Raw genomic sequence first — 57,671 nt, 5'->3', positions numbered from 1 at the left:
AAATTTCGGATATCGAATTTCAAGGAGATGCCAGTAAAGCTACTTTTTATTACACCGCAGAAGAACGCGTAGATTTTAGAGAGCTTATTAAACTTTTTGCAAGAGAGTTTAGAACCAGAATTGAAATGAAACAAGTTGGTTTTAGACAAGAAGCAGCAAGACTTGGTGGTATTGGTTCTTGTGGACGTGAGTTATGTTGTTCTACTTGGTTAACCGATTTTAGATCGGTAAGTACCTCTGCAGCACGTTATCAGCAGTTATCTTTAAATCCGCAAAAATTAGCAGGACAATGTGGGAAATTAAAATGCTGTTTAAACTATGAGTTAGATAGTTATTTAGATGCTTTAAAAACGCTTCCAAAACCGGAAATAAAATTATACACCAAAAAAGGAACTGCTGTTTGTCAGAAAACAGATATTTTTCAAGGTCATTTATGGTATGCTTATGAAGGCGAATGGATGAATTGGCACAAGATTACGAAAGATCAAGCCAATGAAATTATAGCAATCAATAAGAAAAAAGAAAAGATTGAAAGTCTAGAAGAATACGCATTAGAACTGGTAGAAGATACTAAAACCGAGTTTGAAAACGTTGTTGGTCAAGATAGTTTAACACGTTTCGATAATCCAAAAGGCAATAAAAAACGTAAAAACAATAAGAGAAGAGCAAAACCTCAAAATAGTACCAATAATACGAATACCAACAAGCCAAACAAACCGAATACCAATAAACCCCGTAATACGAATAAAACAAGTACTACGAACAAAAGCAATACTGCTAACAAAGCTGGTAATGCGAATAAAAGTAACAACCCAAATAAAAGTAATAACACCAACAAGGCAGGCAATGCCAATAAAGCGAACAAAACAAGTAATACAAGTAGAACTAGCAATACCAACAAAACTAGAAACACAAATAAAAACAGTAATACCAACAAAACAAACAATGCGAAATAGTATTTTTCTATTGCTTTTATTTCTTTCTCTAATTTTTGTGTCTTGTGATGCTAATGGTGTTTTTGATACCTATCAAAGTGTAGATAAAAAATGGAATAAAGAGGATGTTATATCTTTTAAAGTACAGGCACCTGATAGTATTAATAAATACAATTTGTTTGTAAACCTGCGAAATAATCAAGAATACAAATACAATAATTTGTATCTCATAGTAGCAATGAATTATCCGCACGGAAAAACAGTAAAAGACACTTTAGAATATAAAATGGCGAAACCTAATGGAGAATTTTTAGGTTCTGGTTTTTCTGGTATTAAAGAAAATAAATTGTGGTATAAAGAAGGTTTTGTTTTTAGTGAAACTGGAGAATACCAAATAAAGATTCAACATGCCATGCGTGAAAACGGTAAAGTAAATGGTGTTGTGGATTTGGAAGGCATCACAGATGTTGGATTTAGAGTAGAAAATATAAATAATAATTAAAAATGTCATACGGAGCACAGTCGAAGTATCTAACAAAAGAAAATAGTTAATGGCAAAAAAGCAAGCAAAAAAGCAGGCAAATAAAAAAGCAGTAACTCAAGATTTTTCAAAATACATAAGTTGGTTTTGGAAGCTTTTTTTAGGAGGTGTTTTGGCAATAATACTCGTGTTTTTATTAGCTTCATGGGGTGTTTTTGGAGCGCTTCCAGATCATACCATATTAGAAAATCCTAAAACGAATTTAGCTACTGAAATTATTTCTTCAGATGGTAAAACCCTAGGTAAATTCTATTTTAACGATAACAGAACTCCTGTAAGTTATGATGAATTACCAAAGCACTTAGTAGATGCTTTAATTGCAACAGAAGATGCGCGTTTTCATGAGCATTCAGGAATTGATGCAAGAGGAACACTAAGAGCATTTGTGTATTTAGGAAGCAAAGGTGGCGCAAGTACCATTTCGCAACAATTATCTAGACAGTTATTTGTTGGTGTGGCTTCTACAAACACACTAAGTAGAATTACGCAAAAAATTAAAGAGTGGATTATCGCTACAAAACTAGAACGACAATACACTAAAGAAGAGATTATTGCGCAATATTTTAATATCTATGATTTTGGAAATAATGGAGATGGAATCCGTTCTGCATCCAGAATTTATTTTGGTAAAGAGCCAATGGAGTTAGATATTAAAGAATCAGCAATGTTGGTTGGTATGTTTAAAAACTCTTCTTTATATAATCCAAGACCAGAACGTAATCCAATTGGTGTAAAAAACAGACGTAATGTGGTTTTAGCACAAATGGAAAAGTATGGTTATATTGATGAAACTGTTAAAGATTCGCTTCAAAAACTTGATTTAGGTTTGCGCTATTCTCCAGAATCGCATCGTGAAGGTACTGCCACTTATTTTAGAGAATATCTTCGTGCTTTTATGAAAGATTGGACAAAAGATAAAGCCAATAGAAAACCAGATGGTACCGCGTATAACATCAATAGTGATGGATTAAAAGTATATACAACCATAGATTCTAGAATGCAATTATATGCTGAAGATGCTGTAAATAGACACATGCCAAGATTGCAAGCAGAATTTTTTCATCAAAACACACCGGATCGTAACCCAACAGCTCCATTTTTAGATTTAACAAAAGGAGGAATAGATTCTTTAATGCAAAAAGCAATGAGCAGAGGAGAGCGTTGGAGAATAATGAAAAAAGCTGGTAAATCGGAAAAAGAAATACGAGCATCATTTTATAAGCCTACAAAAATGTCTGTTTTTGCATGGAAAGAAGGTAAAGCTTCAGAAATAGATACTATTATGAAGCCTATAGATTCTATGCGTTATTATAAGCATTTTTTACACACAGGAATGATGTCTATGAATCCGCAAACAGGTCATGTAAAAGCATGGGTTGGTGGTGTTAGTTACAAGCATTTTCAATATGATCATGTAAACCAATCTAAACGTCAAGTAGGTTCTACTTTTAAACCTTTTGTGTACGCAACAGCAATCGACCAGTTGCACCTTTCTCCTTGTGATGTATTGCCAAATTCTCAAATTACTATTGAAGCAAATAAGTATGGAAATCCAGAACCTTGGACACCAAGAAATGATAATAACGAATATGGAGGAACAAGAACCTTAAAAAATGCTTTAGCAAATTCTGTAAATACCATTACAGCGCGTTTAATGGATAAGGTTGGTCCGCAGCCTGTTGTAGATTTAGTAAAGAAATTAGGAATAGAATCTGAAGTTCTTGCCGTACCTTCTATAGCCTTAGGAACGCCAGACGTAAGTGTTTATGAAATGGTTGGCGCATATTCTGCTTTTGCAAACCAAGGCGTTTATACAAAACCAGTAATGGTAACACATATTGAAGATAAAAACGGAACGATTTTATACCAATTTACACCAGAATCTCGCGATGTATTAGGGGAAGAAGCTGCTTATGTAACGGTAAACCTAATGGAAGGCGTAACACAATCTGGTTCAGGGGGTAGATTAAGAGGTAAAGGGCGTGATAAATGGCGTGCAGATTACAGAGAAGTAATTACTGGGTATCCGTATGAGTTTACAAATCCAATAGCCGGAAAAACAGGAACAACACAAAACCAGAGTGATGGTTGGTTTATGGGAATGGTACCAAACCTAGTTACAGGAGTTTGGGTTGGAGCTGAAGATAGAGCAGCACATTTTGCGTCTATAACTTATGGGCAAGGAGCAGCAATGGCATTACCAATTTGGGGAATGTATATGAAAAGTTGTTATGAAAACGAAGAACTTGAAATATCTCAAGGCGAATTTGAAAGACCAAAAAACCTTTCTATTGAAGTAGATTGTGATGATTATAAACAAAAGCAAGATTCAGATTCAGATGGACCAGATGAAGATGTTCCTGAAGAATTAGACTTCTAATATATTCCTGCGAAGGCAGGAATCTCATGATGTATTTGTGAAATTTTAAAACAACAACTCCTTCCTTTTTTAGGGAAGGAGTTGTTTGTTTTAAGGAGAAATTAAATATGGAAGGGTTTTAAAATTAATTGCTCGAGACCATTCAATAGGAAGATATAAGATTGTTTAAGGAAAAATAAGCAAAGCGAATTTTAATTTTTTTAACAAATAAATCAGTTCTCTAATAGTCACACATAATTTCAAAGCCATTCTATTCCGAATGGTTTTTTTATTTCGTATTTTTCAGTTCCAAAAAATTACAAAAATGATTAATAAAAAAGTAGATTCTGTACAAGAAGCATTGCAAGGTGTTCAAGACAACATGACTTTCATGTTTGGCGGATTTGGACTTTCTGGTATTGCTGAAAATTCCATAGCAGAATTAGTAAAAAAGAATATAAAAGGACTCACCTGTATTTCTAATAACGCAGGAGTAGATGATTTTGGTCTAGGCTTGTTATTACATCAAAAACAAGTTAAAAAAATGATTTCTTCCTATGTTGGTGAAAACGCAGAATTTGAACGTCAGATGCTATCTGGTGAGTTAGATGTAGAGCTTATTCCTCAAGGTACATTAGCAGAACGTTGTAGAGCAGCACAAGCTGGATTTCCTGCAATTTACACACCAGCAGGATATGGTACAGAAGTAGCAGAAGGAAAAGAAACTAGAGAATTTGATGGTAAAATGTATGTGTTAGAACATGCTTTTAAGGCAGATTTTGCTTTTGTAAAAGCATGGAAAGGAGATGCTGCAGGAAATTTAATCTTTAAAGGAACTGCTAGAAATTTTAATCCGAATATGTGTGGTGCTGCAAAAATCACCGTTGCTGAGGTAGAAGAATTAGTTCCTGTAGGAGCGCTAGATCCCAATCAAATTCATATTCCGGGAATATTTGTACAACGCATTTTTCAAGGTGCTAAATATGAAAAGAGAATTGAGCAGAGAACTGTAAGACAACGAAGTTAAAGAATTGTCATTCCTGCTACATCGAAGGTTCATGATTTCAATAATTAAAAAGAAATTAAAGAGTAAAGCAGGAATCCATTTACAGAATTACAGTTTCAATTAAAAAGATTCCTGCCTTAGTTTATCTTGAGCGAAGACGAAAGGCGGGAATGACAAAAAACAAAAGAACATGTTAGATAAAACAGGAATAGCAAAACGAATTGCAAAAGAAGTACAAGATGGTTACTACGTAAACCTTGGTATTGGTATACCAACATTAGTAGCAAACTATGTTAGAGACGATATAGAAGTAGAATTTCAAAGTGAAAATGGCGTTTTAGGAATGGGACCGTTTCCTTTTGAAGGAGAAGAAGATGCAGATATAATTAACGCAGGAAAACAAACCATTACCACGCTTCCTGGAGCTAGTTTTTTCGACTCTGCAATGAGCTTCTCTATGATTAGAGGGAAACATGTAGACCTTACTATTCTTGGTGCTATGGAAGTTTCAGAAAATGGAGATATTGCCAATTGGAAAATTCCAGGTAAAATGGTAAAAGGAATGGGAGGCGCAATGGATTTGGTTGCTAGTGCAGAAAACATAATTGTTGCCATGATGCATACCAATAGAGCTGGGGAATCTAAACTTCTTAAAAATTGTAGCTTGCCTTTAACTGGAGTTGGTTGTGTAAAAAAGATTGTAACTAACTTGGCTGTTTTAGAAGTAACAGCAAAGGGATTTAAATTACTAGAACGCGCTCCAGGAGTTTCTGTAGAAGAGATTCAAAAGGCTACAGAAGGTACTTTAATTGTAGATGGCGAAGTACCAGAAATGAGCCTGTAAAAAACATACTATTATTCTAAATCATTAATGGCGAATTCCATTTTCCCGATTTAAAGTAATAGAAAATGTAAAATTCAAATGAGCCTATAAAAAACATGCTATTATTCTAAATTGCTAATGGCGAATTCCATTTTTCCGATTTAGGGTAATAGAATATGTAAAATTAAAATGAGTCTGTAATATTCGGAATGAAAATAAAATCCCTTAACGGAGAGTTTTTTAACTATCAATATAAAGAAGATCGGGATTATGAAACGATTACCGATCGTTTTGTTCGGAATACCACCATAGCTCTTGATTTTTTAATAAAGAACAATACCCTTACCATCTCTTTTGAAGACGAAGAAGAGATGAAAAGGGTAGATATTATAGATGTTTTAGTAGAAGACACGGTAAATAATATTACAATAGTACCAGGAAAAAAGAATGCATACTACTTTAAGCATAACGCCATTATGTTTTATGATACGCATGGTGTTGTGTTCCGAAAGAACCATAAAAGAAAATGGTTTAAACGCAACAAAGGCTATAACTCTCCCTTAGCTTTACTTAGCCATGAACTGATACATTGTTATAATGAATTGTATGAAACCGAAGCGTATCATGCAAGAAAGCACGATCATACCTCCAGAGGACAAAAAGTAGATCAAGATGGTCGTGATTTGTCTTTTCCCAATGCGGAAGAAGTCTTTGTAATTAAAATAACCAATCAAGTAGCAAAAAGATTAGAGGAAGATAAACGCTCTAATTATGGTCGGAATTATTATCCGGTAGCACATGTTTTAGGTGTTAAAAAGATAAGGAAAGGACTACGAAAGCTCTTCAAACGTTAAAATTTAGTGTATTTCATCGATTTATTATGCTTTTTAACTGATTATTCTAAAATAAGTTACATCTTTGGAGTCCCCAAATGTACCAAATATAATAACCCGAGTCTACCATAGACTTAACCTTAAATTATGAATTATGAATACGGATTTATTTTTTTTAAAACTTTTTAAAAAAGTAAAGAACACATTCAAATTTATAGGAAGTTTATTGTATTTAACAAAAAAAGTATTCATGCTATAACCCTTTAGGTATAGCATGAATTAACTTTTTTGTGTATTCTTTTTTCGGATTATTATAAATAACATCCGCATCTGCTAACTCTTCAATTTTACCAGCATTCATTACCAATAATTGATCTGCCATATATTTTACAACAGCCAAATCGTGCGAGATAAATATATAGGTAAAGCCAAAATCTGCTTTTAGTTCATTCAATAAATTTAGTACTTGCGCTTGTACAGAAATATCTAAAGCCGAAACAGATTCGTCACAAATAATTAGTTTTGGTTGTAATGCAATGGTTCTAGCAATTCCAACACGTTGTCTTTGTCCGCCAGAAAATGCATGTGGATATCTGTTAAATGCATCCGCATCTAAACCAACTCTATGTAAAATTTCTAATGCTTTTTCCTTTCTTTCGGTATATGTATTATAAAGGTTATGCACTTTCATTGGTTCTAAAATAGCATTTCCAATAGTAAGTCTTGGGTTTAAAGAAGCATAAGGATCCTGAAAAATAATTTGAATATCTTTTCTTAGTACTCGCATTTCCCGAGTAGATATTTTAGTAATATCCTCTCCTTTATATAGAATACTTCCAGCGGTAGCTTTGTCTAATTGTAAAATAGCTTTTCCAAGAGTAGATTTCCCGCAACCAGATTCGCCAACCAATCCTAAAGTTTCTCCTTCATATAATTTAAAACTCACATCGTTTACAGCTTTAAAACCTTCCGTTTTATTAAACCAACCCGAAGTCGTAAAATATTCTTTTTCTAGATTTATTACTTCTAATAAAGGAGGTTTGCTGTAAATAGCTTCGTGATGTTTTTGTCTTTCTTCTGCAGTGATTACTTCTTTTGAAGTAGTTTCTTGTAGATAGTCTTGAATGGTTGGTAGTATTTTTAACCTTGTATTTAAAGAGGGTCTAGAGCTTATTAGTGCTTTAGTGTAATTGTTTTCTGGGTTTTTAAATATTTGCTCTATGCTGCCTTGTTCTACAATATTTCCTTGATACATGACTAAAACACGATGTGCAATTTCAGATATTAAAGAAAGATCATGCGTGATAAAAAGAATGCTCATTTTGTTTTTTGCTTGCAATTCTTTCAAAAGCAGAATGATATCTTTTTGTACTGTTACATCTAAAGCCGTTGTGGGTTCGTCGGCAATTAAAATTTCTGGTTCGCAAGCAATAGCCATTGCAATCATAACCCGTTGCATTTGTCCGCCAGATATTTCATGCGGATATTTCTTGTAGGTAGTTTCAGGAATAGGAAGTTTTACCTGTTCAAATAAAGTGATTACCTGTGCTTTTGCTTCGGTTTTAGTTAGATTGGTATGCTGTAAAACAATTTCTAAAACCTGTTTTCCACAAGTCATCGAAGGATTTAAAGAACTCATTGGTTCTTGAAAAATTATAGATATTTTTTTTCCTCTTATTTTCTGAAACTCTTTTGCGTCTAATTTTGTTAGGTCTTCGTCTTTATATAAAATGCTTCCGCTGGTGATTTTGGAGATGTTTTTTGGTAATAACCCTAATATAGCCAAGGTAGAAACCGATTTTCCTGAACCAGATTCCCCGACAATACCTAGTATTTCATTTTCATTTAAGTGATATGAAATGTTGTGGATAATTTCTTTTTCTTCCTTTTTATTGAAGAAGGAAATTGAAAGGTTTTCAATAGCAAGTATTTTGTTTTTTAACATGGTTAAAAATAGCATTTTTAGTCATAAAAATTACGGGAAAACCGTAAAATATAGGGGTTTTTTTACAAAAAAAATGTATTTCGTCGAAAAGCTATTGATTGTTTATTTTTTTAAATCAAAAACATTACTTTCATCAAAATATTAACCAAAAAATTATAACATTCGCATGAAAAAGAACTTTACATTATCAATTATGTGTTTTTTAATGGTGGCTTCCGTTTTCGCTCAAGATCGAAGATGTGCTACTATGGAAAACCTAGAATACAGAAAGCAATTAGATCCACAGTTGGAGCAGCGAATGACTGAAATAGAAAATTTCACACAAGCAAAAATCCAAGCATTAGAAAACAATAGTAGTGCATATCGAGTAGATGGTAGTATCATTACCATTCCAGTAGTGGTACATGTGTTATATACCAATAGCACAGAAAATATTAGCGTTGCACAAATACAATCGCAATTAGATGTTTTAAATGAAGATTTTAGACGTACCAACCCAGATGCCGATAATACGTGGTCTCAAGCCGCAGATACGCAGATTGAATTCTGTTTATCTACTGTAGATCCAAACGGAAATACAACAACAGGTATCACTAGAAAATCAACTACAAGATCCGATTGGGGGGCTAATGATGATGCTAAGCGTTCTTCTTCAGGAGGGATTGATCCTTGGAACACTGCCGAATACCTTAATATGTGGATTGTACCAAAAATGACTACGACTTCTGGCGGACAAACAATTAATCTTTTAGGTTATGCGCAATTCCCTGGAGGTTCTGCTGCAACAGATGGTTTAGTAATGATTTACAATGCTTTTGGTCGCACAGGAGCAGTAAGTTCTCCGTATGATGGAGGAAGAACAACTACACATGAAATAGGACACTACTTTAATTTACGTCACATTTGGGGAGACTCTAATTGTGGTAACGATTTTGTAAGTGATACACCAACACATCAAACGTCTAACTATGGTTGTCCAACTGGGCAAACTTCTTGTTCTTCTACAGATATGGTTGAAAACTATATGGATTATACCAATGATTCATGTATGAACTTATTTACACAAGGACAAAAAACAAGAATGCGTGCAGTGTTAGAAGCTGGAGGTGCAAGACGTACTTTAGCATTATCAGATAAATGTGGAGGAGGAACAACGACACCAACTTGTACAGATGGTATTCAAAATGGAACCGAAACAGGAGTAGATTGTGGAGGATCATGTGCACCATGTCAAACAGGAACGCAATATTGCGATTCGCAAGGTAACAATGCAAATGATGAGTATATTTCTAGAGTGCAAGTAGGTACTATTAATAATACTTCTGGAGCACAATTATATACCGATTTCACTAGTGTTTCTACTAATTTAGATTCTGGTTCTAGTTATACATTAACAGTAACACCAGCATGGACAGGTTCTACATACAGTGAAGGATATGCTGCTTGGATTGATTATAATGATGATGGTGATTTTACAGATGCTGGAGAGCAAATATTTTCTTTAGCGGCATCATCAGTAACATCAGCAAGCGGTTCATTTACAGTGCCAACAGGAACGGCAAGTGGAGATAAAAGATTACGTGTTTCTATGAAATATAATGGTGTACCAACATCTTGTGAAGCTTTTTCTTATGGAGAAGTAGAAGATTATACCGTAAATATTTCTGCAGGAGTAGCAGATACCGTGAAACCAGTGATTACCTTAACAGGAAGTGCAACGATTAACTTAACGGTTGGTGATACGTACAGTGAGTTAGGTGCTACAGCTACAGATAATATAGATGGAAACTTAACTTCTAGTATCGTAACTACAGGAACTGTAAATACAAATACTGCAGGTACCTATACCAAAAACTATAATGTTAGTGATGCAGCAGGTAATGCAGCAGATCCAGTATCTAGATCTGTAGTGGTAAGTCCAGCAAGTACTACTGGATGTTCTGGAGCTATTTCTTCATTCCCTTATAACGAAGGTTTTGAATCTAGTTTTGGAGCTTGGACCCAAGGAACTGGAGATGATTTTAACTGGACAAGACAATCTGGTGCTACACCTTCAAGTAACACTGGGCCATCTAGTGCATCAGAAGGTTCTCAATATATTTTTATGGAGTCTTCTTCTCCTAACTACTCTACAAAGAGAGCTATTCTAAATTCTCCTTGTTTTGATTTAAATGGAGAATCTCAAGCTACTTTTACCTTTGCATACCATATGTATGGTACTACAGCAATGGGAAGCTTAGCTGTAGAAGCAAGTAGTAATAACGGAAGTTCTTGGACAAGTGTTTGGAGTGCATCTGGAAATCAAGGAAATGCTTGGGAAACAGCATCTGTAGATTTATCTGCGTATGCAGGAGGAACTGTGCAACTACGTTTTAATGGTGTTACAGGAACCACATGGCAAGGAGATATGGCAGTAGATGCTGTAAGCTTATCTACGTCAGGTGGCTCAACAGGTACTAGTACAGATGTTTCATTATCTATTACTTTCGATAATTATCCAGAAGAAACATCTTGGACAATCACAGATGGTTCTAATAGTGTAGTAGCATCCGGAGGAACGTACGGAAATCAAGCAGATGGTTCTACATTAAATATTAGTGAAACACTACCTGCAGGATGTTATTCCTTTACAATTAGTGATGTTTATGGTGACGGTATTTGCTGTTCTTACGGAAACGGATCTTATTCTCTAACCGATGGAGGAAACGTATTAGTAAGCGGAAGTTCTTTTACTAGCTCAGAAACAACAACCTTTTGTGTTGGTGGAGCATCAAGCGCTACGTACAGTTATGTTGCAAGTACCGTAGAGACTTTAGATAATCAGTTTAAACTGTATCCTAATCCAGTGAAGCAAACGCTTAATGTAAGTCTAATCGGATTAGAAGCGCAAAGTTTCGAGATTAAAAACTTGTTAGGACAAACCGTACTTCAAGGTAGATACACCAATAGCATTAATGTTGCTAAATTACAAGACGGTATGTATGTTTTACAATTGCATATTGGAGAGAAAACAAAAGTTAAAAAGTTTATAAAACATTAAATAATTAATCCTCAGAATTAGTTTTTTTAAAGTCCAGAGTGAAAGCTCTGGGCTTTTTTTTATGTTAATATTTTTAATAAATAGAAGCTGTTATTTTATGTTTTGGGCAAATTTTTTTGAAGAAAAAAACCAGGCTCTCGGCAGTCGCTCTCTGTGAGGAGCTCCAACAAAGCCTCCATCCTTTTTGCGATACTAAACTAAATATGAATAATCTCGTTATCATGAAGTAAATCATCTCCACGAAGTCTTAAGAAGATTTGTGCCACTGCAATCGTATCCTTTTCACAGTAAACAACAATTCTATCTATTTCTTTTTCCTGGTAATATACTCGGTACACCTCACTACCATCAATATCATCTTTGGGAGAAGGGATTCCTAAAACATTGGTTAATAATTTTAAAGAAGTATAGGTTTTATAGTCGCCAAATTTCCACAGTTCTAGCGTATCTAGATGTGGTACTTCCCAAGGTTTTTTACCAAATAGATTTAGTTTGTATGGTAATTCAATATGATGAATAATCATACGTCTAGCAATGTACGGAAAGTCAAATTCCTTCCCGTTATGCGCACAAAGCAAATGTTTGGCTTGGCTAAAATGCGAAAGTATTAAGTTTTTAAAGTCTTTTAAAAGTTTAGGTTCTTCGCCATAAAAGGAAGTAACTCTAAAAGTTCTTACGTCATTTGTTATAGAAAAATAGCCAACAGAAATACATACAATTTTACCAAACTCCGCCCAAATTCCTGCGCGATCATAAAATTCTTCGGCAGTAAATTCTTCCTTTCTTTGGTAACGTGATTTGGCATCCCAAAGTTCTTGTTTCGTTTTGTCTAGCTCTGAAAATTTTTCCGTTTCCGGAACCGTTTCAATATCTAAAAACAATATGTCTTCCAAGTTCAGTTTACTAATCATGTTTTCTTTCCGCGAAAGCGGTATTTTTTTAATTATTCAACATCTTATAGGCTTCTTCAATATACAGCGAAATATCATTTGTGTACGCTCCAATTCCAGCATCCGGAGATTTCTGGTGTCCTAAACGCACAATAATAACATTGTCTTCTGGTTGCACAATTACATATTGTCCTAGATGTCCACGCATCATGAAAAAGTCTTTTCCGTTTTGGTTTTTAAGCCACCAACCATAACCGTATTCTGGACTAGCAGGAAAACGAGGTTTTAAAGATTTTGCTACAAAAGTAGAATCTAATATCTGTTTTCCATTCCATTTTCCGTGGTCTTTGTATAGTTTTCCAAAACGCGCAAAGTCTTTCGCATTACTTGCAATACAACAATATGCTTTTACCAAATCATGATCTTCACTGTCTACTTGCCAAAGCGTTGCATTTTCGCTTCCTAAAGGTTTCCAGAAACTTTCGGTTAAGTACGTATATAATTTTTTTCCAGTAGCCTTTTCTATTACCATGGCAAGCATTTGCGTGTCGCCACTTGCGTATTTAAAAGCCTTTCCAGGAGCTGTAACTACTTTTAAACCATTCATAACTTTCGCTAAGTCATCATCAAAATACGCACGTGTTGTAATTGATAATGGCGAATAGTACGCTTCATCCCAATTGGTTCCAGATGCCATACTACTTAAATCACCAACCGTCATTTTTGCTGCTTCACCATCACAAAATTCAGGTAGAAAGTCGCAAACAGGTTGGTCTAAACTTTTAATATAACCGTCTTTAATTGCTTTTCCCATTAAGCCAGAAACATAGCTTTTTGCCATAGAAAAGGAATTGGATTTAGAGTCTTTATTGTAACCATCATAATAGTTTTCAAACCAAACGCTATCGTTTTTAATAATTACGTATGCGATAGTTCCCCAGTCTTTATTGGCTTTTTGTAAAGATTCTGTTTCTGTTACCGTATTATAGTTTTCATGGTTTGGCCAAGGTTGAGGTGTGTCGTTTTCTATAACTTGGTTATCAAATCTTTTATAATCATCTAAAAAAGCTGTGGTATAACCGCGCATATAAATAGTACGAACCGCTTTTATTAGATAATCGGTATCTGTGATGTATAAGATAGCAACAGCTAAACCTATTACGATAACTAAGAATTTTAATATTTTTTTTAAAAATTTCATAATGCTTTACAGTTTATAAATATAGAATATTTTCTCTAAAAAAAGAAATGTGAGTTATTATTAAAAAAGGCTGTGTTGTTTATACGGACTTTCGTGTTCTAATAGCCATTGTTTTCGTTGTAATCCTCCAGCGTATCCAGTTAGACTTCCATCACTGCCAATAACACGATGGCATGGCACGATAATCCAAAGTGGATTTTTACCATTGGCATTTGCTACCGCACGAATGGCCTTTACATCGCCAAGTTGTTGGGATAGCTTTAGGTATGAGGTGGTTTTACCATAAGGAATGCTACGCAATTCTTGCCAAACACGTTTTTGAAAATCGGTGCCTTCTGCGTTTATTTTAAAATCGAATTGTTTGCGTTCTCCTTTAAAATATTCTTGTAGCTGTATGACGCATTCCTCTAGTTCTTGGGGAATAATGTCGGTTACTTTTTCTTCAGATTCCAGATTTCGCTGTAATGATAGCTTATCTGTTTCTTCTTCGAAGCGTTCTATATGATTTAAAACGGTTACGGATGCAATACCATCAATATCACCCATTATTTTGGTGAAACCTAAAGGGGTTTTGATAATGCATTCTTCCATGGTTATTCTGGACTGTTATCTTCTATGATACCTAGTTTTTTTGCACGTGCTTCCCAGCTTTTTCTTGCAAGACTTTGTAGATCGCTTACGTTATCGCTTTCATCCATAATTTCCATACCTAAAAGGGTTTCTATTACGTCTTCCATGGTTACAATACCACTTACGCTACCATATTCATCTACCACTAAAGCCATGTGATTTCTAGTTTCTACTAATTTTTCAAATAGCGTCGGTATTGGTAAGTTTCTTTCTACAATGATAATGTCTCTTTTTAATTCGACTAACTTTTTAGAACCATTACCTAAAGCCATTTCTTTAAATATTTCGTCTTTTAAAACAAGTCCTTTTATGTTGTCTTCTGTTTCCGAATATACTGGGATTCTAGAAAAACGAAGGTTCATATTTCTATTAAAAAAATCTTCTACAGTGGTTTCTTCGTTTTCCGATTGCATCACCGTACGTGGTGTCATCACGTTTTTAGCAAATACTTCTTTAAAGGTTAAAAGATTTTTAATGATTTTACTTTCGTTGCCTTCAAAAACACCTTCTTCATGTGCCATGTCTGCCATGACTAGAAAACCTTCTCTACTTAAAACGCTTCCGTGTCCTTTACCGCCAATTAGCTTTGTGGTTAGTTGTAAAACCCATAAGATCCCTGTCCATTTTAAAGGAAAGATTAATACAAGTAATGCTTTAGATGTAAAATTAGATAAGCTTTTCCAGTAGGTAGCACCAATGGTTTTAGGTATGATTTCGGAAGCTACTAATATTAATAAAGTCATTATTGCCGAAACAACACCAACGGTATTAATACCAAAAAACTCTAATTTATATGGTAGTTTTTCTGCTTGAATACCAACCATCATGGCACCTAAAGTATGTGCAATGGTGTTTAATGTTAGTATTGCTATAAGCGGTTTATCTACGTCTTTTTTTAGTGTTTCGAGTGTAGTTGCATATTCTTTACCTTCTTGTTTTTTTACATTTATAAATGTTGGAGTCACACTTAAAAGTACTGCTTCGAGTATAGAACATAAAAACGAAAAGAAAATAGAGATTGTTGCCCAAAGAATTAGTGCAGTCATAAAGGATTTTATTTTTGGCTAATTTACAAAATCCTATCTATAATAATAGAACTCTTGATAATTGGTTAGTTAACTTTTTAAAAGTAGTAAAATAATTAAATCTAATGGTTGTATATAGCTTTTATTTATTATTCGAATCATTCGATTTAAAAAAAATAAAACAGTAAAAAAGGCATTCAAGTGGAGTGTTTTATTCCTTTTGTGTGTCTTTTTGGTTTTAAGAAAAATAAATCAGTATATTTTGCTTAATAAACTGTTAATCAATATTTTAAAACTTATTTTTAGCTTTCAAATTTCGGTAAATACCAAAGGTATAAGCTTTTATTACAGTATTCCTATTTATATATTAGACTGGAGTTAACTAACCGAATTAATTAATTTAATCTTATTTGTAATGAAGAAAATTACCTTTTTATTAATGATGCTATTAAGCATCACAGCTTTCTCTCAAGTAGAGATTGTTGAAAACTTTGATAGCACAGCAGATTATACGCTTCCTTCTGGATGGACATCAAGTTTGAACCCATTTAGTAGTGATGCATATACTGTTGTTCCTTACGAACAATGTGGAGGGACAGGGAAAAGTATAGCTACAGGGGCTAATAGTGACTTTGGTCCTTCACCGTGGACAATTGAAAATGTTTTAACAACTCCAAATTATACTGGTATTACAAACAATACAGACTTAACTGTAAGTTTTTCTGTAAATGTATTTGAAAAAACAGGGCCTTGGCCACCTGTAAGTTCATATGCACCTATAGGGGATTGGGGTTCTGTAGCTCTAGAATATTCTATAGATGGAGGTGCTACTTGGATTCCTGGTGTTACAGTAGATAATTCTACTTTGACTTATGTGGACACCGAAACATGTACAACAATACCTGCTGCAAATCTTGGACAACTAACAGCTGGTACCGATTTTCAAGCTCGTTTTATTACAAATCTAACAAATATAGATCCAGGACATTTCTCTCTAAACGTTGTTTTAGATAATGTTTCAATTACTCAAGTTGCTACTACAGCACCAAATTGTGATGCGTCTCTTATATCTCCTGTAGCTGGTTCTAATACTACAGATTTAAATGATACTATGACCTGGCAAGCAGCAACAGGATTACCTACAGGATATACTGTTTCTATAGGTACAAGTTCTGGAGCTACTGATGTATTAAATGCAGTAACCACTACAGAAACTGCTTATTCATTTGCTGGTCTTGGACTAGCTTATGGAACGGAGTATTTTGTTAATATTGTACCTTTTAATGGAATAGGAGATGCAACAGGATGTACAGAAGAAAGTTTTACGACACGTTTAGCACCAATTGAAGGAGCAACATGTTCTAATCCTATTATAATTTCAGGGCTTTCGCCATCATCGCCATATCTTGGATTTGCAGATGACACAGCTAACTATGAAAACAATATTAATGAAGGTCCTTGTGGAGGATATTCAGGTGCATATTTAGGTGGTTATGATGTGTTTTATCAAATTACACCTGCTACAGATATATCTATAAACATTGAACTTGCAAATATTGTAGGTAATGGAGCTAGTATTCATATAACAGAAGGTTGTATAGATTCTGCAACAGAATGTACTGCTTATGTTGGTGTTTATAGTGGGGCAACTAGAAATTTAGATAATGTAGTATTACTTGCAGGACGTACTTATTTTATTGTATTGAGTAGTTCTGGAAATGACACTTCTTTTAGTTATGACCTTTTACTTATAACTCAAAACAGCTGTATTAATCCTGAGTTCACATTAGCACCAGTTTCAGATTGTACAACGGGTGAATTTACAATTGATGTGGACGTAACTTATATGGGAGACGCTTCAACATTAACATTAACAGATAATTTTGGTAATTCAAACACAAACATTAATGCTATAGGGATTACAAACTTTGGTCCATATACTAGCGGAACTACTGTAGAATTTACGTTAACAAGTAATGATGATAATACCTGTTCTTTTGAAGGGTCTACGTACTTCTACTGCCCACCTGTAAATGATGATTGTAACGATAATATTTCATTAACTGTAAATACAGATGGGTCATGTACTATTTTTACTAGTGTAACCAATGCAGGAGCAACAGAATCTGCTAGCAACCCAGTTAGCTGTCTTTATACGAATAATAATGATATTTGGTTTAGCTTTGTAGCTACAAGTGAAACGATCATTTTAGAATATTTAAATATTACTGCGGCTATTGGATCTGGAGGAACAAATCAAGCTACTGAATTATTAGAAGGTAGTTGTGGAGCGCTTACTAGCCTTGGTTGTTTCAATAACAATAGTACGTATACTACATTCTTTGATTTAACAGTAAATAATACGTACTACATTAGAAACAGTTCTATAAGTGCTGGAGATTATGCGCAAAACTTTGACATTTGCTTAAAAGCGGCTCCAACTGTTCCTATAAATGATGACTGTTCTGGCGCTATTGAGATATCAGCATCTTCAGATGACCAATGTAATAACCAAATAACTGGTACTACAGTTGGTGCCACTGTATCTGTTGATAATTCATGTAATAATGAATATAGCACATTAAGAGATGTTTGGTATGTATTTACGCCAACTAATAGTGCGTATTATGAATTTTCTTATGAAAAATTAGATCCAACTATCGCATCAAACTATACTATTTACGAAGGAACTTGTGGTGCTTTAACATCATTAAGTACTAATTGTAATAATAATTCAAGCCAAACTTTATATTTAACTAGCGGTGAGAGCTACTCCATCATGGTGAGATCTTCGACTACTAATCCTGGAACAGGTTTTAACTTATGTGTATGGGAAGTGTTAGATGCGCAGGTTAATAGTAATTGTTCGGATTCCATCGTTTTATTAGAGTCTTCTGACTTTAACGGTAATAACACGATGTCAGGAAATCTTGAAGAAGCATATTATTCACCAGAAGGATGTGCAAGTGGTTCTAATGAATCTGTTTGGTACAATTTTACACCACAGTATACCGGATTGCATTATTTTGAATTTGCAAGAACATCTGGATATGCTAATTACACTGTTTATAATACGGATGATTGTTCTCAAGCAGAAACTGCTGGATTTGTTACTGGTATTACAAATTGTTACAATTCTGATACTACATCAGTAGAATTAGTTGCTGATACTACGTATTTAGTAATGGTATTTGCATCTGGTGCAGCAGAATTTGATTTCTTTGCTTACCCAGACCCTTCTTTAAGTGTAACATCAAATACTTTTGAAACATTTAATTATTACCCTAACCCAGTTGTAGATTCTTTTACAGTAGAAGCTAAGAATACAATTTCAAGTGTAAGTGTTTTTAATATTGTTGGTCAACAAGTGCTTATGGCTAGTCCAAACAGCATAAAATCTACAATCAACATGGAAGAATTAAAGGATGGTGTGTACTTTGTTACAGTAACTATTGATGGTTCTCAAAAAACAATTAAAGTTGTTAAAAAATAACCCTTTATAATTATTTGATTAATAGCAAATCAATAAACACGGACAATAGATTTTATTCTCTTGGCCGTGTTAAAAAATATATAGATAGTTTATTTAACTTGATATATTTTAAGTACTCTAAAAAGAGTAGTTTTTTTCAGAAAGGAGCAGCTGTAATGGCTGCTTTTTTTATGTTTTATAATAAAAACAAAGTAAGTCTTAATACTTTTTATCAGTAATCATAAAATAAAAAAAAACAGATTATAAATAAGTTCAGTATATTTAATCTTTTATAGTTTTCATGAAAAAGACTTAAATTATGGGTTCGAAAACTATATTTGTATTTAATTTATAATACAGTATGCTTTTTGACAAATAAAAAAATACATCATTATTTTAAAGAATTTCTGTTAAATAAGACTTTAGTTATTACTATTATTAGCTTTTTGCTATCCATAAGTTTTTATTCACAGGAGAATGATCTTGCCTTAAAATCAGAAGAACTTATTTATTCAAACCCAGATGAAGCTATTAAAATAGCGAGTCACATTTTAAATACTAGTCCAAAACTTCAAGAAAGAGTTGTTGCTAATTTACTATTATCTAAAAGCTATTTAGTAAAAGGAGATTGTAATAATGCTACTATTCATGCCTTTGATAATAGTAATCAATTAGAAGAGATTGATATCCATAAACGAATAGAAAACAATATATTTAGAGCTACACTATTAAGAAAGCTATATCTAGATAGACAATCTAAACAATACCTAAATAAAGCGATTCTACTTACTTCCAAATTAGAATCTGAAAAAGATCTGTATGAAAGTCATATTTACTTAGAACAAATAAATATGCTTCTGGATAGATTTAATTCCAACGAAGCAATTACAGCTATTACAGAGGTCGAAGCTAAATTTAAAAACTTTTTAAAGAATAATTCTATTGAAAACAGAGCCTTTATTCTAGCAAAAGAACGTGCTTTTAGCAGCCTTTCTAAATACGATTCTGCTTTTGTTTACATTGATAAAACACTAGACTTAGTAGACTCTTCGCAAAACAATAATCTTCATGAAAAAGCCATAATTTATAAAGAATTAGGACACTTATACTTACAAAAAAAAGATTACCAAAAAAGTGAAGAAACCCTTTTTATAGCATTACGCTTTGCCGAAATATTAAATAATCCGTTTCTGTTAGAACAAATAAATCGAGATTTAGCCATCAGCTATTTAGCGTCTAACCAAAGAAATAAACACAAGACGTATAACGATGAGTTCTTGGTTTTAAATAATACCATCGAACAAATAGAACAAGAAGCGGTAAATACATTTTATAATATTACAAGCGGACAACAGGAAAAGCAATTACGAATCGAAAAGTTAAAATATACTAACTACCTATATGTAACTTTGGCTGCAGCTCTATTTTTTATAGTTATTGGTGTTTTTATATTATTAAAAAAGGAAAACAAAAAAAAGCGTTTAAGAGAGATTATTAATTATTTAGAAGTAAGTAGAAATAACTTTATAAAAATTAAGCCGGTTAAAAAACAAACTTTTAAAAAAATAGCGATCCCCAAAGAAACCGAACAAAATATTTTACAGAAACTAAAACGCTTTGAAAAATCTCAAAAATATTTAAATAATGATATGTCACTTGCTGTATTGGCGGGGCAATTTGAAACTAATACAAAATACCTGTCTGAGATAATTAACAAGCATTATAATGACAATTTCAATACCTTTATAAACAAACTTCGTATTAATTATATTATTGAAAAATTAAAAACCGATTCAAATTATATGAATTATAAAATTAGTTTTTTAGCCGAAGAGAGTGGTTTTAGTACACATAGTAGTTTTGCAACGGTATTTAAAACAATCATTGGTATGCCACCAGCAACATTTATAAACCTGTTAAAAACGGAAAGAGAAGAATTAAAAAAAAATAAGGAAACTAAATGATAATAAAATTTAAATATCACCTTCTTTTTTATGTGTTTATTCTAAGTGCAGTTTCTATTCATGCAGATAATTTTCAGAAAAAGCAAATAGATAGTCTGTTAGCAGCAGGTACTAAAATTGTTTATGAAAACCCTGATAAATCTATTGAAATTGCGCAATCCATTTTTAATAGTACCACATACTCCATAGAGTCAAGAACTCGTGCTTTAATTTTAGCATGTACGGCATATACTTCTAAAAGAGATTATAAAAAAGCTTTAGAACATATTATCAAAGCCAAGGAATTCTCAAGTAAAATAGATAATAAAAACCTTAAAATTCAAATTCTATTTATGACAGGGCTTCAATATCAGCAACTCAAGATATTTGATAAGTCCATAGAATATATGGAGGAAATAGAAAAGGAATCACTAACGTATCCTGTTAGAGATTCTGTTGGTAAAATTTTAGCAGATAGTTATTTGGTGAAAGGGTTTATTTATAAGGATAATCTAAATTGTGATATCGCATTAGAATATTTTAAAAAAGGGATCCTTGAATATGAAAGGCTGGGATCTAGCGTGCATAACCAAAGTATTGGGCATTACAATAAAGGGAATTGTTATATCATTCTCTCAGACTATGACAATGCAAAAGAAAGCTTTAATAAATCTATAGAACTTGCTAAACTTGAAAATGCTAGCAGTTTGGTGTCTTTTGCAGAAAAAGGTTTGGCAGAAGTATATACCTTAGAAGGTAAATACGAAGCTGCTATTTTGTTGTTACAATCCGCACTAGAGAGAGCTAAAAATGTGGGAGATTTGGTGTTGAATTTAGGAGTCTACAAAGGGCTTTTCGAAAATTATTTAGTCCTTGACGAATCCGATAAATTTCAGAAGTATTATGAGCTATTTTCAAAAACACAATTAGATATAAAAAAATCAGAACGAAGCTCTGTTAGCGATTCCATAAAAGAAAATTCTAAAAACTTAAATGAAGAGATAAACCAAATTCAATCGCAATTTAAAAACCGATTTAAATGGTTGGTTTTATTAATTTTTATCTTCATCATTATTCTCTTTTTTATAGAAAGAAAGAATAGAAATAGTATCAAAACACTTCAGAAAAAGGTAGAAAGCCTCCAAAACACTAAATCTTTAACAGATCTTCAATAAAAGGATTAAATCGGGTATTAATCACTGTCTATCAGTGAATTACAGTCTTTTTTTATCTTTTAAATTTCGGTAAAAAGCAAAGGGTTATACTATATATATAGTAATTATATACATATATTTAAACTTGAATTACTAACCGAAATTGTTTGACATGAGAAACAAGTTACAAAAACCTGTAGCAACTAAATCCTTCTTTTCTACTAGAGAGATTAGTAAAAATAGAAGTTTTATTTTTGCATTTACGCTATCATTATTTTTATTAATTTCTGGAAAAAGTTTTGCGCAATTGAGCGAATCTTTCGACACGGGCATTCCAAGTACATGGACGCTATTTGGAAATGGAGTAGGTGCCTCTGATTGGGGTGCAACTGCAGATGGTTATTTAGGAACAAATGGAATATCCATAAATCCGAGTGCAGATAATATTGGTGATCAAAATACGGCACAATATCTTTTAGTAACTCCGCAAATTGCAGTTCCAGAAAATGGTGAAATTCAGTTTTATACAAAACAAGCAAATGAAATAGATAATGGTGCTGAGTACCAAATTCGTATTTCAACTGCAGCTCAGCCAGATATTAATGGCTTCAATATTGTAATTCAATCTTATACAGAATCTACTTTAAATGTAGGTTTGCAAACAGAGTATGAGAAGAAAATTGTAGAAATACCTACTTCCATTCCTGCAGGATTAAATGTATACATTGCATTTGTTGCAGTAAATACGCAAAATGGTGCAAGTCCAACTGGAGATGAATGGTTTGTAGATGAGGTTTCTATTTTAGAAGGTTGTATAGAAATTGAAGACGACTCAGTAGTTGTTGAAGGGATTACAGTAGATTCTGCAGAAGTGACATGGTCACATCCTACAGCAACTAACTTTGAAATTCAAATATTACCTACTGGTGGTATTCCAGCAGATAGCGGAATTCCTGTAACAGGAACAAGCTATACCCTAATGAATCTTGATGCTTATACCGAGTTTGATATTTATCTTTCGGCAATTTGTGATAATGATACACAAAGTGCTTTTACAGGACCTTATACTTTTGAAACATTAAAATATGGTCTTTCTTGTGAGGAGCCTATTGTAGTTCCAGATGTTTCTACAACGCCTTTCATAATAGCAGATAATTTAGCCAATTGGGCAAATCCAAATGTAGAATATGACAATCAAGGTGCCAATTGCATACCTGGGAATAGTATATATAACTATTTAAGTGGGGATAAGGTATTCTTAACCTATACACCAACGCAAGATGGATTAGTAACGCTAACCCAAACTACTTTTGATGGTGGTAATGAATCGAACAACTGTTATAACCCGCAAAGTTCTCTTCTTGTTTATGAAAGTTGTGCCGATGTAGGTGTTAACTGTATTGCAGGAGCAAACACCGTAAATGGTTTCGAACCAAAATCTATAGACAACTTATTTGTAGAAGCTGGACAAACTTACGTTATTGTTGTATCCTCGTTTTTTGGATCCGGAGCAGGAATCTGTTTTGAATTAGAAATTTCAGGACCAACATGTGCTCCTCCAGCAGATTTTGTCTATAATAATTTAACCGAAAATAGTGTTAGCTTTTCTTGGGATAATGTAGGAGGATTTTCAGACTCTTGGGAATATGTTGTTGTTCCTACAGGTTCTGGAGAACCAACAGGTTCTGGAATTGCTACCAATACCAATATTGGAAATGTTATTAATACTGGTCTTGTAACTGCAACCACGTACGATTTATACGCAAGATCTGTATGTAATGGTGTAGCTGGAGACTGGAGTAATCCATCTACGTTTACTACACAATGTACCTCTTTTGATACACCATATTTTACAGATTTTACGGATGCTACAAACGAAAATCCAGAAGCCTGTTGGACAACCATTAATGCCAATGGAGATAACCGAACTTGGGGTTTTATTGGTGGATGGGCAACTCTACAAACACAAGACGCACAATATGAAAATAATGATTTTTATGTGTCACCTCGTATAAATTTTGATGGAACACCAAAACGTGTTCGTTATCAAGAAAGAGCTACACAAGGTGCTTCAACATATACCTTAAAATTATCTACAACAGGAGTTGGTGTAGATGATTTTACTACTATCCTTTTACCAGCAACAACTATAAGTAATACTGTTTTTCAAGAAAAAATTGTAGATATCCCTGAAGATATTGTTGGAGAAGTAAACATTGCATGGATTGTAGAACCTAATACTACAGAGACCGCACTAAGATATACTATTGATGATGTTTATATTGAAGACAAGCCTTCTTGTCCAGATCCTTTAAACCCTTTTGTTTTACAAATTACCGACAGTTCTGCTTGGTTATTTTGGACAGCTGGAGACGAGGAAACAGAATGGGAAGTTTCTGTTCAAGACCTAGACTCAGGTGTACCAACAGCACCCGGTGTAAATACTACTAGCCGTTTTCCTTATATTGTAAATGGTTTAGATTCTGGACATAGATATGAATATTATGTAAGAGCAGCTTGTGATACAGATGATTTTAGTGAATGGGTTGGGCCTGTTCCTTTTACCACGCTGTGTACATCTTATGACACACCATTTTATGAAAGTTTTAATGATGATGATTATGACACCAAAAAGTTTTGTTGGAAAGTAACAGATGCTAATAATGATGGTACAACATGGAATATTATTGAAACTTATGCCACTTTACAAACATCTATATTTACTCCTGCAAGTGGTTTTGATGATTACTTAATCTCTCCAGCTATTAATTTAGATGGTACTCCAAAAGCATTAACTTTTGATGCTAGAGCAGATTTTTCTTTGTTCGCAACAGCTACACGTTTTGGGTTAGAAGTTTTAATGTCTACCACAAACACAAGTCCGGGTAGTTTCTCAGTAATTTCTCCATTAGAAATACTTACTAATGGTGCATTCGAAGAAAAAACAATTATAGTAGAAGGTACGGGAACTGTTTATTTTGCTTTTAGAACACCTCCTGAATTTACCGGAACTTGGTCATCTTTAAGTATTGATAACGTTCGCGTTACCGATGCTCCTACTTGTCCAAATCCAACAGATTTAACAGTAAATACAACAACGGCAACTACAGCAGATTTATCTTGGTCTCCAGGATTTGAAGAAATAGCATGGAATATAGTTGTGCAAGCAGAAGGATCTGGAATACCTACTACTACAGGCACACCTGTTACTAGTACAGTTTATAACGCAACAGGATTAACTTCAGATACAGACTATGAGTTTTATGTAATGTCAGACTGTGAAACTGGAGAGAGCGAATGGATTGGACCTATGGTTTTTAGAACTTTATGTACCTCTTTTACAAGTCCGTTTGTTGAAACCTTTAATTCAGATTCTACTTCAGAAAGCTGTTGGCAAACCGTTAATAATAATGGAGATTATTATTTTTGGGAATTTAACAGCGCAACATTCCCTTATGAAGGAGATGAAGCAGCTGCTATTTTAACTACAACTAATGGTAACAGTGATGACTGGTTGATTTCTCCAATGATTACAATTACCGAAAATCAACGTATACGATTCTATTATAGAGCAAATTCACAATACTATATTGAAGATTTAGAAGTCCTACTTTCAACTAATGGTACTGGTTTAGATCAGTTTACAACGGTATTATATGATTCTGGTGATGACCCTGTAATAATTAATAACGAGGAATATAGAGAAAAAATAATCAACTTCCCTGCTGGAATTAGCGGAGATATTAATATCGCTTTTCACGTACCTTATTTCACACCTTGTGGTTGTGGGTACCGTGGTTATGGTCTTTTTGTTGATAATGTAAATATTGAAGATGTTCCAACTTGTGCAGAACCAACTAACATCACTTTCAATAACATTACAGATACGCAAGCCCAAGTTACTTGGGATGCAAATGGATCGGAAACTGCTTGGGAAATTTCAGCACAACCTGCAGGATCACCTGCTCCAGTTGGAGATACAGATCCAAGTTACTTATACAGTGCAACATCAAATCCTTTTACATTAACAGGACTTACAGCTTCTACGGAATATGATATCTACGTAAGAGCAATCTGTGATAGTTCTGAAAGTACATGGTCAGGTCCTAAAGAATTATTAACTCGTTGTAGTTTTGAAAATCTATGTCAATATACATTTGTACTTACAAGTGGTTATGATATTTCAGCATCTCTGGAAATTACTCAAAACAATCAAGTAACACAATCCTTACCATTTAATGGGGAAACAGCAGAAGAGTTTCCAGTGTTTTTATGTTCTGGAGTAGAGTTCTCGATTTACTTTGCTACTTTAGGGAGTGCACAATCTCAATATGATGATTACCAGTTTGATATTATAAATAATGAAGGCGTTACTGTTTATTCAAGTCCAACAGGTATCCCATTAAGAAGAGTTGTATATGAAGGTACCGCAATTTGCGGAGCCATTTCATGTCCACAACCAACAGATTTAACCATCAGTGAAACATCTGTTTTCTCATGGACTCCAGGAGGATCTGAGACACAATGGGAAGTGGCTGTTCAACCTTATGAAAATGGAACTCTACCGCAGTCTGGAACTATAGTTTCAACAAACGCTTATACGCCAACAGCTTCCGATTTTAATGATGCTAATGTGATTACTTATGAATACTTTGTAAGAGCTGTTTGTGCTACAGGTGACGAAAGCTATTGGTCAGGACCATTTAATTTTGTTAGAAATGATGATGTTTCCAATGCCATTCCTCTTTCCATTAGTGCTAATGATTCCTGTGATATGGCTGCAAAAAGTGTGTCCTTTATTGGTGCAACGGTTTCTTCAGAAAACATGACATGTGAGGGTCCAAATACTGGAGATATCTGGTTCGACTTTACTGCAGAATCCTTAGTGCATATTATAGAAGTAAACGGTTTTACTGGTGAATTTTGGTTGAGTAGTGGTGACGTGCCTTACCCAGACATTACCATGACACTTTATAAAGATAATGCTGGTAGCTTAGAAGAAATTTCTTGTACTTATGACAAAATAATGGTTACTATGTATTCTTCTGAATTAGTAGTAGGAGAAAATTATAAATTAAGACTATCCCTAAAGAACAATGAAGCTAAAACACGTCTATTTAATGTTTGTTTAAGAACACCAATAGATTCTTGTGAGGTAGAAACCGTTAATGGTGATTTTGAAGATTCTAACCTAGGTTATCTAAGTGGAATTACTTCCATTGCAACCATACAAGTGGTTCCAGGATGGCGTACAAATTTAACGTCATGGGATGGTGGAGCTATTTTTCTATGGGAAGGATTAGTAGCACCTGGATTTGAACCATATGATGGTAGCCAATGTGTGCAACTACTTTCAGATATGCCTAACGATCCAGATCTTAAAGGATACTACAGAGATTTTGATACTTCTGAAATTACTCTTTATGATTTTAGTTATGCACATCTTGGAAGAGCAAATAATAATACCATTCAGGTTTATGCAGGACCTCCTGGTGGACCATTTACAATGATTAATGAAAATACTGCTGTAGTTCAAGCTTGGACTGTGGTAGCTGGGGAGTATCAGGTGCCGGAAGGTCAGAGTACTACCAGATTCTTTTTCAAAGTGGCAGGAAATAATGTCAATGGAAATATTATTGACGCGGTGAAATTCATTCCTAATAATGAAATAATAACACCAGCATCTGAAGTAGATTGTACAAATCCAATCATAGCAGTTGAAGCTAATGGTGCAGGAAGTTGGATTCCAGACGCTAATAATCCTGGAGAAGTAGTAATTGAAGATGCTAATAGTAACAACACAAATATTTCAGGATTCTTACAACCTGGTGTTTATACTTTTACTTGGAAAACAAGATATTGTGAAAATACTATTGCTTTTACCTATAATGGTATCTCAGAAGTGCCAACGGTAGAAACTCCTTTAGAATATTGTTTAAACGCAACAGCACAACCATTAACGGCTACAGCAACAGGTAGCTATGCCTTAGTTTGGTATACGCAAGCGGTAGGCGGAACAGGTAGTAATACTGCACCAACTCCAGACACGTCTGTTTTTGGTGACACATCTTACTTTGTAGCCAATGTAGATACCAATGGTTGCGAAAGTCCACGTTCTGAAATAATAGTAACAGTAAATGATGCTATTACTCCAGAAATTACATTTAGTTATGATACAACATGTATTGTAGCTGCAGATAATCCTACGCCAACATTAATTACAGATTTTGCAACTGGCGGAGTATTTTCATCAGCTACTTTAACTGTAGACGCAGTTTCAGGAGAAGTAGATATGACTTCAGCTACAGCTGGCGCACATGATATAGTGTATACCTATAGTGGAGATACTGAAAACTGTACATTGTCGGATACCTTTACTGCTAGTATAGAATTTACAACAGCAATTGTTCCAGTTACTAATTTCGATTATGGTACCAATTCATTCTGTTTATTATCAGGAACAACGGTATTACCTAATCTAGATGCTGGATTTACAACTGGTGGTGTATTTAGTTCTGCTACATTAACTGTAGATGCCGCAACAGGAGAAATAGACTTAACTTCTGGAGCCGTGAACACACATGATGTAGTTTATACTATAGTTGCAGATCCTACAAATTGTATAGAAGGAAGTGTATTCACAACAAGTATTGAAATTGTGGAAACCATAGTTCCGGTAACCGCGTTTACTTATGCAGAAGATTTTTATTGTATAAATACTGGAGTTATATTACCAGTTCTTGAAACCGGTTTCACAACAGGTGGCACATTTAGTGCAGGAACGGGATTAAGCATAAATGCAACCACTGGAGAAATAACCACTGCAACAAGTACTGCAGGAGCGTATACAATAACATATACAATCTTGGAAGATTTAACTACTTGTTTAGAAGCTAGTGTAAGTACTTTTACTATGACTATTGGAGAAACAGTAACTCCAATTACTATGTTTGATTACGGTACAGCTGCATTCTGTTTATTGTCTGGCAATGCAACTTTACCTAATCTAGCAACAGGATTTACAACTGGTGGTGTTTTTAGTTCTAGTATGCTTACGGTAAACGCAGCTACTGGAGAAGTAGATTTAACTGTAGCAACTGCTGGAACTCATGATGTGGTTTATACCTATGATGCAGATCCAACCAATTGTACCGAAGCTGGAATGTATACCACTTCTATTGAAATTATTCAAGAGACAAGTACTATTTCAGAATTTACTTATACCGAAGATCTTTACTGTGAAGACAGCACAAACATCTTCCCAGAATTAGCTACTGGTTTCACAACTGGAGGTACATTTAGTGCAGAAGCTGGATTATCTATTAATGCTTCTACAGGAGAAATTAATATTGCAACAAGTACTATTGGTAATTACACCATTGTATATGAAATTATCGAAAATCTTACTAGCTGTATCGAAGGTAGTACAAGCACATTCGATATTACTATTTTAGATGCTATTGAAGTTTCTATTGCTGGAGAATGTAACAATAATGAGTATGTATTAACAGCATCACCTGTTGGAAATTCTTTTGATGCTAATGAGGTAACTTTTACTTGGATGGATGCCAATGGAAATGAAGTAGGTACAGATTCAGAAACATTTAATGTTACAGCATATGCAAACCAAAATCAAAATGTTACCGTACCTGCGCAATTTACGGTAAGTATAGCATATGGTAGCTGTTCTACAATGACATCATTTACCACAGATAAATTATCGTGTGGAACTATTCCTAAAGGAATTTCTCCTGACGGAAATGGTAAAAATGACACTTTCGACTTAACTGGTTTTGGAGTGACAAATATGATCATATTTAATAGATACGGAAAAGAGGTATACAGTTTCAGCGGTAACTATTCTAACCAATGGAACGGGAAATCAAATAAAGGAAAAGAATTACCAGATGGTACTTATTTCTATAATATTCAGAAAGAAGATGGAAGCTCTGCAACTGGATGGGTTTATATTAATAGAGCACACTAATTGTAAATAATTTAAAATACAAATGAAAAAAATATATTTAGCAATAGTCTTTGTACTTGGGGTTTTTATCAGTGCAAATGCGCAGCAAGACCCGCAGTACACACAGTACATGTATAATATGAACGTGGTAAATCCAGCATATGCAGGATCTAAAGAAAACTTAGCCTTCGGTTTGTTATACCGTTCGCAATGGGTTGGTGTAGAAGATGCTCCAAAAACGGCAACCTTTTCGGTGCATAGCCCTGTTGGAAAAAACGTAGGTTTAGGTTTGTCGGTTATTTCAGATCAAATTGGACCTGTCGAAGAAAATAACGTGTATGCAGATGTTTCGTATACTCTTAATTTAAACAAATCTCATAAATTAGCCTTTGGTATAAAAGGAGGTGCAACTTTTCAGAAAATAGGATTGTTTAGCGAAGTTGGTAACGGGTATGTTCCAGATGCTAGTGATGAAGCTTTTGGTCAAGATGCCAGCAACACACATTTAAATTTAGGAGCAGGACTATTTTACTATACAGATCGTTATTATGTGTCTTTGGCAGTGCCAAATATGTTAAAAAACACCTATCTGGATGTTACAAATAATGGACAAGAATATCAATATGGTTCAGATGTGATGCATTATTTTCTTTCTGCTGGTTATGTTTTTAATCTTTCAGAAAACACTAAATTTAAACCATCTTTCTTGTTAAAATCAGCATTTGATGCACCAACCTCTTTAGATGTTTCTGCTAATGTGTTGTTTTTTGAAAAACTAGAACTAGGTGCAACGTATCGTTTAGAAGATGCAATAGGAGCAATGGTGAATTTTGCAATTACTCCAGAATTAAGAATAGGTTATGCTTATGATTATACCACATCAGAGTTAGATGTTGTCACCTCGGGTTCGCATGAGATTATGCTGTTATTCGATTTAAATTTTCCTAAAAAAATATCTATTTCACCTAGATTTTTCTAATAATAAAACAGTTAAAAATGAAAAATATACTTAGTCTTTTTTGCTTCTGTTTACTAGTAACAGTAAGCTACGGACAAAACAAACATTCAGAAAAAGCAGATAAACTTTTTAATACGTATCAATATGTAGATGCTATTGATGCATACCTTGAGGTGGTAAATGATAAAAAAGCAGATAGTTATGTTTACAAACAATTAGCAGATAGCTATTATAACGTTTTTAATATTAACGAAGCTTCAAAATGGTATGCAAAAGCATTAGATTCTAAACAAGATGCAGAAACGTATTACCGTTATTCACAAGTGTTAAAATCACAAGGACATTACGAAGCAGCAAATACTCAAATGGATATTTTTGCAAAAATGTTACCAGAAGATTTACGTGCTAAAGAACATTTAATGAACCCTAATTACATTCCAAGACTTGCAGACGAATCTAAGTTTTTTGATGTAGAAAGTACCATCATTAATGATAATGAGCAAAGTGATTTTGGAGCTGTTTTATCTAATGACAATATCCTGTATTTTGTGAGTACTAGAGATAATGGGAAAAAGGAAGACAATTGGACAAATAAACCATATTTAGATATCTATAAAACCACAAGAAATGTAGATGGAACCTTTACAGATCCTGAAGCAGTTAAAAGTTTAAATACGCCTTATCATGATGGACCAATCACTTTAAGTGAAGATGGAAAAACAATGATTTTTTCTAGAGATGGACATAGCGAAGGGATTTATAAAAAAATGGATAAAAAGCAAATTAAACTATCACAACAAGGGTTGTATAAAGCAACTCTAATTGATGGGAAATGGAAAAATATAGTTGCGCTACCATTTAATAGTAAAGAGTATTCTGTTAGTCATCCTAGTTTAAGTAGCGACGGAAAAACACTCTATTTTGCATCGAATATGCCAGGAGGAATTGGAGATACTGATATTTGGAAAGTATCCGTAAATAAAGATACCTATGGTACTCCAGAAAATTTAGGAAAGTTAGTAAACACTGCAGATAAAGAAGGTTTTCCTTTTATTAGTGATAATAATATTCTTTATTTTTCTTCCAGAGGGAAGCAAGGATTTGGAGGGTTTGATATTTTTAAAGTAGATCTTAATAAAAAAGAAGAGGCTACAAACTTGGGAAAGGGGATAAATACTAAAAGTGATGATTTTTCTTTTAGTATTAATACCGTTAAAAAATCAGGGTTCTTTTCATCTAATAGATCGGGAGTAGATAATATTTATTTAGCAATTCCTATTTGCCAATACCAAGTAATAACGTTGGTTGAAGATGCAGAAACAAAACAATTTATTGCAAATGCGAATGTTTCTATTTTAGATGCAAAAAATAATATTATTGCAACGCAAGTAACTAAAGAAGGTAAAACAAGCTTTAATGTAAACTGTGCATCTAATTACACCATTAATGTAGAAAAAGAAGGTTATGAAAGCCTAACTATTCCTGTTAATCGTGAAGATCAAGATCAAATTGTCGTAAATGCTTCCTTAAACCCAATTGTGAAGGATGCTATGCAAGAAATGATTACAGATAAAGAAGTAATTCTGAATAACGTTTACTTTGAGTTTAATAAAAGTAATATCACCTATCAAGGTGCTACAGAATTAGACAAACTAGTAACAATTTTAAATGCGTATCCAGAAATGGAAATCTTAGTGCGTTCGCATACAGATACCAAAGGTGCAGCAGCATATAACTTGAAATTATCCGAAAGAAGAGCGCAAGCAACCATACAATATGTGATTTCTAAAGGAATTAGTAAAACTAGGTTGTCTGCATTAGGTTTAGGAAGTAAAGAACCTAAAATAGATTGTAAGTCTAACTGTACAGATGCAGAAGACGCTCAAAATAGACGCTCAGAGTTTTTGATAGTAAAAAAGTAACTTTTAATTAACTTTATATAGTTAATTGTTAGTATTAAAATATTAAGCATTATTTAAAAATTAAACGGTAATTTTTACTGTTTAATTTTTAGATAATAATGAAGAAAAGATAGCAATGAAAAAGGTTTTAATTTTTGGGTTATTAGTTCTCTTGGTTTCGCTAGTTCAAGCACAAGAACCGAATGATTGTGTGAATGCCATTACCGTTTGTGGTAATGGGAATTTCTCATCGAATGCAACAGGTATTGGAAACACACAAGAAGTTTCTGGTTGTGGTGGTTCTGAGCATAATTCTTTATGGCTAGAAGTAAATATAGTGCAAGCGGGAACATTAGGGTTTAATTTAATTCCGGATGATCCAGATATTTTGGTCGATTATGATTTTTGGGTATACGGTCCAGATCGTCTTTGCTCCAATTTAGGAAGCCCAATTCGTTGTGCAACAACAAATCCAAACGCAGCAGGTCTACCAAATAATCACACAGGAATAGATGGTAGCACAACCCTAACCCAAACAGGTCCGGATGCTAGTGGAAATGGCTTTGTGTATTGGTTATCTGTACTTCCTGGTCAAACGTACTATTTAGTAATTGATAGACCTCATGGAGAAGGTGGTTTTGAAATAGAATGGACAGGAACAGCCATGAATGGTACTGGAGCTTTTCCAACGCCTCCAGATGCAAACCCCATTGATGATATTATTTCTTGTAGTGTAACTCCAGATATTTCTATCTTTAGTTTATTTGGATTAGATAGCAGTATCAGTAATGATTTAGCAAATGAAACGGTGCAGTATTACGCTAGCTTAGCAGATGCTACGGATGGTATAAATGCACTTCCAGGTATTTACGCAAACACATCTAATCCGCAAACTATTTATGCTAAAGTTTTATCTGGTGTAACCGATTGCTACAGTTTAATAGATTTTGATTTAATAGTTTCTCCTATTCCTGATGCTGTGGTTTCTGCTTCAGATACAGCAATCTGTGATGGTGAAAATGTGACCTTTACTTTTTCTGGAACACCAAATACCGTTGTGTATTACAATATTAATAGTGCTGCAACGCAATCCATTGTTTTAGATAATGCAGGAGTCGCAACTTTAGCCCAAACACCTAGTGTAAATACAACCATAACTCTAGAAAATGTTCAAGTTGTAAATGGATCTGGTACTGTGATATGTTCACAAATATTAGTAGATAGTGAAACGGTAACCGTAAGTCCTAACCTTACACCAACATTTACGCAAGTAGCACCAATTTGTAGTGGGGAAACATTAGCTGCTTTACCAACCACATCTAACAATAGTGTTGCAGGTACTTGGAGTCCAGCAATAGATAACACAACAACTACAACCTATACGTTTACTCCAGATGCAGGACAGTGTGCTGTTTCTGTAACCATGACTATTACTGTAAACTCAGTTGTTACACCAACATTTACACAAGTAGCACCAATATGTAGTGGTGAGGCCTTGGCTGCTTTACCAACGACATCTACCAATAGTGTAACAGGAAGTTGGAGTCCCGTACTAGATAATACTACAACTACAACTTATACGTTTACTCCAGATGCCGGACAATGCGGAGTTGTAGAAACAATGACTATTACCGTAAACCCAACAGTTACACCAACATTCACTCAAGTAGCACCAATATGTAGTGGCGAAACATTAAGCGCCTTACCAACTACATCTAACAACGGTGTAACTGGTAGTTGGAGTCCAGGAGTAGAGAATACAGCAACTACAACCTATACGTTTAGTCCAGATGCAGGGCAATGTGGAATTACGGAAACAATGACAATTACGGTAAACCCGAATGTTACACCAACCTTTACGCAAGTAGCACCAATTTGCAGTGGCGAAACCTTAGCCGCTTTACCAACTACTTCTAATAATAGTGTAACAGGATCTTGGAGTCCAGCAATAGATAACACAACAACAACTACCTACACGTTTACGCCAGATGCAGGAGTTTGTGCTAGTACAGAAACTATGGTAATAATAGTTAATCCTTCAGTTTCGCCAACATTTACACAGGCCGCACCAATTTGTAGTGGGGAAACATTAACTGCGTTACCAACGACCTCTAACAATAGTGTGACAGGAAGTTGGAGTCCAGCGCTAGATAATACAGCTACTACAACCTATACCTTTACTCCAGACGCAGGGCAATGTGCAGCTACAGAAACCATGACCATCACGGTAAACCCAATAGTTACACCAACATTCACACAAGTAGCACCAATTTGTAGTGGGGAAACATTAAACGCTTTACCAACTACATCTAATAATGGTATAACTGGAAGTTGGAGTCCAGTAATAGATAATACCACAACTACAGCCTACACCTTTACTCCAGATGCAGGACAATGTGCGGTTTCAGAAACCATGACTATAACCGTAAATCCTAATGTAACACCAACGTTTACGCAAGTGGCAGCCATTTGTAGTGGCGAAGCCTTAGCTGCTTTACCAACTACCTCTAATAATGGTGTATCCGGAACATGGAGTCCAGCAATAGATAATACAACAACAACCACCTACACGTTTACACCAGACGCAGGTGTTTGTGCTACTACGCAAACCATGGTAATAACGGTAAACCCATCGGTTTCGCCAACATTTACACAAGTAGCACCAATTTGTAGCGGTGACGCACTTGCAGCTTTACCAACTACCTCTAATAATAGTATAACAGGAAGTTGGAGTCCTGCTTTAGATAATACGGTAACGACAACTTACACGTTTACTCCAGATGCCGGACAATGTGCCGCAACGCAAACCATGACCATAACGGTAAATCCAAATATTACACCAACGTTTACGCAAATAGCAGCCATTTGTAGTGGTGACACACTTAATGCTTTGCCAACAACGTCGAATAATAGTATAACAGGAACTTGGAGTCCTGCAGTAGATAATACCGCAACAACCACGTATACGTTTACTCCTGCAGCTGGAGAATGTGCTACTAGCCAAACCATGACCATAACGGTAAACCCTAATGTAACACCAACATTTACACAAGAAGCTGCAATATGTAGTGGTGAAACTTTAAACGCTTTACCAACCACATCCAATAATGGTATTACTGGAACTTGGAGTCCTGCAATAAACAATACAGCAACTACAACCTATACCTTTACACCTAATGCTGGAGAATGTGCTACCACACAAACCATGACCATAATAGTAAATCCAATCTTAAAACCTGTGATTTCTTCAGTAGATGGATTGAATACACTTTGTGCAGATTATGTTAGTGGAGTTGTGCAAAATGCAATTACTTTAATTAGCGATTTACAAAATCCTAATTATAATTATACATGGTATTTAAATGATGTGGAAATTGTAGGAGCAAATCAAAGTACCTATACGGTAGATACTGCAGCCCCTGGATTGTATACCTTATCTATTGAAGAAATTTTACCGACAGCCAATTGTACTTCAGAAATTAGTGAAGATTTTGAAATTATTCAATCTGGACAAGCAGTATTTGTGAGTGTTTCACAAACGGGATCTTTTGAGCCTAATCCAACAATAACGATTACTGTAGAAGGTTATGGGGATTATTGGTTTCAATTAGATGATGGACCTATTTTAGATAATGGAGGTGTTTTTACCAATGTAAGCAGTGGTATACATACGGTGTATGTGCACGATAGAACAACTGGTACACCATCTTGCGATTTTATTACTATAGATAATATTAGTATTATAGATTATCCTAAAATGTTTACACCAAACAACGATGGCTATAATGATACTTGGAATGTTTTTGCGGTAAGTAATCAGCCTAATACTCTAGTTAGTATTTATGATAGATATGGAAAATTATTAAAACAATTACATCCGAATGCTCCAGGGTGGGATGGCACTTTTAATGGTTCCGATTTACCTTCCAGTGATTATTGGTTTGTATTAACTTATGAAGAAGGCGGAGAACAAAAACAGTTTCAGTCACATTTTACTTTAAAAAGATAAGTATTGAAAATAAAAAATCCTGAACAGTTTTGTTCAGGATTTTTTATTGGGAATATAATTTAGATTATTGGTTTAATAACTTCACAACATCCTTAGCAACCCTTCGACTACGCTCAGGATAATAAAAATTCGTTTCGTTTATAGATTTTCTAATCATTTAAAATTTTCACAACATCCTTAGCAAAGTAGCTAGCAATGATATCTGCTCCAGCACGTTTAATGGCTGTTATTTGCTCCATCATAACCGCATCATGGTCTAACCAACCTTTTTCTGCAGCTGCTTTAAGCATCGCATATTCTCCAGAAACTTGGTATACGGCAACAGGAACATCCACTTCATTTTTAATTTCACGGACAATATCCAAATAGCATAAACCTGGTTTTACCATCACGATATCTGCGCCTTCATCAATATCCATTTCGGTTTCACGAATTGCTTCAAAACGATTTGCATAATCCATTTGATACGATTTTTTGTCCTTCGGAATATCTTGTGCATCTACAGGAGCAGAGTCTAAAGCATCGCGAAAAGGACCATAAAAAGCAGAAGCATATTTAGCAGAATAACTCATGATTCCGGCATCTGCATAGCCTTCATCTTCAAAGGCTTCACGGATAGATAAAATACGACCATCCATCATATCGCTTGGTGCCACAAAATCGGCTCCAGCTTCTATATGAGAAACACTCATTTCTGTTAATACGTCTACACTTTCATCGTTAATAACTTTACCATCTTCAATAATACCATCGTGACCATAAATAGAATATGGATCTAGTGCTACATCTGTCATTACTAACATCTGCGGACAAGCATTCTTAACCGTTTTTATAGCGCGTTGCATTAATCCGTTAGGATTTACTGCTTCCGTACCTTTATTGTCTTTTAAAATGTCTGGTACTTTTACAAATAGTAACACCGATTTTAAACCTAGTTTCCAAAGCTCTTTTACTTCAGCTTGTAGTAAATCTAAACTGTAACGATAGTAATTTGGCATCGATGCAATTTCTTCCTTAATACCTTTTCCTTCCACTACAAAAAGTGGTACTAAAAAATCGTTTGGTGAAATAATGGTTTCTCTAACTAAGCTTCTAATCGCTTCGTTGGTTCTTAATCTTCTATTTCTTTTAATTGGATACATATTATATTAGTTTTTGGCATAACCTAAGTAATACCATTTGTTATTTTCTTTTATAAAAGCAGATTTTTCATGAATTACATCTACTTTGCTGTTTTCATAAAAATAGGCGTTAAAGGTTACTGTACCTTCTTTATCCTTTTCTAAACCTTTGGTAGTTTCTTCTATTTCTAGTTTTATCCACTCTACAGATTTTGCCCATTTTACAATCGCTTTTTTTTCGGATGTTGGTCTTGTAGAGCTATGATGCGTTCCCATTAAGTAATCGCCATTTGCTAATACAAAAGCACTATATCTAGAACGCATGAGTTGTTGTGCTGTTTCTGTTTTTCCATTATTTAAATGAAAGACTTCACAGCAGGATTTGTAAGTTTTGTTATTTCCGCAGTAGCAATTCATTTTAAGCCCAATCTATAGGGTTTTGTAAAACTTCAATTAAACGTTCTTCTTCACTACCAGCTTCTGGATGATGGTCATAAACCCATTGCACATGTGGCGGAAGACTCATTAAAATACTTTCAATTCTTCCGTTTGTTTTTAATCCGAAAAGCGTTCCCTTATCATGCACTAAATTGAATTCTACATAACGACCACGACGAATTTCTTGCCAATCGCGTTGTGCTTTGGTATAGTCTAAATCTTTTCTTTTTTCCGCAATAGGAACATAGGCTTCTAGGAAACTATCCCCAACTTCGGTAACAAAATCATGCCAGTTTTGCATGCTCATTTCTTCGGAAGCTTTACAGTAATCGAAGAATAAACCGCCAATACCACGACCTTCATTTCGGTGTGCATTATAGAAATATTCGTCACAACGTGCTTTATATTTTGTATAAAATTCTGGATTGTGCTTGTCGCAAGCCGTTTTGCAAGTCTGATGAAAGTGTTTCGCATCCTCATCAAACAAGTAGTAAGGCGTTAGATCTTGTCCGCCACCAAACCATTGGTCTACAATATTTCCTTCTTTATCATACATTTCAAAATAACGCCAATTCGCGTGAACTGTGGGAACCATTGGGTTTTTAGGATGCAATACCAAGCTCAATCCGCAAGCAAAGAAATCGGCATCTTCTACACCAAAATATTTTTGCATAGAATCTGGTAATTTACCGTGAACCCCAGAAATATTAACGCCTCCTTTTTCAAAAACGTTTCCGTTTTCTATTACTCTGGTTCTTCCGCCACCACCTTCGGGACGTTCCCAGATGTCTTCTTGAAATGTTGCTTTACCATCCACTTTTTCTAGGCCAGCTGTAATAGTGTCTTGTAATTGATGTATGTATTTAAAAAATGTATCTTTCATAGACGACCTAGCAGGTCTAGAATCGTCATCGTCATGTTCCATATTAAGATCGTTGGAATTATTATTAGTATGTGTTTCCATAAAGTTATTTAAATCATTAAAAAGGGTAATGATATATGGTTTTTTGTGACTAATTAACGTCACATCTTTAGATAAAAATGATTTATAAGATGAAAACTCGTAAGTTTTAAAATCTTTAACAATATTATGGTTTTCAGGATTCTTATGAATATATAAAATGAGTTGCTTTAAATATTCTTCGTTATTAATTAGTTTCCTTTTAAAAGGTCTTTCCAACAAAGCTCCAGTTCTAGAGTTTTGCTTATTAAATGCTTTAGTATAAGCATTAAACAAATTTGAAAATGCTTGGTTAACAACTTTGGTTTCCGAAGTCACTTCAATGGCAAAATGAAAATGATTATTTAATAGGCAATAAGCCAAAATATTAACTTTTGGACTTAAATGTTTAGTTACTAATTTTAGAAAATAAGTCATGTTCTCTTCATCGTGAAAAATAGTTTCACTATTTATTCCTCGATTATAAACATGGTAGTAATTTTCTTTTTTTAGTAATTCCATTGTTTTTTATTATTATAAGTAATAGACCTGCTAGGTTTGTTGTGATTTAGACCTACAAGGTTTTTAAAACCTGCTAGGTCTGTATAATTCGTATAACTCCATGTCTAACGGACTTTCATTAGTTGGAGTGAATTCTTTCTCTAACGTTTTTTGCCAAACAAAGCCATTGTTTAAAGCCACGTTTACACTCGGTAAATTGTCTTTATGTGCAATGATTTGAAGTGTTTTTATGTCTAAATGATTAAAAGCGTATTCTGATAATAATTTTACCGCATTGGTAATTAGTTTTTTCCCTTTAAAAGGATAGCCAATGCAATAGGCAAATTCCCCTTGTTTTATGGTGTGATCTAGTTCTTTAATATAGATTATTCCTACTAATTCTCTAGTTTTAGAATGTTTTAAAGTGAATAGATATTCTTCTTTCTTCTCCAATTGCTTGACTTTCTTTTCTGTAAACAGTTTGGCTAAAGTTGGTGTTGCATTTTCGGCTAAAGTTCCAGGAAAATAGCGTTTAAACCGATCTTCATTTGCGACCATGAAATCACAAAGCTTCCAAGCGTCTCCGCTATGGATCGGATTAATTTCGAAATCATCAAATTGTAAAGTCATTAGTTTAAAGTTTCTGTTTCCGGTTTTAATAGTTGTACTGTACTTATGGAAGCGGCAGTAACACTAAGCGGTAAAACCAAAATTACACCAATTACTGGAATTAATAAAAAGAGCATAAAAACGATTCCGTTTCCTATAGCGATGCCTCGGTTTTTTCTAATAAACTGAATACTTTCTTTATAATTAAAATGTCTCTCTAACGTGTAGTCCATATTACCAAAACCTGCGTAATATGCTTGTAATAAAAACAATAAAACGGTGGAGAATATATTGACTACAGGAATAAACTTAAGTACTAATAGCGGAACGGTGAACAAAAGTTCTTTTCCTAGATTTCGAATATTGATACGAATTCCTCGCCATAACTGTTCTTTAAAAGAAGTTTTACGATGGGCGTGGTTTGCTATTCCTGTTAAGTGTGCTTCAATTTTCTCGGAAACCGGACTCATAAATGGCGCAGAAAGTGCCATGATAATGTGTTTGTAAACAATTAAACCAATGGCTAGAACGGTTATTCCACCAATAACGGTAGAAATAGAGGTGAAGGTTTCTTTTCCCCATTCCCAAAACCAAATTTTTGCAATGAAATTACCAACATTATCGGATAAGCCATAAGCGGTAATACCTATTATGGTTGCGGTTACTAAGCTGATAATTATTGGTATGAAAAAGAATTTCCAAAGTTTTAATTCAGAAATTAATGCGAAACTGTTTGCGTATGCTTTTAAGCCTTTTAGTATGTTTTTAACCATAGTCTTTATTCTTGAACCAATTTAACCGTAAAAGAGTCTATATAATTAGTTTCTTTTTCATCCATATTTCAATATAAAATAAAACCGTAACTAATGCTATGCTTTGATTTTCTATCTCATTTGATTAAAAAATAATCCAAATTAATAATACACTATTTTAAAATTAAATTGGTTTTAAAACCAAGCGTTGCGTTAGCGATTGAAGCATTTGTTGAAGCTCTTTTTTTGCTATTAAAAGCAAATAAAAAGCGACTGCGGAAAGCGCGACCTACTTTTTTATAACTATAAGTAGTAATTAGCAACTAGATGTTACTGAAAAAAGTAGGTAACGCCCAAATTATTTTATGCTTTATACTCTTTTACTGCATCAATAAAAGCTTTGGCATTTTCTAACGGAATGTTTGGTAAAATACCATGACCTAGATTTACAATGTACTTGTCTTTACCAAATTCGTTAATCATTTGGTGTACCATTTTCTTGATTTCTGCAGGAGGCGAAAATAAACGGGTTGGATCAAAATTACCTTGAAGCGTAATGTTTCCACCAGTTAAATAACGTGCGTTTCTTGCCGAGCATGTCCAGTCTACACCTAAAGCTGCAGCGCCAGATTTTGCCATTTCACCAAGAGCAAACCAACATCCTTTACCAAATGCGATCACTGGAGTTTCGTCTTTTAAAGCATCGATAATTTGTTGGATATATTGCCAAGAAAATTCTTGATAATCTACTGGAGAAAGCATGCCTCCCCAAGAATCGAATACTTGAACCGCATTAACACCTGCTTTTACTTTTTCTTTTAAGTAAGCGATGGTTGTGTCTGTAATTTTTTGTAATAATTGATGTGCAGCAACCGGATTGGTAAAGCAAAATTCTTTGGCTTTGTCAAAGTTTTTACTTCCTTGTCCTTGTACACAATAGCAAAGGATGGTCCATGGAGAACCTGCAAAACCAATTAATGGAATATCATCGTTTAGTTTTTCCTTAGTCATTTTGATGGCATCGTAAACGTAGCTTAAGCTTTCTTTTACGTCGGGAACGATTACCGTATCGACATCTTTTTGTGAGCGAATAGGGTTTGGTAAATATGGACCAAAGTTAGGTTTCATTTGTACCTCAATATTCATTGCTTGTGGAATCACTAAAATATCACAGAATAAAATGGCAGCATCCATTCCGAATCTACGAATGGGTTGTACTGTGATTTCACTTGCTAATTCTGGAGTTTGGCAACGTGTAAAGAAATCATACTTAGCCTTTATCTCCATGAATTCTGGAAGATAACGACCTGCTTGACGCATCATCCAAACTGGTGGACGTTCTACTATTTCTCCTTTTAATGCTCTTAAAAATAAATCGTTTTTTATACTCATATTTTTGTCATTCCTGCGAAAGCGGAAATATTTTTAATTCAACTTGATTTCAATGGTCATTGCGAAACAAATATGTTTACTTTGGCAATCTGTTATTGAAGAGATTACCACGTCACAGCGTTCCTCGTAATGACAGCTATTAAATATAGTGCTCGTTTACTAATTGGATCACACTTTCTACTGTGGGGACCTTAGCAATACGTATATCTTTAAAGTGTTTTTTAGCTTCTTGTGCTGTAGTTTCTCCAATACAAAAAGCAATCATGTTATCTGAAACATTATTTTCTTGCTTAAAACTTTGTACTGTAGATGGACTATAAAATAGAACTGCTTCTACAGTATCTGCTAGTTTTACAGCATCCAATTTGGTTTGGTATGCTTCAATTTCGTTTACCGTAATATTGTTTTCTTCTAAAATAGTAGGAAGTGCATCTAAACGTAAATCGCTACAGAAATAAGTAACTTCGGTTCCTTCTATATATTCAACTAAGTATTCGGCAAGCTTTTTAGCATTAGGTTCTGTATGCTTTACTTCACCAATACGTTTTTCTACTAAACGTTTTGTTCTACGTCCGACACAGTAAATGTTTTGGAATTGTAACTCGACAGCAGAAAAGTTTTGAAGTAATGCTTCAACTGCGTTTTTACTTGTAATCACCACATTTTGGATCGGATTTCTAACCACTTGTGGTTTTAATCTATTGGTGCTTATTTTTACAAAATCGGAACTTTCTACACCAAGATTTTCGTTTACTAATAAACGTTGGTCTTCGGTAAAGGATTTTGTAGAATATACGGTAGTTGGTTTGCTAGATTCTTGTATGGAATCCATTAAACGTTTTCCACCTTTTTCTATAACATAGTCTGCACACCATGCTGCCATATCATGATGTTCTCCTAATTTTTTTACACGTTGTACGGTTATTTTTTTACTTCCGTTAGGACTTAATAAAATACCATCAAAGTGTATTTCTTCTTCTTTTATGTAGCATAATGCACCAATTGGTGCAGAACATCCACCTTCTAAACGATTTAAAAACTCACGCTCAATTTGCGTACACGTTTGTGTTTCTTCGTCGTTAATTTCGTTTAAAATAGCTCTTGTTTCTTCATCTTCTTCCAACGCAACAACTACGATAGCTCCTTGTCCTGCTGCAGGAATCATCCATTCTAAATTTACAGCGGTTTCTGGGCGTAATTCTAAACGACCAATTCCTGCTGCTGCAAAAATGGCTGCATCAAAATGTTCTGTATCGTCTAGTTTTTGCAAACGCGTATTTACATTACCACGAATATCTTCGATAGTATGTGTTGGGTAACGGTTTAGCCATTGTGCTTTTCTACGTAAACTGCTTGTTGCAATTACGGCTTCACGTGCACCTAAAAACTCTTCTGTTGTTTTGTAAACCAAAGTATCACGTACGTTACCACGTTTTAAAACAGCGGCTTGTACAATGCCTTTTGGTAAAAGCGTTGGTACATCTTTTAAAGAGTGAACTGCAATATCTATATCACCATTTAGCATAGCGATATCTAGAGTTTTAGTAAAAATTCCAGTTATTCCTAATTCGTATAATGGTTTGTTTAGTTGTAAATCTCCTGTAGATTTTACAGGAACTAATACTACGTTGTGACCAAGGTGTTCTAATTGGCTTTTTACTATTTTTGCTTGGTATAGTGCAAGTTCGCTATCGCGAGTACCAATTCTAATTGTTTTAGACATTTGTTGAGGATGTTTCTAATTGAAACACTTTTTTTATTAGTTCTAGACTTTCGTCTGTAGATATAGCATCATCTTTTAAGTGATGCGCAAAATGATTTGTTATTTTTTGAATAATATTATTGCTAATTAATTCGGCTTGTTCTTCGTTAAAATTATTCATTTTTTTACGTTGCGTATCTAATTCTGCAACTTTAAAATCATTTAATTTTAGCTTTAAAGCTTTAATGGTTGGAGCAAACTTTCTAGTTTCTAACCAAGCATTAAATTCTGTCTTAACTTCTTCAATAATTATTTCTGCAAGTGGAATGTCTAGCTTGCGATTTTCTAAAGTGTCATCTGTTATTTTAGATAAATGATCGAGATGTACTAAAGTAATATTTTCTAATTCGTTTACGTTCTCGTTTACGTTTTTAGGTATCGATAAATCTAAAATTAGAAGTGGTTTTTTATTTTGTATAATATGTTTGTCAACCGTTGGCATTTGCGCACCAGTGGCAACAATTAAGATATCAGAAGTTTGAATTTCTTCTTGTAAATTGCTGTAATCCTTAACCACAAGGTTGAATTTTCCAGCAATAGCTTCCGCTTTATCTTTGGTTCTATTAATTAAAGTAATTTGTTCGTTTTGTGAATGTTTTACTAAGTTTTCGCAAGTGTTTCTACCAATTTTTCCTGTTCCGAAAAGCAGAATGTTTTTTTGCGAAATGTTTTCCACTTCATTTAAAATATACTGTACCGAAGCATAGGAAACAGAAGTTGCTCCTGTTGAAATGCTTGTTTCGGTTTTAATACGTTTACTTGCTTGAATAACCGCATTTACTAAACGTTCTGAAAAATGATTTAATAAACCTTCCTTTTTAGATTGGGAAGCAGCGTGTTTTAACTGACCAATAATTTCAAAATCTCCTAAAATCTGACTATCTAATCCAGAGCCAACACGAAACATGTGCGAAATAGCATCTTTGTTTTTTAAGACAAATGCTACTTTTTGAAATTCTTCGACAGTACCTTTTGTATTGTCACAAAGTAATTTTATAAGTTGAAAAGGATGTTGTGCGAATCCGTAAATTTCGGTTCGGTTACATGTAGATGTTACCACAAGGCTTTCAACACCTTCTTGTTTTGCTTGTTCTAGCAACTTTATTTTAGATTGTGCGTCTAAACTAAAATGTCCACGTATTTCGGCATCTGCTTTTTTGTAGCTTAGACCAATTGCGTAAAATGAATTGCCTTTAGAAATATTGTATTGCTCCATTACCTGATTTGGATGTTACCGGACAAAAATAGAACGCTTATGCGGATAAAAGTAACGCTAAAAGAACTTTTAGTGTCGTTTGTGGTTTTTTAGTACTATTTTTAAATAATATATGATAAATGTCATACTTTTGCAGTAATAGCAACCCTTTTTGATGCTATTGTTTAGAACTATTCTAAATAAGAATTTTAAAATGAAAGAGAATACTACTTTGAAAAATGTCGCTAGAGGTACTTTTAATGAAACAGAAGTAGATGATGGTTTTTTTGTGCTAAGCTACCAAAATGAAAGTCAATTAGTTGAAACGCTAGAACGAGAGATTGATAGTAGTTTTATTCAGTTTCATTTTTGTATTAAAGGTGCTGCTGCTTTTTTGTTTAATAACGGAAGCTATACTTTAAATATACAAGACGAAACTTCTTTGCTTTTGTATAATCCGCAACGCGATTTACCCATTCATTTACAGGTAGATGCAAATACTTGGTTGGTTTCCCTTTTGATTTCAATTAAAAAATTCCATGGTTTATTTAGTCAGGAAGCAGATTATATCACGTTTTTAAGTGATGATAATAAGGACAAAAAATATTATAAAGACGGAAAAATTAGCCCTTCCATGTCTATTGTCTTAAATCAATTGATACATTATAACTTAAACCAATCTATTAAAAACCTTTATTTTAAAGGAAAGGCCTACGAACTTTTAAGCTTGTATTTTAATAGAAATGAAGATGCAAATGTAGAGCAATGTCCGTTTTTGGTAGACGAAACCAATGTGATTAAAATACGAAAAGCAAAAGATATTATGATATCTAGAATGGCTGAGCCACCAAGTTTGCAAGAGTTAGCAGATGAGATTTCTTTAAGTTTAAAAAAGCTTAAAGAAGGATTTAAGCAAATCTATGGCGATTCTGTATTTAGCTTTTTATTAGACTATAAAATGGAAGTAGCCAGAAAACTATTAGAATCTGGCGATCATAATGTAAATGAAGTCGGATTAAAAGTAGGGTATAGCACATCCAGTCATTTTATTGCTGCTTTTAAGAAGAAGTACGGGACGACTCCGAAAAAATATATACAATCTGTAAATTAATAAACTTTCCACTTTTGTGGTAATTATAATATAATGAGTAAAGGAATATTATTAGTAAATCTAGGTTCTCCAGAAAGTCCAGAACCTAAAGACGTTAAAAAGTATTTAGGAGAATTCTTAATGGATGAACGTGTTATCGATATACCTGTTTTAGCAAGAACAGCTTTAGTGAAAGGTATTATTTTAAACACAAGACCAAAAGCATCTGCAGCAGCCTATAAAAAGATATGGTGGGAAGAAGGCTCTCCACTTATTGTACTTTCTGAAAGACTTCAAAAAAAATTACAAAAGGAGACCGAAATGCCTGTGGCTTTAGCTATGCGTTACGGAACGATGACTATTAAAAAAGGAATTCAAGAATTGATAGATAAAGGTGTGGATGAGGTTTTACTTTTTCCGCTATATCCACAATTCGCGATGGCAACCACAGAAACCATTACTGTTTTAGCAGAAAAACTACGTCAAAAGTTTTTTCCGAATATAAAAATAACATCTGTTCCTGCATTTTACAACAAGCCAGATTATATTGAAGTGTTGTCCAATAGCATTGCAAGGCATTTAGAAGATAAAAACTATGATCATGTATTGTTTTCGTATCATGGTGTTCCAGAAAGACATATTAGAAAAAGTGACGTTACAAAATCACATTGTAAAATAGATGGTAGTTGTTGTGCAACACCAAGCAAAGCACATGAGTTTTGTTATAGACATCAATGTTTAGAAGTTACGCGTTTGGTAGCGGAGAAATTAAGATTTAAGGAAGGTGCTTTTTCTACATCCTTTCAATCTAGATTAGGATTTGATCCTTGGTTGCAACCTTATACCGATAGAACTATTGAGCGTTTAGGAAAACAAGGCGTGAAAAATATGGCTATTGTAACTCCAGCTTTTGTAAGTGATTGTTTAGAAACTTTAGAAGAGATTGCGATGGAAGGTCAGGAGATTTTTCATGAAATGGGAGGAAAAGATTTTACAACCGTTCCTTGTTTAAATGATGATGATGCATGGGTTTCTTTACTTGCTAAATGGGTAAATGGTTGGTCTGAAAAAGGAGTTTTATCGTAATATAACTATGGAGTATTACAACTACATAAAATCGCTACATCTCATTTTTGTAATCACTTGGTTTGCCGGATTATTTTATATTCCGAGATTGTTTGTGTATCAAATTGAAGCATTTCATAAACCTTCTCCAGACAAAGAGATTCTTGGGAAACAGTTGAAGTTAATGGCAAAACGGTTATGGAATATCATTACCTGGCCATCTGCAATTTTGGCTACGGGATTTGCAATTTGGTTACTCATTTTACAACCCGTTTGGTTGCAACAGCCTTGGATGCATGTCAAATTAAGCTTTGTGGTTTTACTGATTATTTATCATTTAAAAACCCATCAGTTTTATAAACAATTGCAAAACGATGTGGTTAAAAAAACATCCAACTTTATGCGTTTATGGAACGAAGGAGCCACCTTTATTTTATTTGCAGTAGTGTTTCTTGTAATACTTAAAAGTGCTTTTAATTGGATTTTTGGTGTACTAGGTATTTTTATTCTTGGTGTATTACTCATGTTAGGTTTTAAAGTTTATAAAAATATACGAAACAAGAATCCGGAAGCATAATTGCAAAGTGTAATTCCGGAAAACCAAAACCTATAGTATGGTAATTGGAAATTGAGATTTACCTAAAAGGTTTTTGGTGTGATTATTGTTATATTTAGACAATTACAAATACTAATTTAAGATACCTGTTTATGCAGGCCTTTCTATGAAATTAAAAAAACTGTCTTTACGAGTTCGTATCTTTATTGCCATGATTTTTTTGGTGCTTTTAGCTTCTATTTTAATAACAGGAGTTGCTGTTTATCAAAACAAGGAAGAAACTAAAGACTACCACGAGCAAAGATTAGAGCGTAAAGAAGCCAATATAAAAAGGCATATTGATTTTGTAATTCAAGAAACTTCCTTTGAAGTTAAAACAGAGAAGCTTCCTTTTATTTTTAAAGAAGAAATTTATAAAATTGCTTCTGTACATGATTTACCAATAAATTTATATGATTTAGATGGTCAGCTTTTAAAATCTTCTATAGCAACCTTAACACAAGAATCTCTTCAAACCTGCTTAAATGCAGAAGTTTTAAATACGTTGGCTAATACTGTGGAGCATAGACTTGTTCTAAAACGAAAAGTAAGTGGTGAAACGTATCAATCTTCGTTTACTTATATAAAAGATCAAAAATCTAAGCCTATTGCAATTTTAAATTTACCATTATTAGAGAATGATGATTTTTTAGCAAAAGAATTGAACGAGTTTTTAGAGCGAATAGCTTTTGCTTATTTGTTTATGTTGTTAATGGCGATTGCTTTGGCTTACGTGTTATCAAAATATATAACAAAATCATTAAATACCATTAGTGATAAAATTAATACAACAAGGTTAGAAAGAAGAAATCAAAAAATAGAAATTGATTCTGCAACCGTAGAAATTGCAGCACTTGTAAAATCATACAATAGTATGATAGATGAGCTTGAAGAAAGTGCTGTGCAATTAGCGACTAGTGAGCGTGAACAAGCTTGGCGAGAAATGGCAAAGCAAGTGGCACACGAAATTAAAAACCCGTTAACTCCAATGCGATTAACAGTACAGAGTTTTCAGCGTAAGTTTGATCCTACAGATGAAAATATACACCAAAAATTAGACGAATATAGCAAGACCTTAATTCAGCAAATTGATACTATGAGTTCTATTGCTTCCGCATTTTCCAACTTTGCAAAAATGCCTGCTCAGAAAAACGAAATGCTAAACGTGGTAGAAGTTGTAGATCTTTCTTTAGATATTTTTAATGAAGACTATATTACGTTTTCTTCCAATAGAGAAGAAATTATTGCTAATTTTGATAGAACGCAACTGATTAGAGTGGTTACTAATTTAATTAAAAATGGTATTCAGGCAATTCCTAAAGATAAAACGCCAGAAATTATTGTAAAAGTATTAGAAGAGAATAATGTCATTAAAATTACGGTTTCCGATAATGGTATAGGAATTACCGATGAGAATAAATTGAAAATATTTGAACCAAAATTTACGACTAAAACTAGCGGAATGGGATTAGGTTTAGCGATGGTTAAAAATATTATGGAAACTTATAACGGAAGCATTACCTTTACATCACAATTAGGAATAGGTACCACTTTTACGGTAACTTTCCCAAAAAACTAAATTCCTGCGTAGGCAGGAATCTTATAATTGAAAAAAAATATCTTTATATTTAGAACAAACTAAAACCACCTAGCGAAGCGAGGTGTTATTAATAAAAACAGCATTATGTCATACAACAACATACTATCTTCAACCCAAAATGGAATAACAACCATTACTATTAATCGTCCGAGTAAACTAAATGCATTAAACAAAGAAACCATTCAAGAACTTCATGAAGGTTTTAAAGCTGCGAATAAAGATAAAAACACCAAAGTTATTATTGTAACAGGAAGTGGTGAGAAAGCATTTGTTGCTGGAGCAGATATTAGTGAGTTTGCAAACTTTAGTGTAGATAATGGCGGGAAACTTGCAGCAAAAGGACAAGAATTATTATTCGATTTTGTTGAGAATTTAGAAACTCCAGTTATAGCAGCTGTAATGGTTTTGCGCTTGGTGGCGGATTAGAATTAGCTATGGCTTGTCATTTTAGAGTTGCAAGTGATAATGCTAAAATGGGATTACCAGAAGTTTCTCTTGGAGTAATTCCTGGTTATGGTGGTACACAACGTTTGCCGCAATTAGTTGGTAAAGGACGTGCTATGGAAATGGTAATGACGGCTGGAATGATTGATGCAGAGACCGCAAAGAACTACGGATTAGTAAACCATGTTACAACTCCTGAAGAGTTAATTCCTTTAGCTGAAAAAATTGCTGGTAAGATTATGCGTAATTCTACCGTTGCAATAGCGAAAGCAATTAAAGCAATTAATGCCAATTATAAAGACGGCAAAAATGGGTATAAAGTTGAAATTAAACAATTTGGAAAATGCTTTGGTACCGAAGATTTTAAAGAAGGAACAACCGCCTTTTTAGAAAAACGTAAAGCAGATTTTCCAGGTAAATAAACGATATATTTAATAAAAACACATATGAGGAAACTACTTATTACAAGTGTAATTTTATTTACAAGTATTTTAACTTTTGGACAAAATGAATTTGACAATATTATTGAAGGACCTGTCTTTAAAGATCAAACAAATTGGACACAAATACTTTCTTCTGAAGACGATGGAAATGGTGGTCTTGTAATTGTAAGAACATTTCATGTGCACTCTAGATCAAATGCGGAAGCCTACTATATAGAGCATTATGATAGTGATTTGAAATTAACTAATAGAGTGAAAACAGATAATGCTTCAAGCAATATTATTATAGATAATGGTGTAATTAATATGATTATGTTTGGTTTGGATGAAGCAACAAATGCATATGAGTTTAATTTATTATCATCTTCTATTGAATCCATGAAGTTTGAAAAGAAGCATTTATGCTCATCAGGGGAAGATCAAAAATTATCTATGTCTTTGTATGCTTCATCTAAAACATATGACCCTAATTCTTTTGGAACTGTATATTTCTCTGAAAACAAAAACTATAGTGCTTTGATTTTTGATATTAAAAATGAAGAAGAAGCAACACATAAAGTTTTTGTTTTTAATAAGAAATTCGAACAAGTAAAGGAGTACACGTTCAAGAAAAACATTCCAGATGTATTTTTTGATTTTCAAAGTATTAATGTAGATGACACAGACGGTTCCATTCTTTTATTAGGTAAAGTTTTTGAAAATAATACTAGAAAATTAATAAAAGACGATAAAGTAAACTATCATTATGAACTCTTTAAGCTAACTAATAATGGACAAGAAAAAGTAGATTTACAAACAAACAATAACTTTGTTAAATCTTTAGTGCCAGTTAGAAAAGGAAATAATTTATCTTATGTTGGTTTTTATGGAAAAGACAAGGAAGAAAAATCAAATGGAGTATGTAGGTTTGATATAAATATTAAAAATCTAAGTATAGAAAAAAGTAGTTTTGCTCAATTTTCAGATGATTTTATTATTGAAAAACTTGGTAAAAAATCGGATAAAGGGCTTAAAGATTTGAATATTAATGCTGGTTACATGCAAGATAATGGTAATATTATTTTAGCTGCAGAAGAACAATTAGATAAATATGGTCAGCATACAGGAATAACTTATCTCTATGATGATATTATTTCGATTAAAATGAACAATAATGGTGAATTAACTTGGGCTAAAAATATAATTAAAGAGCAGGCGGATACTTATTTTGATGTTGCTAATACTGTACATGCATCCTATGGTTCTGTCTTTAAGAATGACAAACTATATTACTTTTTTAATGCTTCTCCAAAAATAAAAGAATCAAAAAACGGGGTGGTTGAATTCGGAAAATTCAAAAGAGATAAATCTGCTATCTATTGTGTTATTTTAGATGAAAACGGAAAGTCAAATTATAAGAAAATATACGAAGACAAAGATTTAGACATTCTATTTCATACAGAAGACAATATTATAGATGCTGAAGGAAACATAATTATTTTTGGTGATTCTGGGGAACAAAAAAGATTTCTTAAAATAAAAATCTAAATTTTTACAGAGTAACAAAAGTATTTTAAACAAAAAAAGCGAGCAGTCATAGACTGTTCGCTTTTTTATGGAATAACAATATTATATAATCTAACTAGAACTGTATATAATCAACAAAGGTTCTTTCTTCGGTTTTTGTAACAATCTTATAGGTTCCTTCTAGTTTTTCATCTAGGCTTAATACTCTGCCTATATTCTTAGAATTGTTATTAATGGTTTCCGAATAAATTAAATTGAAGTCGTCACCATTTAGGTCTTCATAATAGACTTTAATGTCTAACGGTTTTTGGTCTAAAGATAATTTAGTGATGTAAATTTTATTCTTTTTATTTCTAATATAAGGTTTGAATATGGTAACTTCTTTTTCTTTTTTAAATACAACGATGTTATTAGAAACATGAAAAGGAATTATTACGATTTTTATAGCTTTGTTTAATTCAAAAAAGTAATCTCCATTTGGCAATTCCGTTAAATCAAATCCTTTGGTGTAATCACCAGAATTTTGAATGGACTCATTATAGAGAATAATTCCGTGAGTATTCTTAATTAGAAGTTCGTCTCCTTTTTTAACATCGTTTAATGTTAAAGTAGTTCTTTTTGCATTCTTTAAATCGTTTAAAGGTGCATTTGCATTTGCTAGTAAAGCAGTAAATAATACTACTATTGCTAAGGTGTTTTTTATTAATTTTTTCATAATCTTATAGGTTTAATGATTATATAGACAAAGGTATATGGAAAGGAGTGTTTTAAAAACAGCTATTTTTGCGACTATGTGTGTTATTTTAACATTAATCTACTGAAAAACAATAAGTTAGTTTTTTTTGTTTATTGACTTAGCACCTATTAATCTTCTTTTGTTTTTATTTATATACATCCTATATTAAAAGTGCTGGGAGCTTTAAATTCAAATGTTAACAGAAAGTCTATAAACAAAAAAAGCAAGCATAAATGCTCGCTTTTTTTTGCGTTGATATTATATAATCTAACTAGAACTGTACGTAATCAACAAATGTTCTTCCTTCTGTTTTTGTAACAATCTTATAAGTTCCTTCTAGTCTTCCATCTAAACTTAATACTCTACCTATATTTTTAGAGTCGTTAGTAATGGTTTCCGAATAAATTAAGTTAAAGTCATCACCTTGTGCGTCTTCGTAATAAACGTTAATATCTAACGGCTCTTGGTTTAAAGATAGTTTAGAGATGTATACCTTGTTATCTATACTTTTAATAGAAGGCTTAAAAATAGTAGACTCTTTTCCTGTTTTGTATGCTACTAAATTATTAGAAACATGAAAAGGGATTATTTTAATTTCAGAGTCTTTGTTTAATTCAAAAAAGTAATCTCCTTTCGGTAATTCACTTAAATCAAATCCTTTAATATAGTTACCAGAAGTTTCAATTTTTTCTTTGTAAATAACTACGTCGTAATTATTTTTAATTAGTAGTATATTTCCTTGTTTAACATTGTCTAATGATAAAGTTGTTTTTCTTGCATCGTTTAAATTGTTTAAAGGTGCATTTGCGTTTGCTAGTAAAGCAGTAAATAAAGCTACTATTACTAAAGTATTTTTCATTAATTTTTTCATAATCTTTTGGGTTTAATGATTATGTGGACAAAGGTATAATCAAAGGCGAGTTTAAAAAGCATCTATATTTGCAACTATATATGTTATTTTACCCTGATTATTAAACACGAAAACGTTATATGTTAAAATAGTATATAATAGTGGTAAATTAACACATGCTAAGATTTTTATTATTTGTAAATTTGTTGCCAGATTTAATCCCATTTATACGTTTTGCAAATAAAACCTACATTTAAAAAAATTACGCCAGATTTTGGTAGCTCTATTACTGCTATTCAAAAAACTAAAAAGCGAAAACGAAGTGAAGCTTTTTGGCATTTTCATCCAGAATTAGAATTAGTATATGTTAATAAGGGGAATGGTAGAAGACATATTGGTAATCATCTTTCTTATTTTAATAATAGTCAATTAATTTTAATAGGGCCTAATTTACCGCATAATGGATTTACAGATCGTTTAACTTCTAAGGGAAAAGAAACACTCGTACAATTTCATCCGGAGTTTTTGGGAGACCTTTTTAATAAGCTGCCAGAAATGAAAAATATTTCGCAGTTAATAGAACGTTCTAAAAAGGGGATTTTATTTAAAAGAGAAATAAAAGATATTATTGGTCCAAAAATAGAAAAGTTACCAAAATACGAAGGTATAAAACGAGTAACCAAACTATTAGAGATACTAGAACTGTTGGCGTTGAGCACAGACTATGTTTTGCTTAATGAAAATGGGTACATGTTTGAAACGCAACCACAAGACAGTAGTAAGGTTGATAAAATTTTTAAATACGTTAATAAAAACTATCAACAACATATTACTTTAGATGAAATTGCAAGTCATGTAAATCTAACCGTTCCTGCGTTTTGTAGGTATTTCAAAAAGGTAACCGGGAAAACGTTTACGCAGTTTGTTAATGAGTGTCGTATATTTTATGCCACAAAACTTTTAACAGAAAGCCAAAGTAGTATAACAGATATTTGTTTTGAATGTGGTTTTAATAACTTCTCACACTTTAATAAGGTGTTTAATGAAGTGATAGGAAAAAGTGCCTCAAAGTATAGAGGTGAAATGCGATTAATAATTCAATAAGAATTATTTTTCACCATTCCATTCGGCGTAAAATTGCTTTAAAAAACCTTCCATATAGTGATGTCTCTCTTGTGCGATTTGCTTTCCTGTTTTCGTATTCATTTTATCTTTTAACAAGAGTAGTTTTTCGTAAAAATGATTAATGGTTGGTGCGGTAGATTTTTTATATTCTTCTTTAGACATGTTTAAATTAGGAGCAATTTCCGGATTGTAAAGTGCTCTGTCTTTAAATCCGCCATAATTAAAACAACGCGCAATACCAATAGCTCCAATAGCATCTAATCTATCTGCATCTTGTACCACTTCTAATTCTTTAGAGGTGAAAGCTAATGCCCCTTCTAAAGATTTATTAAAAGACATATTAGCAATAATGTTTACCACATGCTCTATCGTTTCTGAAGACACATTTTCTTTAAATAAAAATTCTTGAGCTATTCTTGGACCAACAGAATCATCGCCATCATGAAACTTGCTATCTGCAATATCATGTAAAAGCGCAGCTAAGGAAACTACCAATACATCTACATCTTCTTTTTTAGCAATAAGGAGCGCGTTATTATAAACACGTTCAATATGAAACCAATCATGACCGCCTTCGGCATTTTTAAGGGTTTCTTTTACAAAACCCTTAGTAGATTCAATGATAGTATGCATGTACTATTATAATTTTGCTGGTTCTACCCAATTAAATTCGAAGGAATTTTCAGGAATTTTCATACGTTCTGCTATACGTACCATTCTTGATGGAAGCTTCATTAGATAGTCTCTCGCTTTTTCAGCTTCATCGGTTAGATTAGACATTTTATCAATTTCCCAACGAATAATAAGCTTGTCTAAAATATCTACATAATCTGTAGCAGTATACACGCCAATACGTTGTGCTGTATTAGAAAACTCTTCAAAAGCCGAGCTTATTTTATTTCCAGATTCTCTTAAAAAATGCGCAGGCATGGTGATTTTTTGTTTCATCATGTATTGAAAAGCAAGCATCATTTCACTAGGATCTACAGCAAAAATACGTTCTACAAATTCGCAGTATGCATGATGGTGTCTCATTTCGTCTCCAGAAATGATTTTACACATTTTAGAAAGTTGCTTGTTTCCTTTTTGTTTCGCCATTTTTGCAACTCTATTATGAGAAATATATGTCGCTAATTCTTGAAAACTAGTATATAAAAAGTTTTTATAAGGATCTCTACCAGTACCAATATCAAAACCATCTGCAATTAAATGTTGTGTGGTTCTTTCAATTTCTTTCATGTTTACACGCCCAGAAAGGTAAAGGTATTTGTTAAGCACATCGCCATGTCTGTTTTCTTCAGCGGTCCAGTGTCTCACCCATTTAGACCAACCATTTCTTCCTACTTGATCTACACCTTCTACATCCATTAACCAAGATTCATAGGTTGGTAAGGCTTCTTCGGTGATCATATCACCAACTAAAACTACCCAAAAATCATAAGGTAATTCTTTAGCTAGTTCTCTAATTTCTTTTACTTCTTCAAAAAAATTGTCGCCTTCACTATTTGGTAAAAAATCCGATGGTTGCCAAATGGTATCTACAGGAATTAAATATTTTTGAATTAAAGAGTCTATGTCTTTTTCTAAAAACGACATTACTTCTAATCTTACATTTTTTATGGACATAATATTATATTTTAATACTGTTTTTTATTGTTTTTTCAATGTGCTCAAGCATTAATTCTTGGGTTTCAAAATCACTCTTTTTCACGGGTTTATGTGCTGTAAAAGTTAAGTGATTTCCTATGCCTAAAGGAAACTTTCCATAGCGTAGGTTTTTCCAAGAGTTATTAATAGTAACAGGAATAATTACGGCACTTGGTATATATTTTATTAATGTTTCCAACCCTTTGGTATGAAAAGGTTTTGGTTTGCCATCGCGACTCCTTGTACCTTCCGGAAAAATAACTGCTGCACGATTTGTAGACTCAATATACTCACCAAATTTACGAATAGCAACTATAGATTGTCTTGCGTTTTTTCTGTCGATTAAAACAGAACCTCCATGACGTAAGTTGTACGACACACTGGCAATGCCTTTTCCTAATTCTTTTTTACTAACAAATTTTACATGATGTTTTCTAAAATACCACATAAGTGGCGGAATGTCTGCCATGCTTTGGTGGTTAGCAACAATAATTACGGGTTGCGAATTATCTAATGGATACGCATTGTAAAAGCTATGTCTAGATCCTAAAAGGTTTACGCATCGCATAAGGCAAAACTGTAAAGCATCCACACTATTTTTATGCGCTTTGTAACCTAAAACATTAAAACAAAACCACTGTATTGGATGAAACACTACTAATGCTAATCCGAAAAAAAGATAATAAATACAAGATAAGGGAATTGCTAAAATTTTTCTCATTTTTTTTGTTAAAATGTAATGCTTCAAAAATAAAAAAACCACGTCTATAAAACGTGGTTTAATTGTAATAGTTTGTGTATAAATCTAACTTTAACATTTAAAGTTAAAAGTATTCTAGCAATGCTCATTATAAGCATCAACAAGGTTTTCAGCAATCATTTCTGCTGGTCTTCCTTCAATATGGTGACGCTCTAACATATGTACTAATTCTCCGTTTTTAAACAAAGCCATACATGGAGAGCTTGGAGGAAAAGGAATCATATATTCACGAGCCTTATTCACTGCGTCTTTATCTACACCTGCAAAAACCGTTACAGTATGATCTGGTTTTTTTGCATTTTTTAAACTTGTTTTAGCTCCTGGTCTTGCATTTGCTGCTGCACAACCACAAACCGAATTTACAACCACTAAAGTTGTTCCTTCCTTTGCAATAGCTGCATCAACATCTGCAACGGTATGTAATTCTTCAAAACCTACGTTCGTTAAATCTTCACGCATTGGTTTTACT

The 57,671-nt window shown here is 33.5% G+C and carries 39 protein-coding genes and 1 pseudogene (2 of these 40 cut by a window edge); 21 read left to right on the top strand and 19 right to left on the bottom strand.

Annotated features, from left to right (window positions below):
• From AMD28_RS10400 to AMD28_RS10375, 6 genes are all read left to right on the top strand, one after another.
• A protein-coding gene (locus AMD28_RS10400) for a PSP1 domain-containing protein (protein WP_055444052.1) crosses the window boundary here: on the top strand, positions 1-956 show its 3' portion. Its footprint begins 463 nt before the window's first position; 956 of the gene's 1,419 nt are visible here — the last part of the coding sequence; its start codon lies beyond the left edge, outside the window; its stop codon occupies positions 954-956.
• On the top strand, positions 946-1,437 hold the full coding sequence (locus tag AMD28_RS10395) for a gliding motility lipoprotein GldH (RefSeq protein ID WP_055444051.1): 492 nt from the start codon (positions 946-948) through the stop codon (positions 1,435-1,437). The genes AMD28_RS10400 and AMD28_RS10395 overlap by 11 nt, the downstream gene beginning before the upstream one ends.
• A 49-nt stretch (positions 1,438-1,486) precedes the next feature.
• Positions 1,487-3,856 (top strand): penicillin-binding protein 1A, encoded by a 2,370-nt coding sequence (locus AMD28_RS10390; RefSeq protein WP_055444050.1) that lies wholly within the window; start codon positions 1,487-1,489, stop codon positions 3,854-3,856.
• Positions 3,857-4,160: 304 nt separating this feature from the next.
• On the top strand, positions 4,161-4,862 hold the full coding sequence (locus tag AMD28_RS10385) for a CoA transferase subunit A (RefSeq protein WP_055444049.1): 702 nt from the start codon (positions 4,161-4,163) through the stop codon (positions 4,860-4,862).
• Between the two features lie 169 nt (positions 4,863-5,031).
• The gene (locus AMD28_RS10380) at positions 5,032-5,685 is read left to right on the top strand and encodes a CoA transferase subunit B (protein WP_055444048.1); all 654 of its coding nucleotides are present in this window, start codon (positions 5,032-5,034) and stop codon (positions 5,683-5,685) included.
• A 188-nt stretch (positions 5,686-5,873) separates the two neighbouring features.
• On the top strand, positions 5,874-6,518 hold the full coding sequence (locus tag AMD28_RS10375; protein WP_055444047.1) for a hypothetical protein: 645 nt from the start codon (positions 5,874-5,876) through the stop codon (positions 6,516-6,518).
• Between the two features lie 232 nt (positions 6,519-6,750).
• Here AMD28_RS10375 and AMD28_RS10370 read toward each other — a convergent pair whose 3' ends face one another.
• On the bottom strand, positions 6,751-8,442 hold the full coding sequence (locus tag AMD28_RS10370) for an ABC transporter ATP-binding protein (RefSeq protein ID WP_055444046.1): 1,692 nt from the start codon (positions 8,440-8,442) through the stop codon (positions 6,751-6,753).
• 166 nt (positions 8,443-8,608) lie between these two features.
• Here AMD28_RS10370 and AMD28_RS18890 point away from each other — a divergent pair, with 166 nt between their 5' ends.
• Positions 8,609-11,482, top strand: a complete 2,874-nt coding sequence (locus AMD28_RS18890) for a GEVED domain-containing protein (protein WP_083478280.1) — start codon at positions 8,609-8,611, stop codon at positions 11,480-11,482.
• Between the two features lie 197 nt (positions 11,483-11,679).
• On the opposite strand, the gene AMD28_RS10360 is transcribed toward AMD28_RS18890, so the two are convergent.
• The 4 genes from AMD28_RS10360 to AMD28_RS10345 are packed head-to-tail and all read right to left on the bottom strand — an operon-like array spanning position 11,680 to position 15,249.
• Positions 11,680-12,393 carry a 3'-5' exonuclease gene (locus AMD28_RS10360; protein WP_055444044.1) on the bottom strand — a complete coding sequence of 238 codons (714 nt, stop codon included), beginning with the start codon at positions 12,391-12,393 and terminating at the stop codon, positions 11,680-11,682.
• Between the two features lie 28 nt (positions 12,394-12,421).
• Positions 12,422-13,573, bottom strand: coding sequence for a serine hydrolase domain-containing protein (locus tag AMD28_RS10355; RefSeq protein ID WP_055444043.1), 1,152 nt, complete (start codon positions 13,571-13,573; stop codon positions 12,422-12,424).
• A 60-nt stretch (positions 13,574-13,633) separates the two neighbouring features.
• A complete protein-coding gene (locus AMD28_RS10350; protein ID WP_055444042.1) occupies positions 13,634-14,164 on the bottom strand; it encodes a methylated-DNA--[protein]-cysteine S-methyltransferase in 531 nt (176 codons plus the stop codon).
• A 2-nt stretch (positions 14,165-14,166) separates the two neighbouring features.
• Positions 14,167-15,249 carry a CNNM domain-containing protein gene (locus AMD28_RS10345; protein ID WP_055444041.1) on the bottom strand — a complete coding sequence of 361 codons (1,083 nt, stop codon included), beginning with the start codon at positions 15,247-15,249 and terminating at the stop codon, positions 14,167-14,169.
• A 394-nt stretch (positions 15,250-15,643) separates the two neighbouring features.
• Between AMD28_RS10345 and AMD28_RS10340 the strand changes: the two genes are divergently transcribed.
• The 7 genes from AMD28_RS10340 (at position 15,644) to AMD28_RS10310 (ending at position 36,631) form a co-directional block, all read left to right on the top strand.
• Positions 15,644-18,721: a T9SS type A sorting domain-containing protein gene (locus tag AMD28_RS10340; RefSeq protein WP_055444040.1), complete on the top strand. Its 3,078-nt coding sequence runs from the start codon at positions 15,644-15,646 to the stop codon at positions 18,719-18,721.
• A gap of 347 nt (positions 18,722-19,068) precedes the next feature.
• On the top strand, positions 19,069-20,664 hold the full coding sequence (locus AMD28_RS10335; RefSeq protein WP_055444039.1) for a helix-turn-helix domain-containing protein: 1,596 nt from the start codon (positions 19,069-19,071) through the stop codon (positions 20,662-20,664).
• Positions 20,661-21,818, top strand: coding sequence for a tetratricopeptide repeat protein (locus AMD28_RS10330; RefSeq protein WP_083478279.1), 1,158 nt, complete (start codon positions 20,661-20,663; stop codon positions 21,816-21,818). The genes AMD28_RS10335 and AMD28_RS10330 overlap by 4 nt, the downstream gene beginning before the upstream one ends.
• A gap of 151 nt (positions 21,819-21,969) precedes the next feature.
• The gene (locus AMD28_RS10325) at positions 21,970-29,784 is read left to right on the top strand and encodes a choice-of-anchor J domain-containing protein (RefSeq protein ID WP_055444037.1); all 7,815 of its coding nucleotides are present in this window, start codon (positions 21,970-21,972) and stop codon (positions 29,782-29,784) included.
• Between the two features lie 22 nt (positions 29,785-29,806).
• The gene (locus AMD28_RS10320) at positions 29,807-30,742 is read left to right on the top strand and encodes a PorP/SprF family type IX secretion system membrane protein (RefSeq protein WP_055444036.1); all 936 of its coding nucleotides are present in this window, start codon (positions 29,807-29,809) and stop codon (positions 30,740-30,742) included.
• A gap of 17 nt (positions 30,743-30,759) precedes the next feature.
• On the top strand, positions 30,760-32,643 hold the full coding sequence (locus AMD28_RS10315; protein WP_055444035.1) for an OmpA family protein: 1,884 nt from the start codon (positions 30,760-30,762) through the stop codon (positions 32,641-32,643).
• 115 nt (positions 32,644-32,758) lie between these two features.
• Positions 32,759-36,631: a T9SS type B sorting domain-containing protein gene (locus tag AMD28_RS10310; protein ID WP_055444034.1), complete on the top strand. Its 3,873-nt coding sequence runs from the start codon at positions 32,759-32,761 to the stop codon at positions 36,629-36,631.
• Positions 36,632-36,780: 149 nt separating this feature from the next.
• On the opposite strand, the gene hemB is transcribed toward AMD28_RS10310, so the two are convergent.
• From hemB to hemA, 8 genes are all read right to left on the bottom strand, one after another.
• Positions 36,781-37,773, bottom strand: a complete 993-nt coding sequence (hemB, locus tag AMD28_RS10305) for a porphobilinogen synthase (protein WP_055444033.1) — start codon at positions 37,771-37,773, stop codon at positions 36,781-36,783.
• Positions 37,774-37,779: 6 nt separating this feature from the next.
• Positions 37,780-38,169, bottom strand: coding sequence for a YchJ family protein (locus AMD28_RS10300; protein ID WP_055444032.1), 390 nt, complete (start codon positions 38,167-38,169; stop codon positions 37,780-37,782).
• Between the two features lies 1 nt (position 38,170).
• On the bottom strand, positions 38,171-39,073 hold the full coding sequence (hemF, locus tag AMD28_RS10295) for an oxygen-dependent coproporphyrinogen oxidase (protein WP_055444365.1): 903 nt from the start codon (positions 39,071-39,073) through the stop codon (positions 38,171-38,173).
• A 642-nt stretch (positions 39,074-39,715) separates the two neighbouring features.
• Positions 39,716-40,261, bottom strand: coding sequence for a GNAT family N-acetyltransferase (locus AMD28_RS10290; RefSeq protein WP_055444031.1), 546 nt, complete (start codon positions 40,259-40,261; stop codon positions 39,716-39,718).
• Complete coding sequence (locus AMD28_RS10285; protein WP_055444030.1) at positions 40,261-41,013, bottom strand: EI24 domain-containing protein; 753 nt, start codon at positions 41,011-41,013, stop codon at positions 40,261-40,263. The genes AMD28_RS10290 and AMD28_RS10285 overlap by 1 nt, the downstream gene beginning before the upstream one ends.
• A 342-nt stretch (positions 41,014-41,355) precedes the next feature.
• A complete protein-coding gene (hemE, locus tag AMD28_RS10280) occupies positions 41,356-42,384 on the bottom strand; it encodes a uroporphyrinogen decarboxylase (protein ID WP_055444029.1) in 1,029 nt (342 codons plus the stop codon).
• A 139-nt stretch (positions 42,385-42,523) separates the two neighbouring features.
• Positions 42,524-44,107, bottom strand: a complete 1,584-nt coding sequence (gene hemC / locus AMD28_RS10275) for a hydroxymethylbilane synthase (RefSeq protein WP_055444028.1) — start codon at positions 44,105-44,107, stop codon at positions 42,524-42,526.
• A complete protein-coding gene (hemA, locus tag AMD28_RS10270; protein WP_055444027.1) occupies positions 44,100-45,362 on the bottom strand; it encodes a glutamyl-tRNA reductase in 1,263 nt (420 codons plus the stop codon). The genes hemC and hemA overlap by 8 nt, the downstream gene beginning before the upstream one ends.
• 193 nt (positions 45,363-45,555) lie before the next feature.
• On the opposite strand from hemA, the gene AMD28_RS10265 reads away from it, so the two are divergent.
• The 6 genes and pseudogenes from AMD28_RS10265 to AMD28_RS10240 all read left to right on the top strand — a co-directional run bounded on the left by AMD28_RS10265 (position 45,556) and on the right by AMD28_RS10240 (position 52,105).
• Complete coding sequence (locus tag AMD28_RS10265; protein ID WP_055444364.1) at positions 45,556-46,452, top strand: helix-turn-helix transcriptional regulator; 897 nt, start codon at positions 45,556-45,558, stop codon at positions 46,450-46,452.
• Between the two features lie 33 nt (positions 46,453-46,485).
• Complete coding sequence (gene hemH, locus AMD28_RS10260; protein ID WP_055444026.1) at positions 46,486-47,517, top strand: ferrochelatase; 1,032 nt, start codon at positions 46,486-46,488, stop codon at positions 47,515-47,517.
• 7 nt (positions 47,518-47,524) lie between these two features.
• Positions 47,525-48,073 carry a CopD family protein gene (locus tag AMD28_RS10255; protein ID WP_055444363.1) on the top strand — a complete coding sequence of 183 codons (549 nt, stop codon included), beginning with the start codon at positions 47,525-47,527 and terminating at the stop codon, positions 48,071-48,073.
• A 145-nt stretch (positions 48,074-48,218) separates the two neighbouring features.
• Positions 48,219-49,670, top strand: a complete 1,452-nt coding sequence (locus tag AMD28_RS10250; protein ID WP_055444025.1) for a sensor histidine kinase — start codon at positions 48,219-48,221, stop codon at positions 49,668-49,670.
• Between the two features lie 105 nt (positions 49,671-49,775).
• Positions 49,776-50,557, top strand: a pseudogene (locus AMD28_RS10245) (enoyl-CoA hydratase/isomerase family protein).
• Positions 50,558-50,581: 24 nt separating this feature from the next.
• On the top strand, positions 50,582-52,105 hold the full coding sequence (locus AMD28_RS10240) for a hypothetical protein (RefSeq protein ID WP_055444024.1): 1,524 nt from the start codon (positions 50,582-50,584) through the stop codon (positions 52,103-52,105).
• A 94-nt stretch (positions 52,106-52,199) separates the two neighbouring features.
• Here the strand turns inward: AMD28_RS10240 and AMD28_RS10235 are convergent, their stop codons facing one another.
• Both AMD28_RS10235 and AMD28_RS10230 read right to left on the bottom strand, forming a co-directional pair.
• On the bottom strand, positions 52,200-52,799 hold the full coding sequence (locus AMD28_RS10235; protein WP_055444023.1) for a hypothetical protein: 600 nt from the start codon (positions 52,797-52,799) through the stop codon (positions 52,200-52,202).
• A gap of 292 nt (positions 52,800-53,091) precedes the next feature.
• On the bottom strand, positions 53,092-53,691 hold the full coding sequence (locus tag AMD28_RS10230; protein ID WP_055444022.1) for a hypothetical protein: 600 nt from the start codon (positions 53,689-53,691) through the stop codon (positions 53,092-53,094).
• A gap of 213 nt (positions 53,692-53,904) precedes the next feature.
• On the opposite strand from AMD28_RS10230, the gene AMD28_RS10225 reads away from it, so the two are divergent.
• Positions 53,905-54,774, top strand: a complete 870-nt coding sequence (locus AMD28_RS10225) for an AraC family transcriptional regulator (protein ID WP_193787282.1) — start codon at positions 53,905-53,907, stop codon at positions 54,772-54,774.
• A gap of 3 nt (positions 54,775-54,777) precedes the next feature.
• Here the strand turns inward: AMD28_RS10225 and AMD28_RS10220 are convergent, their stop codons facing one another.
• The 4 genes from AMD28_RS10220 to AMD28_RS10205 form a co-directional block, all read right to left on the bottom strand.
• Positions 54,778-55,428 carry an HD domain-containing protein gene (locus AMD28_RS10220; protein ID WP_055444021.1) on the bottom strand — a complete coding sequence of 217 codons (651 nt, stop codon included), beginning with the start codon at positions 55,426-55,428 and terminating at the stop codon, positions 54,778-54,780.
• A gap of 6 nt (positions 55,429-55,434) precedes the next feature.
• Entirely contained in the window at positions 55,435-56,421 is a 987-nt protein-coding gene (locus AMD28_RS10215) for an acyl-ACP desaturase (RefSeq protein ID WP_055444020.1), read from the bottom strand.
• Positions 56,422-56,425: 4 nt separating this feature from the next.
• Entirely contained in the window at positions 56,426-57,163 is a 738-nt protein-coding gene (locus AMD28_RS10210; RefSeq protein ID WP_055444019.1) for a lysophospholipid acyltransferase family protein, read from the bottom strand.
• A 114-nt stretch (positions 57,164-57,277) separates the two neighbouring features.
• Positions 57,278-57,671 carry the 3' portion of a BrxA/BrxB family bacilliredoxin gene (locus tag AMD28_RS10205; RefSeq protein ID WP_055444018.1) on the bottom strand. Its footprint extends 17 nt past the window's final position, so 394 of the gene's 411 nt are visible here — the last part of the coding sequence; its start codon lies beyond the right edge, outside the window — the gene reads right to left on this strand; its stop codon occupies positions 57,278-57,280.

The organism is Lacinutrix himadriensis, from assembly GCF_001418105.1.
In the GTDB taxonomy this organism is placed as follows: Bacteria; Bacteroidota; Bacteroidia; order Flavobacteriales; family Flavobacteriaceae; genus Oceanihabitans; species Oceanihabitans himadriense.
The sequence above is the reverse complement of the archived record's forward strand: the minus strand, read 5'-3'. Positions and strand labels throughout refer to the sequence as shown.

Coding starts and splice junctions, on each gene's coding strand:
- AMD28_RS10395 (WP_055444051.1), top strand. CDS start 946: ATGCGAAATAGTATTTTTCTATTGCTTTTATTTCTTTCTCTAATTTTT.
- AMD28_RS10390 (WP_055444050.1), top strand. CDS start 1,487: ATGGCAAAAAAGCAAGCAAAAAAGCAGGCAAATAAAAAAGCAGTAACT.
- AMD28_RS10385 (WP_055444049.1), top strand. CDS start 4,161: ATGATTAATAAAAAAGTAGATTCTGTACAAGAAGCATTGCAAGGTGTT.
- AMD28_RS10380 (WP_055444048.1), top strand. CDS start 5,032: ATGTTAGATAAAACAGGAATAGCAAAACGAATTGCAAAAGAAGTACAA.
- AMD28_RS10375 (WP_055444047.1), top strand. CDS start 5,874: ATGAAAATAAAATCCCTTAACGGAGAGTTTTTTAACTATCAATATAAA.
- AMD28_RS10370 (WP_055444046.1), bottom strand. CDS start 8,442: ATGTTAAAAAACAAAATACTTGCTATTGAAAACCTTTCAATTTCCTTC.
- AMD28_RS18890 (WP_083478280.1), top strand. CDS start 8,609: ATGAAAAAGAACTTTACATTATCAATTATGTGTTTTTTAATGGTGGCT.
- AMD28_RS10360 (WP_055444044.1), bottom strand. CDS start 12,393: ATGATTAGTAAACTGAACTTGGAAGACATATTGTTTTTAGATATTGAA.
- AMD28_RS10355 (WP_055444043.1), bottom strand. CDS start 13,573: ATGAAATTTTTAAAAAAAATATTAAAATTCTTAGTTATCGTAATAGGT.
- AMD28_RS10350 (WP_055444042.1), bottom strand. CDS start 14,164: ATGGAAGAATGCATTATCAAAACCCCTTTAGGTTTCACCAAAATAATG.
- AMD28_RS10345 (WP_055444041.1), bottom strand. CDS start 15,249: ATGACTGCACTAATTCTTTGGGCAACAATCTCTATTTTCTTTTCGTTT.
- AMD28_RS10340 (WP_055444040.1), top strand. CDS start 15,644: ATGAAGAAAATTACCTTTTTATTAATGATGCTATTAAGCATCACAGCT.
- AMD28_RS10330 (WP_083478279.1), top strand. CDS start 20,661: ATGATAATAAAATTTAAATATCACCTTCTTTTTTATGTGTTTATTCTA.
- AMD28_RS10325 (WP_055444037.1), top strand. CDS start 21,970: ATGAGAAACAAGTTACAAAAACCTGTAGCAACTAAATCCTTCTTTTCT.
- AMD28_RS10320 (WP_055444036.1), top strand. CDS start 29,807: ATGAAAAAAATATATTTAGCAATAGTCTTTGTACTTGGGGTTTTTATC.
- AMD28_RS10315 (WP_055444035.1), top strand. CDS start 30,760: ATGAAAAATATACTTAGTCTTTTTTGCTTCTGTTTACTAGTAACAGTA.
- AMD28_RS10310 (WP_055444034.1), top strand. CDS start 32,759: ATGAAAAAGGTTTTAATTTTTGGGTTATTAGTTCTCTTGGTTTCGCTA.
- hemB (WP_055444033.1), bottom strand. CDS start 37,773: ATGTATCCAATTAAAAGAAATAGAAGATTAAGAACCAACGAAGCGATT.
- AMD28_RS10300 (WP_055444032.1), bottom strand. CDS start 38,169: ATGAATTGCTACTGCGGAAATAACAAAACTTACAAATCCTGCTGTGAA.
- hemF (WP_055444365.1), bottom strand. CDS start 39,073: ATGAAAGATACATTTTTTAAATACATACATCAATTACAAGACACTATT.
- AMD28_RS10290 (WP_055444031.1), bottom strand. CDS start 40,261: ATGACTTTACAATTTGATGATTTCGAAATTAATCCGATCCATAGCGGA.
- AMD28_RS10285 (WP_055444030.1), bottom strand. CDS start 41,013: ATGGTTAAAAACATACTAAAAGGCTTAAAAGCATACGCAAACAGTTTC.
- hemE (WP_055444029.1), bottom strand. CDS start 42,384: ATGAGTATAAAAAACGATTTATTTTTAAGAGCATTAAAAGGAGAAATA.
- hemC (WP_055444028.1), bottom strand. CDS start 44,107: ATGTCTAAAACAATTAGAATTGGTACTCGCGATAGCGAACTTGCACTA.
- hemA (WP_055444027.1), bottom strand. CDS start 45,362: ATGGAGCAATACAATATTTCTAAAGGCAATTCATTTTACGCAATTGGT.
- AMD28_RS10265 (WP_055444364.1), top strand. CDS start 45,556: ATGAAAGAGAATACTACTTTGAAAAATGTCGCTAGAGGTACTTTTAAT.
- hemH (WP_055444026.1), top strand. CDS start 46,486: ATGAGTAAAGGAATATTATTAGTAAATCTAGGTTCTCCAGAAAGTCCA.
- AMD28_RS10255 (WP_055444363.1), top strand. CDS start 47,525: ATGGAGTATTACAACTACATAAAATCGCTACATCTCATTTTTGTAATC.
- AMD28_RS10250 (WP_055444025.1), top strand. CDS start 48,219: ATGAAATTAAAAAAACTGTCTTTACGAGTTCGTATCTTTATTGCCATG.
- AMD28_RS10240 (WP_055444024.1), top strand. CDS start 50,582: ATGAGGAAACTACTTATTACAAGTGTAATTTTATTTACAAGTATTTTA.
- AMD28_RS10235 (WP_055444023.1), bottom strand. CDS start 52,799: ATGAAAAAATTAATAAAAAACACCTTAGCAATAGTAGTATTATTTACT.
- AMD28_RS10230 (WP_055444022.1), bottom strand. CDS start 53,691: ATGAAAAAATTAATGAAAAATACTTTAGTAATAGTAGCTTTATTTACT.
- AMD28_RS10220 (WP_055444021.1), bottom strand. CDS start 55,428: ATGCATACTATCATTGAATCTACTAAGGGTTTTGTAAAAGAAACCCTT.
- AMD28_RS10215 (WP_055444020.1), bottom strand. CDS start 56,421: ATGTCCATAAAAAATGTAAGATTAGAAGTAATGTCGTTTTTAGAAAAA.
- AMD28_RS10210 (WP_055444019.1), bottom strand. CDS start 57,163: ATGAGAAAAATTTTAGCAATTCCCTTATCTTGTATTTATTATCTTTTT.